The sequence below is a fragment of the Fictibacillus terranigra genome, from assembly GCF_030412265.1.
Classification (GTDB): Bacteria; Bacillota; Bacilli; order Bacillales; family Fictibacillaceae; genus Fictibacillus_C; species Fictibacillus_C terrinigri.
Map to the genome: position 1 here is coordinate 576,715 of NZ_JAUHLN010000002.1, position 57,671 is coordinate 634,385.

Sequence of the window (57,671 nt, forward strand, 5' to 3'; positions counted from 1 at the left end):
TACGCCTAAAGCCATCAGTTCATTAATCGTTTCTTCCCATCTGACAGGCGAGTAGATCTGCTTAACCAGCTTTTCCTTAATTTCCACCGAGCTTGTAACCGGTTTGGCAGTGACGTTCGCGATCACCGGAATTTCAGCATCACGGATAGTAATCGAATCAAGTACATCCTGCATCTTTTCAGCTGCTGGTTCCATGAGAGAAGAATGGAAAGGACCGCTCACTTGAAGAGGGATCACTTTTGCGCCGTTTTCTTTAGCAAGGCTTGAAGCATCGGCTACTCCCTGTGCTGTGCCAGAAATAACGATCTGCCCTGGGCAGTTAAGATTAGCGACCTGAACAGCGTCCCCGTTCTCAGACACCTTTTCTGTAATCGCTTCAAGCTCCTCCTGTTTCATCCCAAGGATGGCGGACATGGCACCGACACCTGTCGGCACTGCTTCTTCCATAAATAGTCCCCGCTGTCTGACCGCGTATACCGCATCCTCAAATGAAAGGCTGCCGGCTGCAACGAGAGCTGAGTATTCACCAAGACTATGGCCGGATGTATAATCCGGTTTAATGCCGTGTTTTTTAAAAACTTCCAGAACAGCAGTACTTGCAGTAAGCAATGCCGGCTGTGTATTTTCTGTACGCTTTAAGTCGTCCTCCGGCCCTTCAAAAATGATAGAAGATAAAGAGACACCGAGTTTTTTATCTGCTGTATCAAAGATAGTTCGGGCTTCTTCAAAGTTTTGTGCCAGTTCCTGAGCCATTCCTACGCTTTGGGAGCCTTGTCCCGGAAAAAGAAACGCAATTTTACCCATTATTCTTCCTCCTTCTGTTCTTCTCTTTCAAATTCTTTCATCTTTTCAGCAATAATTTGAACCACATTTTTCTCTACCATCGTTTTCGTCTGTCTGACCGCGTTGAATACCGCGTTCTCATCGGATGAACCATGGGCTTTTACTACCGGCGCAGCCAGTCCGAATAATCCTGCTCCGCCATACTCCGAATAATCCAGCTTGTTCTTCAAGCCTTTTAGGCGGGGTTTTAAAATTCCTGCGGCAAGCTTGCTGATTGCCGTTGCTGTAAGCTCCTGCTTCAGCATAGAAAACAGCGTCAGAGCCGTTCCTTCTATCGTTTTTAAGACGACGTTTCCGGAAAAACCATCACAGACAACCACATCGGCTGCTCCGTTCAGTAGTTCCCTCGCTTCCACATTGCCAATAAAATTCACCGGCGCTTCTTTCAGCAGCTGAAAGGCTGCCTTGCTTAAAGCGTTCCCTTTTTCATCTTCTGTACCGACATTTAAAAGGCCGACTCTCGGAGAACTCGTACCCCTTACTTGTTCAGCATATGTACTGCCCATGATGGCGTACTGCAGCAGATGCTCAGGTTTTGCATCCATATTGGCGCCTACGTCCAGAAGCAGAAAACCCTTGCCGTCTACGGTTGGAAGCGTTGGAGAAAGGGCCGGACGGTCGATTCCGCTGATCCTGCCGACATTAAATAGACCAGAAGCCATAAGAGCTCCGGTGTTTCCCGCCGAAATACAGGCATCCGCACGTCCTTCTTTTACCTCTTTCGCAGCCAGAACCATAGAAGCATTCTTTTTCTTCCTCACGGCACGGACCGGTTCATCATCACTTTCAATTTTTTCTTCTGTATGAATGACCTCAATATCATTCTCACCGTTCAAATAAGGGGAGATTTTCTTTTCATCTCCAACTAAAACGATGGTAAGATCATCAAAAGCAGCGAGTGCTTTTAAAGCTCCTTTTACCTGAGCTTCAGGTGCATTGTCGCCACCCATTGCATCGATGGCAATTCTCATGTCGTAGTTCCTTCCCTTCCCTCTCCAGTCGAACGGAACATGATGAACTCCCCGGATAACACCGCCTCATTTTCAACGTAGCTCGTGACTTCTACTGTTGTCCGATAGCCCTCAATGCTGCTGACCCGTGCTTTCGCAACGACTCGCTCCCCCTCTTTTACTTGTCGGGTGAAGCGGATCCTTGCCTTTGATGTCAGAGCCAGCTCATCGTTAATAATGGCCACCGCAAGCGAGTTCGCCTGCGCGAAAAGATGATGGCCTCTGGCTATTTTTGTCCGGGAAAATACATGTTCACTCTTTATGTCCAAGATGGATATTGCGGCTTCATCCAGCTGGAGATCAATAATTTCGCCGATGACTTCCTCCAGGGGAAGGGCTTTAACGGTATCCAGCTGCTGCTGTGCCACGTATTTGATCCGTTCTCGCAGTTCTGGGATCGATAGTTCCAGGCGGTCCAGGCGAATCGTCTGGACACTGACTGAAAATTTATCTGCCAGTTCTTCATCCGTAATAAAAGGAGTCTCTTCAATCGTAGCTTTAAGCAAAGCCTGTCGTTCCTTTTTTGTCCTCTTCATGTATACACCATCCAGATATGCTATTTAAGCATCAGCCTCTATGGATGCACGGTTTTTTCACTTTTTAAGAGCTGGTACTAACAGTAGTATATAATAGCAGCTATATCATTTCAAGGAAGGAGAGGTCCAAAAGCGCCGGAACACTCCGTCAGTCAAGGCGCTCTGATGTAAACACTCCCTCTTCTTCAAGGAATCTTCTAAGAGGTGCAAAGGCTTCATCCTTAAAGAAGGAAGCGGTTTTGACCATCCGGGAAGCATCGTTTCTAGCCACCTCAAGCACCCGGTAGTCATGTACGATATCCGCAATCTTAAAATCAGGAAGCCCGCTTTGTTTGTTCCCGAAAAAATCCCCGGGACCTCTAAGTTCGAGATCTTTTTCCGATAGAACAAAACCATCAGACGTTTCTGTCATGATCCGCATTCTTTCTTTTCCTTCTTCTGATTTCGGATCAGCGATTAAAATACAATATGACTGCTCACTTCCTCGTCCGACACGGCCACGGAGCTGATGGAGCTGTGACAGCCCAAACCGTTCGGCATCATAGATCACCATCATCGTTGCGTTCGGCACATTTACTCCGACCTCCACTACTGTTGTAGACACAAGCACATGGCACCGGTTCTCGGCAAACTCTCTCATCACTTCTTCTTTTTCAGAAGAATGAAGTCTTCCGTGCATCAAACCGACCCTGTTCTGATGAAAATATTGCTGGAGCTGAGCATGCACATCAATCGCATTTTGAACATCCAGCTTATCTGATTCTTCAATGAGCGGGCAGATCACATAGGCCTGTCTGCCTTTATCAAGTTCTTTCTGCACAAATCCAAGAACCCGGTCAAGCATGTGGTGCTTTGCCCAATAAGTTTCTATCGCTTTTCTTCCTGCAGGCATCTCGTCGATGACCGAAACGTCCATGTCGCCGAACACAGAGATCGCCAGCGTCCGCGGAATAGGCGTAGCCGTCATGAACAAGACATCGGGGGATTGGCCTTTTTCGCGCAGCACCCGCCGCTGTTTGACACCGAAACGATGCTGTTCGTCTGTAATGACAAGGCCGAGTTGCCTGAATACAACCTCGTCCTGAATCAGGGCGTGAGTACCGATTAACACATCCACTTCTCCTTCAGAAAGCCGTGCTAATATATCAGCCCTTCGTTTTCCTTTCACTGAACTCGTGAGCAATTCCACTTTCATATGATGCGGTTCGAGCAGCTGTACAAGCGATTGGTAATGCTGTTCAGCCAGTATTTCCGTCGGTACCATCAATGCTCCCTGGCTTCCTGAAGAAAAAGCAGCAAAAAGCGCGATAGCCGCTACGACTGTTTTACCGGATCCGACGTCTCCTTGGAGAAGCCGGTTCATTCTGTGGGGAGAAGACATGTCATTTAGGATTTCCTTCATCACCCTCTGCTGGGCATTCGTTAACGGAAATGGCAGGGAATCCACAAACCCATCAACATCATCGATGCAGAAATGGAGTTTTTCTCCTGCAGACTGCTCGCGGTTGATCTTTTTAAACATTTGCATCTTTAACTGGAAGAGCAAGAACTCTTCATACACCATCCTGCGCCGCGCTTGTTTTAAATGTTCAAAGCTATGAGGAAAATGAAGGCTGTACAGCGCCTGCTTTCTCGGCCAAAGCTTATAGGTTTCCAGGCTTTCAGCCGGCAGCACTTCCTCCACCACTTCACCAAACTGGCTGAAAGCGAGTTTAATGAGCCGCCTGAGTTGCTTGACGCTCATCTCTCCTTTGACCGGATAGACAGGATCAATACTTTCATTTTCAGACTGAAGCCCGAATTTGATGTCGTTAACGGTCATGGTCATCTTATGGACATCCCATTTTCCAGTAAGAGTTATCGTCTGCCCGGGGGTCAGCTGCTTTTTTAAATAGGGCTGATTAAAAAAAACAGCGGTTATTAAATAACGGCCGATCAGCACTCTTATGCTTAATTTTGATTTTTTTCTTGGAAAATAACGGAGAGAAGGTTCACTGTGAACCTTCCCTTCGACTGTTGCCCTCTCTTCATGTTTAACATCGGCCAGATCTTTTAGCTGATGATTGTCATAACGGAAAGGCAAATATTCAAGCAGATCCATCACTGAGACAATTCCAAGCTCTTTCAGTTCCTCTGATTTGCTCTCACCGATCCCATTGATTTGTGTTACCTTCAATTCGTTTAGCTTCATTTTTTATCCAGGGCTATACCAAAGATTTTCGCTTCAAGCTCCCGGGCAGTTGGTGTAGCCGCCAGCCCTCCTTGCGCCGTTTCTTTCAATGCGGTCGGCATCGATTGCCCGATCCTGTACATCGCATCGATGACTTCATCACATGGAATTCTGCTCTTAATTCCAGCAAGCGCCATATCGGCAGCGACAATCGCATTGCTTGCTCCCATGGCGTTTCGCTTTACGCACGGCACCTCTACCAGACCGGCAACCGGATCACAGACGAGGCCAAGCATGTTCTTCAGGGCGATGGCCATCGCTTCTGCAGACTGTGAAGGTGTCCCGCCAGCCAGCTCAACAATGGCAGCCGCCGCCATACCGGTCGCTGATCCAACTTCCGCCTGGCAGCCTCCGGCAGCACCAGATATGGAAGCATTGTTGGCGACAACGAATCCGAAAGCACCGGAAGCAAATAAAAAAGCAACCATCTGTTCTCTTGTCGGATTTAATTTATCTTTTAATGCAAAAAGAGTGCCAGGAACCACACCTGCTGAACCTGCTGTCGGGGTAGCACATATGGTTCCCATTGCAGCGTTGACTTCATTGGTTGCGATGGCTTTACTGACCGCATCAAGCATGAACTCTCCAGAGAGGCTTTTTCCGCTTTTTAAATAATTTTGCAGGAGGATCGCATCTCCGCCTGTCAACCCTGAATGAGACTTAACATCTTCGGTTATCCCCCGCTCGACCGCTTCTTCCATCACCTTTAAATTCCTGTCCATCTGACTGAGGATCTCTTCTCTCGTCCGTCCCGTAAACTCCATTTCCTGTTCAATCATGATATCAGAAATCTTGCATTCTTTTGCCTCGGCAAGTTCAACTAATTCGGCAACATTTCGAAACATACGTATTTCTCCCTTTCAAGTTACTCATTGATTTTTACTACTTGCTGTACGATCGGAAGCGACTCGATCTCTTCGATGAGTACTGGGTCTATGTTTTGATCTACCTCAATAATCATAAGAGCTTCCTGCCCTTTTTCTTTCCGCGATACCCGCATATGGCCAATATTAATCTGGTGCTTTGCAAGAATATTCGCTACGCCGGCGATGGCTCCGTATCGGTCATTATGAACGATCAGAAGAGCCGGGTGGTTTCCGCTCAGTTTCAGTTCAAAACCATTAAGCTCAACAATCTCGATTTTTCCTCCGCCGATCGAGATCCCAACCAGTTCAATTTTATCATTCTCGTCTCCAAGGATGATCTTTGCAGTATTCGGGTGTTCCGTCAACGCATCTTCTTCCGTTATCTTTATTTCAACGCCCTGCTCCTTCGCCAATGAAAGCGCATCCACAATCCTAGTATCAAAAGTATCAAAATCAAGGATTCCGCCGACGATCGCCACATCCGTTCCATGCCCACGGTAGGTCTTTGCAAACGATCCATAGAATGAGATATGGGCGTAATCCGGCTTCCTGCCGAACAAGTCTCTAGCGACCCTTCCGATTCGGGCTGCTCCTGCTGTATGAGAACTCGAAGGCCCAATCATAACAGGCCCGATGATATCAAAAACACTTTTAAATTTCATTCATGTCCCTCCGATAAAAATATAGCTGCACATAAAAAAGATTCCCTCCATTACTGTATCATAAGTGAACAATAATGGAGAGAACATTTTACTTACTCAACTGAGATAATAAACGGATAAAGCGGCTGATTGCCCTCATGGACTTCCACTTCTACAGAAGGGAAGGAATCCTCAATAAATTGAACTAAGCTTTCCGTGTCTTCTTCTGATGCATCTTCTCCGGCAATAAGGGTAATGATTTCAGAATCCTCATCGATCATTTCCTTTACAAGCTGCTGGACCGCTTCTTCTTTATCCGGCATGGAAGCTACAATTTTGCCGTTTAGGATGCCCATGAAATCTCCTTTGGAAATCTCGATGCCATCGATGGACGTATCTCTTACAGCAAACGTAAGCTGACCGGATTTAACACTTGAGAAGGCGTCAGTCATTTTCTTTTGATTGTCTTCAAGCCCTGCTGATGGGTTAAAAGCAAGCAGCGCAGCTATACCTTGAGGCACATTCTTCGAACGGACGACAATCACGTCCTGATCTACGATAGATGCCGCCTGTTCGGCTGCCATCACAATGTTTCCGTTGTTCGGAAGCACGATCACTTTTTCAGCATTCACCTGTTCAATGGCTTTGACGATATCTTCTGTACTTGGGTTCATCGTTTGTCCGCCTTCGATGACATACCCGGCACCAAGTGAAGTGAACAGTGCTTTAATTCCGCTCCCCATCGCAACAGTAACGATGCCGTACGCTTTTTTCTCCTGTTTGGATTCAGCCTTTTTAACAGGTTGATGCGGCCCTGTCTCAGACTCTAAAATCGCCGTATGTTGTTCTCGCATGTTTTCAATTTTAATGTTGATCAGGCTGCCGTGCTTTTGAGCAAGAGTCAGCATGTTGCCCGGTTCTTCCGTATGAATGTGAACTTTTACAAGATCTTCATCTGCGACAACCAGCAGGGAATCACCATGTTCGTTCAGCTCATTTCGGAACGCCTCTTCACTGAATGGCGCCTTTTTTAATTTCTCAGGCTCGAATTTCACCATGAACTCTGTACAGTAACCGTAATGAATGTCTTCCGTTCTCATATGAACCTGTGCTTTATGATGTTCTGCATTCACCATTTCCTTCATGGACGGAGCTTGAGGCGAGATTGCGGGAAGATCCTTTCCTTCCAGTGCGGAAAGGAAACCTTCATAAACCGTAAGCAGGCCTTGTCCTCCTGAATCCACGACTCCGACTTCCTTCAATACCGGGAGCAAGTCAGGCGTTCTGTCCAAGGATGCTTTAGCTTCGGTGACGACCTCATACATAACAAAAAGAATATCATCACTTTTTTTGGCAGCCTTGACAGCGCGTTTTGCCGCATCTTTCGCCACTGTAAGAATGGTTCCCTCGACAGGCTTCATCACAGCTTTGTAGGCTGTTTCCACTCCGTTCTCGAATGCTCTTGCAAAGTCAACCGAAGTAATCGTTTCTTTTCCTTCGATTGATTTTGAAAAACCACGAAAAAGCTGGGATAATATAACCCCGGAGTTGCCTCTTGCTCCCATAAGCAAACCACGGGAAAATGAGCTCGCGACTTTACCAATATCGGCAGTTACGTTGTTTCGAACTTCTTTCGCACCGGAAGTAATGGTAAGGTTCATGTTGGTTCCTGTATCCCCATCCGGCACAGGAAAAACATTAAGTGCATCTACCATTGCTGCGTTTTTTGATAAGTTTGCGGCTCCCAATGCAACCATGCCCGCAAACTTTTTTCCGTCTAAAACTGTCAAAGACACGAACTTTCCTCCTAACTAAGGGGTTGTCACCCTGACACCCTGAACAAAAATGTTAACAGAATCTACAGAGAGACCCAGCATTTGATCGAGGGTATATTTCACTTTTGTCTGTACATTATGGGCTACTTCGGAGATTTTCGTTCCATAGCTTACAATGATGTACATGTCAATATGTACTTCGTCTTCCTCTTGCCGAACCACAATCCCCCGGGAGAAGTTGTCACGTCCTAAAAGCTCGGTAATCCCATCCTTTAACTGCTTTCTGGAAGCCATGCCTACAATACCGTAGCAATCAATCGCAGCACCGCCAGCAATCGTAGCAATCACTTCCGTAGAAATGTCAATCTGGCCGTATTTATTCTTCATTTCAATGGACATGATGAATCCCCCTTTAATCAATTATGGCTAATCCTCATTTTACTATATATATGGTTTTTTTGAAAGGACAACTCCATTTGACAATAAGTCACAAAGCCATGTCAAGGAATTTTACTTGAAATGTTAAAAATCATTTGTTGCTTTTCTTTAGTGGTCATGCTACTATAGGTTAGTATTTAACATACGACTGATATGATACAGTTTTACTGTTATAAAGGAGGTACAATTATGTCACGCAAATGTTACGTTACTGGTAAAGGACCTAAAACAGGAAACAAGCGTTCCCACGCATTGAACAAATCTAAAAAGAGCTGGGGAGTAAACGTTCAAAAAGTCCGTATCTTGGTCGACGGGAAGCCTAAACGTGTTTATGTTTCTGCACGTGCCCTAAAGTCCGGAAAAATTGAACGCGTTTAATTGCTCTTAAAACAACGGCATCTCCGTTGTTTTTTATTTGGAAAAGCGTAAGCGAACTTCTTGAAAAGAAAAAGCACCCATTACGAGGGTGCTTTTTCCTTTTGTTTATCCTTTTTTAAATGAACCCAAAACCGCGCGTACGAATCCCCCTAAAAACCTAGGCAGTTTAATGGTGTAAAATTTCATCATACCCCTCCTCCAGGCCCTTAAAAAATAAGACATTCCATAATAAATATATTCGCTTTTATAAAAATAGTACCATGCGGCCCGACGCATAAAATATTAATTAATCATGGCTCTTTATCAACATTAATATGCCGCTTGAGAAAGAATAAGTACCAATTTTATTTACAAGCTCATTGGAAATGCAGAGTGTGGAACCCATTGGCACATACTGATCCTGCAGAGGGTACTTGAACCCCTTCAAAGTCAGCCCGGTCACAGGTCCATTAAAAGGGAGAAAGGAAATATACGGAAAATCTGTCTCTTGTTGAATCGTATGCAAACCTGGCTTGACTAATGTAAACCTGTTCTGCTTGTCCCGTATTTCGATCGAGACTCCGGCTTCCATTCCATGAAGGAGCAGCTGTATATTGGCCAGTTCATGGTCCAAGCGCCCCCCTGTAACACCAAGAAGCAGAATTTGCTCCGGATTTTGCCCGAGTGCCCAATCAAGTGCCAGCTCCAGATCGGTCTTATCCTTTTCACTGTCATACTCAAATGAAGGCAGTTGAAAAGACGCCATCCATTGACGCTCTTCATCATTCACCGAATCAAAGTCTCCGAAAGCACAGTCGGGTGTGATTCCTTTTTTCAACAAGTAGAAAACACCGCGGTCAACACCAGCCCAGATCACCTTTTTGCCGGTAAACAAAGAGAAGTCCGGCTGTCTTTCTTCCGGACCTCCCGCTAAAATAATGATTTTCATGCGGCGTTAACAACTCTGTGATCGTTTCTGTGCAGCAGGCGAGGAGCCGTTTTCGTCATAAAAATAAAAGCAACCGCAGTAATGATGGCTACAGGAACCATATAGGATCCATTATATAGAATGGAATAAACGACCGGGTTCATTCCTTTTGGGGCGAAGGCTGCAAAGAAAATGACACCTGAGACAACATGGGAAGCCAGTCGCAGCACGCTGCCAAAGATGATGCCAGCCACTATGGCCGACATTCTTTTTTTTGAATCGCTTGCCGGGCTGACTTTAAATACGCCTGCGAATCCGGCCAATAAGAACGCAAGCGGATAATCCAGAACGATGCCGGCAGGGTTGTATCCTGCTGTACCATCAACCAGTATTTTCACCATCCCCACGATGAAACCTGTTAACAAACCTCCGGGCAAGCCGCGGCGGAAGGCCATTAAGAAGATCGGAAGCATCTCCAATGATACCGAGCCTCCGTTTGCCCACAGCCCCTTAAATTGAACAAAGCTTAAGATAATCGCTAGCGCGGACATCATCGCCACTTCGGTCAAAAACATGATTTTTTTACTCATTATACATCCCCCTTAACCTGGTTAAGAAAAGAAAAAAGCAACCGGCATGTGAATGACGGCTGCTTGTTTTTAGCAACAGCTGCTCCACATTCCTACGCAGGCATGATCCTGCTTCAGGTTCAAAGGGTCGGGAGAATACTCCCCTCTCAGCCCCTTTATGGGACTCCCCCTGTGGTTACTTTTTTCAATTATTCTCGGTTTTATTATACACCACGAATGGCACGGATTGCACCCTTTATGTCTTTTTGCCCATAAATGGCCGATCCTGCAACTAGAACGGTCGCTCCTGCTTTCTCGCAAAGCCGTGCGGTTTCAGAGTTTACGCCGCCATCTACTTCAATTTCAACGTTCAGGCCTTGCTCCTTAATCATCGCCGATAACGCTTCAATCTTTGGCAGCACCCCGTGGATAAAGGATTGTCCTCCAAAGCCGGGGTTAACGGACATGATAAGCACCAGATCAATGTCAGCCAGAATATGCTTTATCGATTCGACAGGTGTTGCAGGATTTAGTACAACACCCGCTTTTTTGCCTTGCTCTTTAATCAATTGAACGGTGCGGTGAAGATGCGGACATGCTTCTACATGTACAGTAATAATATCAGCACCCGCTGCTGCAAACTCCGGGATATACCTGTCCGGGTTTTCGATCATCAGATGTACATCAAACGTTAGATCCGTGAGGGGGCGAATCGCCTTAACAACGAGCGGCCCCATCGTAATATTCGGCACAAAATGCCCGTCCATCACATCAATATGGATATAATCAGCACCGTTTTCTTCCACTTTCTTAATTTCCTCACCGAGCTTTGAAAAGTCTGCGGAAAGAATGGATGGCGCAACTTTAATCATGCTAGTACCTCCGTTTTTGTTCCTTGATTTCCTGCAAAAATTCAAGATAATGTTCATAGCGGAACGACGGGATCTCTCCCACTTCCACCGCTTTTTTTATCGCACATTTTGGTTCCGAGCTGTGCGTGCAGCCGCGGAACTTGCATTCTGATACACGCTCTTTCATCTCAGGGAAATTGTAGCAGAGCTCTTCCGTTTCAATCTCAACAAAGTCCAAAGAACTGAATCCAGGTGTGTCGGCAATCAATCCCTCCTCAAAGGGCAGGAGTTCGACGTGCCTCGTTGTATGCTTTCCGCGTCCCAGATGGTCTGATATGTCATTCGTCTCAAGCATGAGTTCAGGCATCAGCGCATTTAACAGAGAGGACTTACCTACTCCTGACTGCCCGGCAAACACGCTTGTTTTCCCTTTGAAAATTGGTTTGATGTCTTCCATACCGGCCAAAGACATCGCAGAGGTTGGAATAACCTGATAGCCCAGTTTCCTATATGCTGCGATGAAATCTGCGATCTCCTTCTGATATTCTTCGCTATCTATCAAATCCATTTTTGTAATACAGATCACCGGTTGAATGCCATTGTCCTCAATGTGCACAAGGAAGCGATCCAGCAGCGAACTTGAAAATTCAGGCCGGACAGCAGAAAATACGAGAATCGCCTGGTCAACATTTGAGATCGGAGGACGGTTTAACTCGTTCTTTCTTTCTTTAACATCCAGAATATATCCGTCAGTCCGATTCGTGGATTCGAAAACGACCCAATCTCCAACAACCGGAGTAATCTTCTTTTTACGAAAATTCCCCCTGCCCCTGCATTGAAAGACTTCGTCATTGTACTGCACATAATAAAATCCTGCGACTGATTTTATAATTCTTCCTTCAGTCTTAATATCCATTGTTCGCTCCTTTGAATTTACCTTCCTTTGCATCTTGATAATTAAACGTTTTTGATGCGAGCTCTTTTCCGTTTAAATAAACGGTATAGGAAGCATCATGGTCTGGAGAAACTGTCAGAGGCACCATATATTCTTTCGTCTGAGAAATCTCTTCCTCTACGAATATTGCATTTTCCTCTTTCGCATCACTGTATACAATTCTCACCAGGAACTGCTTGTCCTCGTCACCCTTGGAAACTTCCACCGTGATTTTATTATTAAATGTGATATCTTCCGGTTCTTCAGGCTTTGGTTTAGGTTTAGGCTTCGGTTCCGGTTTCTTGCCCTTTGATATGACAACATCGACAGTAGAGCCCTTTTGGACATTGGTATAGGGTGAAGGATTTTGAGAGATGACCTTTCCTTCCTCTACTGTGTCTGAGTACTCTTTTGTTAAATTCACCTTCAGCCCTTCCTGCGAGATGTATTTCTCTACGTCCTCTATTGAGGAGTTTGACAGGTTCTCCAGCTGGATCGTAGGCGGACCTGTACTTACACGGAGAATCACCTGTATCTCGCTTGGGTTCACCTTTTCCCCTTTATCGGGGCTCTGTGATATGACTTCACCTTCAGGAGTCTCTTCCGATTCAACCGGGATGGTTTCGATGTTCTTGCTGTCATAGCCTTTCTCGCTCAGAAGGTCTCGTGCTCCATCTTCACTCATTCCCGTCAGATCCAGCATGTCCACTTTCTTAAAGCCTTTCGATACAAAAAGTGTAACGGTGCTTCCTTCTTTTACCATGGAATGGGCATCAGGGTCTTGTTTGATGATTTTTCCCTGCTCCACTTCTTCATCATACCGCTCTTTGCGCTCCACGTTAAAACCTAGCTTTGCGAGCCGCTCAAATCCGTACTCGTAATCCTTATGAACCACATTGGGAACAGAAACATCCTTCACTTTAAACCAATCCGGCATGATTATAAAGGCTGCGGCTCCGGCCCCTGCAAGCAGTAGCACGAAAATGAGAAAAGCCAGCCACCAGCGCTTTTTCTTCTTTTTTGGCGGTGTCTCTTTAGTATTTTTAGATTCAGCATCCGGGGTTTCTGCTGCTTTTGTCATGGACACTGGGGGCATAACACGTGTAGCACCCTCTGCATCATCATAATCACTCCACCTTGTCTCATTCAAACGGTGGGGAGAAAGAGCGGTGTCCAGGTCATCCATCATCTCCAGCGCACTGTCATACCTGTATACCGGATTTTTTGTCAGTGCTTTAAGAATGATATTTTCAACACTTTGCGGAATTTCCGGGTTGATTTTTCTAGGCTCCGGAACCTCTTCCTGCAGATGCTTGAGAGCAACGGATACTGGCGACTCTCCTGTAAATGGCACTCTGCCGGTCAGCATCTCAAACAGCACAACTCCCAGAGAATAAATGTCCGATTTAGCATTGGCAACTCCGCCGCGCGCCTGCTCTGGAGAAAAATAATGAACCGAACCGAGCACTGAGTTCGTATGAGTAATCGTTGCTGATGTAATCGCCAGAGCGATACCGAAATCTGTTACTTTTGCCACACCATGTTCATCAATCAAAATATTATGGGGTTTGATATCCCTGTGTATGATCCCGTGATCGTGAGCCGTTACCATTCCTGACGCGATCTGCCTTATAATCTGTATGGATTCCTCAACAGACAGCCGTCCGTGTTCCCGGATATATTGTTTTAATGTCTTCCCTTTTACGTACTCCATTACAATGAAGTACACGTTATTTTCCTCTCCAACATCAAAAATGCTTACGATGTGGGGATGGGCGAGACTTGTTGCCGCTTCAGCCTCTCTTCTGAATCGCTTAATGAACTCCTCGTCGTCCGAAAACTCTGATCGAAGTATTTTTACCGCTACATCCCTGTCAAGGATTAAATCCTTGGCACGGTATACAATCGCCATTCCGCCATCACCGATAACTTCAAGCAACTTATAGCGGCCGCTTATTCGCTTGCCAATCATTTAACTTACTCCCTTTGTCAACGAATGGGGCGTATGACTGACAAGTCCGACGGTAATATTATCTTCTCCTCCGGCCTCATTTGCTAAGTTCACAAGTCGATCAGCTTTATCGTTCAACGAGAGGTTGCCATCGTTCAATATGTTCTCCATCGTTTCGCGGCTTACCTTGTTGGAGAGGCCGTCTGAGCATAATAAGACCATGTCGCCCTCTCCCCAGGAAATCGTCTGAATGTCCACATCAATGTGGTCATCTGTACCGAGTGCCCGCAAAATCACATTCTTTCTTGGGTGATTTTCCGCTTCAATTTCTGATAGCTGTCCTGATCGTACAAGTTCATTGACGAGTGTATGGTCCTCTGTTTTTTGAATCAGTTTTTCTTCAGAAAAATAATAAACACGGCTGTCACCAATATGTAAAATCGTTAAAAAGGAGGGCGTGCAAAGCGCACCGACAAGCGTAGTTCCCATGCCGCTGCAGTCAATATTCTTATTGGCAAACTGATGCAGGTCAAAATTGGTCTGTGTAACAGTTTTCAAAAGCCATTCTTCTGCTTTTACAGGTGTCTGTGCCATTTCTTCAGAAGCGGCATTCCATGCTTCCTCAAAAGATCGGATGGTCTTGGAACTGGCAACATCACCGGCTTTATGCCCGCCCATTCCATCAGCAATAAGGGCAAGAAAGTGCTCACCTTTCGTGAACACTCCCCCGCTGTCTTCATTATGCTGACGAACTTTACCAGTATCTGTTTTAAAGGCATACTGCAATTTACGTCACCTCGTCTCTTCCTGACGCTCCTTCGCTCTTAGCTGGCCGCAGGCCGCGTCAATATCATGTCCCTGCTCCCTGCGCAAGGTCGCATTGACACCTCGTTTTTTCAGTGTTTCTAAAAATTTGAAGATCTGCTTCTTAGGTGTCCGGACATAGTCACGTTCAGGAACGTAATTGACCGGTATCAGATTTACATGGCATTTAATGTTGTTAATCAGATCTGCCAGTTCTTCAGCGTGTTCGACCTGATCATTCACGCCGCCGAACAGACCGTACTCGAAAGATATACGCCGTCCGGTCTTCTTGACGTAATAGCGTATGGATTCCATCAATTCTTCCATCGGATACATGCGGTTGACCGGCATGAGCCTGCTTCGGATCTCTGTATTCGGCGCGTGCAGTGATACAGCAAAATTGATCTGCATCCCTTCATCCGCAAATTTATAGATATAGGGCACGATGCCACTAGTGGAAACCGTAATATGACGCGCACCAATATTCAGTCCTTTATCATGGTTCACCACTTTCAGGAACTTGATTAATCCTTCATAGTTATCGAACGGTTCACCGATCCCCATGATAACAATTGAGCTTACCCGTTCATCTGTCGCATCCAGGGCACGCTGCACTTGAAGAACTTGAGCGACGATCTCTCCGGCATGCAGGTTTCTTTTCAGTCCGCCGAGTGTGGAAGCACAGAAAGTACAGCCCAGACGGCAGCCTACCTGTGTCGTCACACAGACACTGTTGCCGTAATCATGGCGCATTAGCACCGTTTCGATGGAATAGCCGTCCTGAAGCTCGAATAAAAATTTAATCGTCCCATCGGAGGATTCCTGCCGTGCCAGTTCTTTCATCGGCTCAATATGATAGGTTTCTTTCATCTTGTCACGAAGCCCTTTTGGCAGGTTTGACATTTCTTCGTAACTTGTCACTCTCTTTTCGTAAAGCCAATCATAAACCTGGGAAGCACGGAATTTGGGTTCTTTTATATCAGAAAGCCAATTTTCCAGATCTGTCAGCTCAAGCGAAAAAATAGATGGCATAATTGCCGGGTTCTGCTGTTTTTCACTTAACGGTTTTAACATTGGGTTTCACCACCAGTTGTAGTCTTTTTCTTAAAGCATGCAAGGTAAAAACCATCGCTGTTAAAATAATGAGGAAGAATCTGTACCTGTGCTTCAGCAGGTTTAAGGTACGGCTTTAACGGTTCTGGAAGCCGTTCGTTAAAAGTCATGTCCCATTCAAAATCAGGATGATGCTTTAAAAAAGCATCGGCGATCTCATTATTTTCCTCTGTATCGACGGTACACGTACTGTATAGCAACGTACCGCCCGGTTTTAACAGTTCGGCCACTTTATCGAGGATCTGGAGCTGAATCTCAGCGATACGATGAATGTCCTCTTCTTTTTTCGACCATTTAATGTCGGGTTTTTTCCGGATTACTCCAAAACCGGAGCACGGCGCATCGACCAGAATCCTGTCAAACGATGAGGAAGAAAACCTTTCGCCTGCCTTACGGCTGTCAAGCGCCTCCGTTTTAATATTGGTAAGGCCGAGCCGGTCCGCCTGCTCCTGGATCAATTTCACCTTATGGGGGTGAAGATCCAGTGCCGTTACTTCTCCTGTATTGTTTAACAGTTCGGCAATATGGGTTGTTTTTCCTCCAGGAGCTGCACAGGCATCCAGGATTTTTTCGTTCATGGACGGATTCAGCGCCCTCGCAACGAGCATGGAGCTTTCGTCTTGTATTGTAACATATCCTTCCTTAAATAAAGAAGAATGTGAGAGGCTGCCTTTTTTTAATTTAATCGCATCCGGCGACAGGTCGCCATTGCTGCCCTCTATTCCCTCCCCTTCAAGGGATTCAAGCACGTTCTCACGGTTGGATTTCATGCGGTTGACACGGCCGGTCACTGGAGCAGGCTCAAGGTTGGCGGCAGACATCTTTTCAGTGTTTTCCAAACCGTACTGTTTGATCCATCTCTTCACAAGCCACTCTGGCATGCTGTATTGGAGAGCAAGCCGTTTCCCGTCTTCAGAGATGGAAGAAAGATCAGCCGTTCCTTCTCTCTGGATTTTTCTCAGCACTCCGTTAACCATACCAGATATCCCTTTGTGCCCGCGTTTTTTTGCGATTTCCACCGCTTCATTAATGATCGCATGGTCAGGAATTTTATCGAGATAGATCATCTGGTAGAGTGACATGCGAAGCAGGACGAGCACCCATTTATCCAGTTTGTGCAGCCCCTTTGCAACATACGGCTCCAACAGATAATCCAGGGTATTCTTACGCTGAAGGGTTCCGTAAACGAGTTCAGTCAATAAACCAATGTCCTTCTTGTTAAGATCCGCCTTTTGAATGGCCTGATTTAACAAAAGATTGCTGTATGCCTGATTTTGTTCAATCTTTAGTAATACGTCGACCGCTGTACTTCTCACATTTTGTTTCACTGATCTTCACCCAGCTTTATACCTGCTGCAAGTTTGGCTCCCTGTAAAAATTGAGAAGCCGCCATGCGTTTTTTGCCCGAAGGCTGCAGATCGGTAATGAGGATACCTATAGTATCCCCTGTTTTGACCAGAATTCCTTCTTTACTGGTTTGAAGCACGGTGCCAGGCTCTGCTTCCGATTGGGCAGCCACTTTTTTTCCCCACCATACTTTCAGCGTCTGGCCGTTCAATGAAGTAAAAGCAACAGGCCAAGGATGCAGTCCTCTGATCTGGTTATAGATCGACTCACCGCTCTTCGTCCAGTCGATCTTCTCTTTGTCCCGAGAGATATTGTAAGCGTAGGTCACTTTTTCCTCATCCTGTTTCACCGGAGTCAATTTCCCCTCGATCAAATCAGGTATGGTCTTGGATAACAGTTCTGCTCCTGCGACGCTGAGTTTTCGGAACATGCTGTCGACATGGTCTTCTTCGCCAATAGGGACCACGACCTGTGTCAGAATATCTCCAGCATCAAGTTTATCCACCATGTACATGATTGTCACACCAGTTTCCTTCTTCCCGTCAATGATGCTCTGATGGATCGGTGCACCGCCTCTGTATTCGGGCAGGAGAGAAGCGTGGACATTAATGCAGCCGTATTTCGGCGCTTCTATAATTTCGGAAGGCAAAATCTGGCCATACGCGGCCGTGACAATTAAATCTGGCTGAAGATCAATAATTTCCTGAAATTCATTCTTTAGTTTTACTGGCTGCAAGACAGGGATGCCGTGCAGTTCCGCTTCTTTTTTGACCGGCGTTGGCTTAATCTCCCTTTTTCTCCCTTGAGGCTTGTCCGGCTGCGTGACGGCAGCTGCGACTTCATAGCCGTCATTAACGAGTCTGCGCAGAACTGGCACAGAAAAATCGGGTGTTCCCATAAATACGATTTTCATTTGTAATTCCTACCTTTCAAACTCTCCCGGTTCATAATACGAACTGACCTTAGAGGTAAATAGAATTCCGTTAAGATGGTCGATCTCATGCTGAAGGGCCCGGGCAAGAAAGTCTTCTGCTGTAATCGTGAATGTCCTTCCATGCCTGTCCTCCGCAGTTACTGTTACTTTTTGAGCGCGTTTTACATCCCCAAATATCCCAGGGAAGCTCAGACATCCTTCTGGGCCATCCTGTTCACCTTCCATCCTTTCAATGACAGGATTGACCAGCTCGATTTTACCTGTTTCATCTCCAACATCAACAACCGCGATCTGTTTGCCGATTCCAAGCTGCGGTGCAGCGAGGCCGACTCCTTCCGCTTCATACATCGTTTCAAACATATCGTCGATAAGCCGGCTTAAGCTTTGGGTGAATTCTGTTACACGGTCACATTTCGTCTCAAGAATTTTATTGGGATAGCATACAATCTCCCTAACTCCCATCCTCATTCTCTCCCATCTATACAATTACATAATGTTTTGTGCGTTCATATCGACTGAGATCTGCAGGCCGTTCACATCCATTTCATGCTGAAAATGCTGCAATAGCTCTGAGATCAGTTCACTCAGCCGCGGTTCATTTTTGTATTTTATCATTACCTGATAGCGATATCTATCTTTAATACGGGCGATCGGCGAGACGACCGGACCGAGGATAATCGTACCAGGAGACACCTTCTGCCGAAGATACGATGCTGATTTTTCACTGGCGTCTACAGCCTTCAGCAGTTCAGTATGAGAAAAAGACAGGAGAGACAAATAATAATAAGGAGGATATTTGTGCTCCCGCCTGATCCGCATTTCCGTTTCGTAGAAGGAATGATAGTCATGGTCTGCTGCGAGGTCGATGCTGTAGTGGCCGACGGTATAGCTCTGTACGACCACCTCGCCCGAGAGTTCGTGGCGCCCTGCTCTTCCGCTCACCTGGGTGAGCAGCTGAAACGTTTTTTCTGAGGCCCTGAAATCGGGAAGGTGAAGCATCGTATCCGCAGCGAGCACCCCTACCAATGTTACTTTTGGAAAATCAAGCCCCTTCGCGATCATCTGCGTTCCTAGAAGAATGTCAGCCTTTCCTTCGCCAAATTGGTTAAGCAGCTTTTCATGGCTTCCTTTTCGCCCTGTCGTATCCACATCCATCCTGATCACTCTTGCGTGAGGCATCAGCCTTGTGAGCTCCTCTTCCACCTTTTGTGTACCAGTGCCAAAAAAACGAATGTACTGGCTTTCACACATGGGGCATCGGGAAGGCATCGGCTCCTGATGTCCGCAATAATGGCATTTTAAAAGATGCTGCTTTTTATGGTATGTAAGAGAAATATCGCAATGCGGGCATTCTCCGACATATCCGCAATCTCTGCAAAGAATGAACGATGAATAGCCCCTGCGGTTGAGAAATAGAACGGATTGCTCTCCTCGTTCAAGGCGCTCATTGATTTTCTCAAATAATTCACGGGAAAACATCGAGCGGTTGCCTGCCCTTAGTTCCTCCCGCATATCCACTACAGAAACAGAAGGCAGATCCCGTTTGTTCACTCTGTCGCTTAATTCGCAAAGCGTGTAGACGCCTTTTTGGGCTCTCGCATAAGATTCAAGTGACGGTGTGGCGCTTCCGAGAATAACCGGGCAGCGATGATGCTCTCCACGCTGTACAGCCACATCACGGGCATGATAGCGTGGATTCTCCTCTTGTTTGTAGCTTGATTCATGTTCCTCATCGATAATGATAAGACCCAGATTTTCAAACGGGGCAAAGACTGCCGATCGGGCGCCAACGACAACAGATACTTCTTTTCTCTGTATCTTTCGCCATTCATCGTATTTTTCTCCGGCTGAAAGAGCACTATGCAAAACGGCAACCCTGGAACCAAAGCGGCCTTTAAACCGGTTGACCATTTGTGGGGTGAGGGAGATCTCGGGCACTAAAACAATCGCTTCCTGCCCCATGCGAATCGCTCTGTCAATACTCTGCAGATAGATTTCAGTTTTGCCGCTTCCCGTGACGCCGTGAAGCAGAAAGGTCTCATGCCTTTTTTCCTCAAGTGCTGCCAGAACAGGCTGAATACTTTGTTCCTGCTGTAAGGTCAGAGGAAGAGGTTTCGTTCTTTTGAATTCGCGGTCTTCGTACGGGTCTCTGTAGATCTCTTTCTCCAAGATCTCGATTAAACCTTTTCGGGCCAAAGCTTGGACGGTGGACCTTGTGGTGTCAAACATTTCAAGAAGATCTTTTAATACAACCGGGCGATCGTACCCATGAAGAAAGGAAAGTATCTCTTTTTGTTTTACTGCCTGCGTGGACAGCGATTCAATAGCTTTAACCCTTTCTTCTTCTGTTCCCCGCCTCTGTACTACTTTAATTCTTTTCTTCGTAATTTTGTCTGACATCCTGTAAATCACTTCAAGAAAATTCTTCTGAACCAGCTTTTGAAAGAGGGCAAGAGGTGTCGGAGAAACTTTCATAAGGTCTTCCAGAGGGATGTTTTCCCGGTATTTAAACCATTCTCCCGCCTCATCCGGCAAATCCTCGAGTCCTATTCCGTCTACCAGCCTAAACTCTTTTTGGTAAGTGGCTTTTAAAGCGGCCGGAATCATTGCCTGATAGGCGGTAATTAAGAAACAGAGCGTTTTCTCTGATACCCATTGCCCGAGCGTTAGCAGCTCTCCCGTTAAAACGGGAACCGGATCCAAAAGTTCAATGATCTTCTTTAATTTTTGAACAGAGGCCTCTTCGGTGAGCTCGATGACGAAGCCCTGCAGCTTTCTTGGCCCGAAAGGAACGGCAACCCTCATACCTGGTTTTACCGAATCTGTTAAATCGTCCGGAACAAGATAATCAAAAGTGCGGTTTACACTGCTGACCGGTACGTCAACAATTACTTTGGCGATCATAAATGCATCAGTTCCATCGCTTGCAACAGTACTTCCTCTGCCACTTTATCCTTGGAAAGGAGCGGATATTCCTTTGCAGAACCATCCTTTTTAAAGATCACTACCCGGTTTGTATCGGCGCTGAAGCCGGCTCCTTCTTGAATCACATTATTGGCAACGATCATATCCAGATTTTTACGCTTCATCTTGTCAAGCGCATACCTTTCAAGATCGCCGGTTTCAGCCGCAAACCCGACAAGAACTTGCTGCTCTTTTTTCTCTCCGAGTACAGATAGAATATCGGTCGTTTTCTCCATTTCCACTGACCAGCTGCCGTTATTTTTCTTCACTTTTTCTTCATATTTTATACGCGGTGTATAATCTGCCACAGCCGCGGATTTAATGACAAGATCCATAGCCTGATATTCTTTCATCACCGCCTGAAACATTTCCTCTGTAGATTCGACTGGAACAAAACGTACGCCTGCAGGCTTCTCAAGAGCAGTCGGTCCGCTGACAAGGGTAACGTCTGCACCCATTCTCGCCGCCGCTCTTGCGATGGCATAACCCATTTTCCCGGATGAATAATTCGTAAAGTAACGAACAGGATCCACCTGTTCTCGAGTTGGGCCGGCTGTGATCAATACCCTTTTCCCTACTAAAGGCAAATCGGTCTGCCCTGCAGTGAAATCCTTTATACAGGCGATGATCTCTTCAGGCTCAGCCAGTCTGCCTTTTCCGATATAGCCGCATGCGAGAAGCCCTTCTCCAGGCTCAACGAACCGGTAACCATAATCAGCGAGCTTCTGCATATTCGCCTGTACAGCAGGGTGCTGATACATGTTAACATTCATCGCAGGCGCGATCATGATTGGGGCTCTGGTAGCCAGCAGCGTTGTTGTAATCATGTCGTCAGCGATGCCATTTGCCAGCTTCCCGATGCAATTGGCAGTCGCTGGTGCCACTACAACAAGATCTGCCCAATCTGCAAGGTCTATGTGGGCAACAACAGCCGGGTTCCGTTCTTCGAATGTATCCGTATAGACTTCATTCCGGGATAAGGTCTGCAGTGTCAATGGTGTAATAAATTTCTGTGATGATTCTGACATCATCACCTTTACGTCAAATCCAAGCTGATAAAGCTGGCTTGCGATCGTTGCAGCCTTGTATGCTGCGATCCCTCCGGTTACACAAAGCAATATCTTTTTCATAGAATGATCCAATGAGATCTCCCCCCTGCCATTTTGTTTACATAATATAATTATGATTTATCTTAATCTGTCATACTGCTGTTTAAATTGAAAAAAATAACAACCTATAATCATAGGTTGTTATCGATCATCATTCAGTGTCAGACGTTTTTGGCATTAAGTAACCCGCGTAAATCTCTTCCAAAGCTTTCCCGACAAACTTGTGAGAAACCGGCTTTTCTACGATTCCGTTGTTGCTCCGCTGAATCTCTCTTGCTCTTTTTGAAGAAAGAGTAACAAGCGAATATTTGGAATCTATTTTGTCCATAAGGGCATCAATTGAAGGATAAAGCATATTTATTCATCTCCCAGTAATTTTTTATAACGATTCGTTACACGGTCCACCTTGCAGTGTTCAGAAGTGATAATCGACTGGATTCGGCTGCAGGCTTGGCTGATCTCATCATTAACAACGGAATAATCATAATGCTGCATCATTTCTATTTCTTCTCTGGCTACTGTCATTCGGTTATTGATGAGATCTTCCGTTTCTGTCCCCCTGCCGACAATGCGGCTGCGCAGCTCTTCGAGACTAGGCGGTGTCAGGAAAATAAAAACGCCTTCCGGAAAAGAATTTCGAACCTGAAGCGCTCCCTGAACCTCGATCTCTAAAATAACGTCACGCCCTTCATCCAGTGTCTGGTTTACATACTCGATCGGAGTGCCATAATAATTACCGACGTATTCTGCCCATTCGAGCAGTTCGTTATTTTCAATCATGCGTTGAAATTCTTCTTTTGTCTTAAAGAAGTAATCCACTCCGTGAACCTCACCAATCCGTGGGTTCCGGGTCGTCGCTGAAACTGAATACTGAATGTCCAGCTTTTGTGCTCTCAGCGCTTTGCACACGGTTCCTTTTCCGACTCCGGAAGGGCCGGAGAGCACAAACAAAATGCCCCGTTCTCTATCCATACTAACCTCCACTTAACTTTCTTCCGTTCCCTCTTCAATTGAGAGGAGCCGCTGTGCCACCGTTTCAGGCTGAACAGCAGAGAGTACAACGTGATCACTGTCCGTAATGATGACCGCCCTCGTCCGTCTGCCGTATGTGGCATCAATAAGCATATTTCCGTCTCTTGCCATCGTAATGAGGCGTTTGATCGGTGCTGATTCCGGGCTTACCACGGATATGATTCGGTGTGCTGCTACAATGTTTCCATAACCAATATTGATTAGCTTCATGTATAAAACCGCTCCTAACGTTGGTAGTTCTATTCTAGCCAGAACGAGCAAGATCATAATCATTTATGTACAAATTAATTACATGTATGGATATGTCCGTACCCAGCACATTTATATCATTTTAACATATTCCTCCGTTATTCTAAACAATTTTAACAGTCTGTACAACCCTGAACACAAAAAAGGGCAGAAACTGTTCCCGATTTGTTTCTGCCCTTTCGGTTTATAATTTTTTAAATGCTTGGAACCCTGTAAGTGCAAATGTAGGAATGGCAGCCATCCCCAGCACAAGCATCCAATCACGGCCGGACAGTGGAACCGTATGAAAAATGGCCTGGAGCGGTGTAATGTACATGACCACGAGCGTAAGCAGCACGGAAGAAAGAACGGCTAAGACCAATGCCATGTTCCCAAATGGGTTTCTGTGCAGAACAGAGCGCTCGCTTCTGCAGTCAAACACATGGATCAGCTGGGCCATGACCAATGTCGAAAAAGCCACAGTCTGTGCTTTCATCAGCTGATCGGGATGTTCATGCAGAGCGGTCCAGAAGGCGAGTATGGTTACAATTCCAATGAGGAATCCCCTCGATACAATCTTCCATCCCAGCCCTCTTGAGAATACCCCTTCATTTGGCTTTCTCGGAGAGCGCTTCATCACATTGTCCTCCGCAGGATCAATACCGAGCGCCATCGCCGGAAGTCCGTCAGTCACAAGGTTCACCCATAAAATCTGGATGGGCACAAGCGGCATTGGCATGGATAAAATCATGGCGAACAGCATGACGAGGATTTCACCTACATTTGAAGCAAGCAAATAACGGATGAACTTTCTGATGTTTTCATAAATATTTCTTCCTTCTTCAATAGCTGCCCGAATGGTTGAGAAATTATCATCACTTAAAACGAGTGATGAAGCTTCCTTCGCTACATCTGTCCCTGTTATCCCCATGGCTATGCCGATATTGGCAGATTTTATCGCGGGCGCATCATTCACCCCATCCCCTGTCATCGCCACGATATGCCCTCTCTTTTGCAGTGCTTTAACGATTTTCAGTTTATGCTCGGGTGAGACCCTTGCATACACATAGATATTCTCAACCTCTCTTACAAGATCATCTTCAGACATGACCGATAGAGCTGCTCCATCGATGACTTTTCCCCCTTGAGGAAGGATGTTCAGCTGTCTGGCAATGGCACTCGCGGTCACTACATGGTCACCGGTAATCATCACCGTTTTTATACCTGCTTCATGACATCGGTCGATACTGCCTTTCACTTCTTCCCTAGGAGGGTCAATCATTCCCTGTAGACCGATGAATGTGAGATGATTTTCTGCCGACGGACCTGCGGTCGGCCTGTTTTTCCCATGCAGGGGCTTATAGGCAACAGCAATGGTTCTCAGCGCCTGGCTTCCGAGCCCCAGGATCGCCTCTTTGATCTGTTCCGTATGCTGCTGTTTTAGGAGCTGCCGCTTGCCGTCCCATAATACATAATCACTTTTTTCCAGCAGCACATCAGGTGCTCCTTTTGTGATCAAAAACATTTCACCGCTTTGATTACGGACAATAACACTCATCATTTTTCTCGTTGAGTCGAACGGAACCTCGTCCATAATTTCGACCGAACGGAGAATGTTTTCTTTCTTCAAACCTGCTTTTGCTGCACTGATCAATAAAGCAGCTTCTGTAGGGTCTCCCATGATGCTGCCTGTATCTGTCATCTCTGCATGGTTGCAGATCGCCCCGTAAGAGAGGAGCTGAAGAAGTCCTTCATACTGATCGACTCTTGCTTTTTGGCCGTTTCTTATAAAATCTCCCGAGGTATCATAACCGCTGCCCGTTACATACCAGGTCGTCCCTTCACTCCACAGATGAGTCACTGTCATTTTATTCTGAGTCAACGTTCCGGTTTTATCGGAGCAGATGACAGTCGCACAGCCCAGTGTTTCAACAGAAGGAAGCTTTCTTACGATGGCTCTCCGCTTAATCATCTTCTGGACGCCGAGTGCGAGGGCGATCGTTACGATCGCAGGAAGCCCTTCAGGTATGGCAGCAACTGCAAGCGATACGCCTGCAAGCACCATGCTGTACAAGTCATGTCCCCTGTAAACTCCCGTCGCAACGACGAGTACGGTCAACAGGAGAGCAATGCCGATTAAGATTTTGCCCAGCTGCTCTAGTTTAAGCTGAAGGGGTGTTGCAAGTGTATCGGCATTCTGAATCAAATGAGCGATTTTTCCCATCTCTGTTTTCATTCCGGTAGCAATAACGATACCCGTTCCGCTGCCTCTTGTTACCATCGTTCCCATGAAAGCCATGTTGGCCTGGTCTCCAATCGGCAAACCGCTTCCATGTAAAGGATCTCCGCGTTTTTGGACAGGAACGGATTCCCCGGTCAGGGCAGATTCCTCAATATATAGGCCCCTTGCCGAGACCATCCGTATGTCTGCACCGACCCGGTCTCCAGCAGAAAGTTTTATGACGTCGCCAGGAACGAGCTCTTTCGCAGAAATCGATACCCAGCTGCTGTTTCTCATCACAAGTGCAGAAGGAGCAGACAATTCACGCAATGCGGAAAGCGACTTTTCCGCTTTCCTTTCCTGAATAAATCCTAAAATTCCATTCATGATCACGATGAGAATAATCGCAATCGCATCAAGATACTCACCAAGCAGGCCTGATAATAATGTGGCGGCTAAAAGAACGAGCACCATGAAATCTTTGAACTGTGCGAAAAAAACGAGAATCGACGACGGTTTCTTTCCTTCCTGAAGCTGATTATAACCTACTGCCTTCAGCTTTTTCTGGCTTTCCTTTTCACTAAGCCCTTTCTGCAGGCTGCTGTTGGTCAGGCGTTCAACATCTTCCTTCGATAGCTCATACCAATTCATTTCTCCACCTCTGCCTTATAACGTATATAGCCATTTATATGCAGGCATGTCCTCAATAATGCTATACTGATGAAGAGAGAAACAGAGGTGAAACTATGAGTTTTGATGGAATCGTTACTAGAGCAGCAACAGCGGAAATAAAAAATACACTGCAATCCGGAAAAATCACAAAAATTTATCAGCCTGACAAAACTGACCTGCTGTTTACGATAAGAGCAGGCGGAAAAAACCATAAACTATTGCTTTCGGCTAATCCGTCATTCAGCAGGGTACAGCTGACGGCAAAGACGTATGATCATCCTTCGGTCCCTCCCATGTTCTGCATGCTCCTGAGAAAGCATATGGAAGGTGCTGTAATCGAGTCGATCGAACAGATCGATCTGGAAAGGATCATCCACATCAAAGTAAAAAACAGAAATGAAATCGGTGATATCGCCTATAAAACGCTGATCATCGAAATTATGGGACGCCACAGCAATATTATTCTGGTAGAAGATAAGAACTGTGCAATTGTTGACTGCATCAAGCACATCCCTCCTTCACTGAATCGATACAGAACACTGCTGCCCGGGCAAACATACGTATCTCCTCCACCCCAGGAAAAACAATCTCCGCTCACAGAAACGGCAGAAGGTTTCATCCGGAAAATAAAATGGAACGAAGGAAAGGTTGACCGGCAGATCGTACAGCATTACAGTGGAATCTCTCCGCTCATCGGCAGGGAGATCACCTTCCGGGCCGGACTGGCCACGAAAGATTCCCTCTCTGCATCATTTACCGATATGATGGAGAAGTTTCAGAGCGGTCATTATACCCCGCAGATGGTCTTTGCCGATGGGAAAGAATACTTTTCTGTTACTGATCTCACTCACTTAAAAGGGGAAAAGAAGGAATTTCCAACAGTGGGAGAGCTTCTTGACCGCTTTTATTATGGCAAGGCCGAACGGGACAGAGTAAAACAGCAAGCCGCAGATTTGGAAAAATTGCTGCATAACGAACATGAAAAAATAGCAAAAAAAATTAAGAAGCTGAAAGCATCACTCGCCGACACCGAAAAAGCCGAAAAGTTTAAAGTGCTGGGAGAACTGTTGACCGCTCATCTTTATATGGTGAAAAAAGGACAGAAGAAAATTGAGGTAACGAATTTTTACGAGGAGGATCAGCCACAGCTGGAAATTCAGCTGGATCCGTTGAAAGGCCCATCTGAGAACGCACAAGCCTATTTTAAAAAGTACAATAAGCTGAAAAATTCAGTGGCTTTTATTGATGAACAGCTGAAAAAAGCGAGTGAAGACCTTCTGTATTTTGAAAGTTTGATCCAGCAGATGGAATCTGCTTCTGTCAGAGATGTGGCCGGCATCAGAGAAGAACTGGAAGAGCAGGGCTATGTCAAAAGACGAAAACAGCAGAAAGCAAAAAAAAATGAGAAGCCTGTTCTGGAAACGTATCAATCCACAGACGGCTTGACCATCCTTGTCGGCAAAAATAATAAACAGAATGATTATCTTACGTTTAAAGCTTCACGGCAAAATGAAACGTGGCTTCATACGAAAGACATCCCAGGTTCCCATGTGGTTATAAAAAGCGAAGAAATCAGTGAAACGGCTCTTTTGGAAGCTGCCGGGCTAGCCGCTTACTTCAGCAAAGCCAGGCATTCCGGCTCCGTTCCGGTTGATTACACGCTGATCCGGCATGTGAAAAAGCCATCAGGTGCAAAACCGGGCTTCGTTATCTATGATCAGCAGCAGACCCTCTATGTTACCCCGGACGAAGATCAGCTGTTAAAATTAAAAAAATAACCAGGTGTGCCTGGTTATTTTTTTGCTGTTGTAATGATCGCCAACCCATCAAGTACCTCATAGTGAGTAACTTCCTTCATACTGAGGCCCTGCAGAAGGGTTGTCAGTTCATCCGAAGTATAGCGATGCCTTCGGGTAGAGACATTCGCCCATTTCAGCATAGCTGTCTGCTCAAAACCTGAAATGTCATGATCCTTGCAAAAGCGGAAGGCTTCCATTTGACTCATCTTAGAAGATGGGTTCAACATGCCAAGCACCCCGCCGTTTCCTAGAACCCTGATCATCTCTTGAATCCCCTTGTCAGGCTCTGGAAGCAGGAACATTACACATGTAGACAGCGCCACATCAAAACGGTCATCGGTAAACGGCAAGTCACACGCATCACCGACTACGAATTCACCCTTTTCACTTCGGTTATGAAAAAAGAAATTTTGAGCACTGGCTTTAATCATCTCGGATGAGAGGTCAACACCTGTAAGCTGGGTCGCTTCGTCAGCTCCGCGGAGCAGCAGCCTTCCTGTCCCGCAGCCGACATCCAAAACCTTTTTATCTTTCCAGGAACCGGTTTTTTCTTTTAATTGATCATGGACTTCGCCAAGCCAGGACGTACGTGCCATCCCATCGAAAAAAGCTACCAATTCATCAAACTCTTCACCGTTCATCTTCCTCATAAAAGAAGCGCTCCTTCCGCAATCTCGCTATGCGTTTTGAAGCCAGTTTTCCGGATTTTCCTTCCAGCGCAGCAAATGCGAGAGATCCTTTTTAGAAATATAGCCTTCCACCGAGGCTGTTTCTATTAATGTACTAAAATCGGTTAGAGTTTGCACGTTTATTTTATGATCAGCAAGGTTGTCAAAACCTTTCACGAGTTCATAGGAAAAAACAGCCACTACACCAAGAACATTGCAGCCTGCATCTCTTAATGCCTTCACTGCAGAAATAACACTGCCACCCGTTGAGATCAAGTCTTCAACAACAACGACCTTCATGGAAGCTTCCGCTTTTCCCTCAATATGCTTGCCTTTTCCATGGGACTTTGCGCTGCTGCGCACATAGCTCATAGGCAGGCTTAGGCGGTCTGCAAGCAAAGCCGCATGAGGAATGCCGGCAGTCGCTGTTCCCGCAATCATGTCCGCGTCCGGATAATGATTCAGGACGAGTTCTTTTAATCCTTCCGCAATTCTGCTGCGGACTTCCGGATAGGACAGAGTCAGGCGGTTGTCGCAATAGATGGGAGATTTCATTCCGGAAGACCACGTATACGGATGTTCTACCGAAAGAGTTACCGCTTCGATAGAGAGCAGATCTTTAGCTATTTGTTGTTTCATGTTGAAGCCCCCATTCTTTTTCGATGTTTAGATAGGTTTTCAATGGATCAAGAGATTGAGTAATGCTTCTTCCCACTACGATAAAATCGGATCCGAGCTGTTGGGCAGCCGCTGGATCGGCCGTTCTTTTTTGATCGTTCTTATCATCACCCGCAAGCCTGATTCCAGGTGTTACGGCTAGAAAAGCGCTTCCGCATACCTTCTTGATCTGCGGCACTTCAAGAGGGGAACATACTACTCCATCAAGGCCGCTATCCCTGGCAAGGGACGCATAATGGCAGACCGTATTCTGCATCGGTTCATGGATGAGCAGTTCATCCCTCAGCATTTGAGACGATGTGCTTGTCAGCTGGGTCACACCAATGCAGAGCGGCCTTTTTTCATTTCTTGTTCCCTCATTCAGGCCTTCAATGGCCGCTTTCATCATAGCTGTTCCGCCCGCTGCATGAACATTAACCATATCGGCTTCCAAACCGGCGATTCGTTTCATCGCTTTGTGCACGGTTGTCGGGATGTCATGGAGCTTAAGATCAAGAAAGATCTTAAACTGTTTTTCTTTTAAGATGGAGATCAAATCCGGTCCTACCTCATAGAACAGTTCCATCCCGACCTTAACCCAAACTGGCTGTCCCTCAAATGGCTCAATGAATGATTCAACTTCTTTTTTTCCAGGAAAATCTAGCGCGATAATGATGGGACTTCGCATTCCTTCCAGCTCCCTCCGATTAATTCACTGATATGGTTCACGTTCATATGATCAAGCAGCTCCGGCAATTTAGAGATAATATCCGGACAGATCAGCGGATCCACAAAGTTCGCTGTTCCAATCGCAACTGCGGAGGCACCCGCAAGCATAAATTCGATCACATCTTCAGCGCAGGTTACTCCCCCCATGCCGATGATCGGGATAGAGACGGCCTGGCTCACCTCATGAATCATTCGGATAGCAACCGGTTTGATCGCAGGTCCGGATAAGCCCCCCGTTTTGTTGGCGAGTATGGGTTTCCTCGTTTTCAGATCAATCCTCATCCCAAGAAGAGTATTGATCATGGAAAGTCCGTCCGCCCCTGCTTCTTCGACCGCTTTTGCCATCTCCGAAATATTGGACACGTTAGGAGACAGTTTGACGTAGACCGGTTTGGACGAAACGGATTTCACTTTTTTTGTAAGCTCGGCTGCTGTTTTTGGATCGGTTCCAAACTGGATCCCGCCTTCTTTTACGTTCGGACACGATATGTTCAGCTCCAGTACAGAAACTTGGGGATGGGAAGAAAGTTTTCTTGCCACTTCACAATAATCCTCATCCCTGGATCCTGCGATATTGGCAACGATCGGAATGTTGTAGGATTTAAGGAACGGCAGCTCCTTCTCCATGATCTTGTCTACCCCGGGATTCTGCAATCCTATCGCATTGAGCATCCCGCTATGGGTTTCCGCCACCCGCGGAGTGGGGTTGCCAAACCTTGCTTCGGCGGTGGCTGCTTTAATGGCAGCAGCCCCAAGAACCGACAGATCATAAAACCCCGCATATTCACGGCCGAATCCAAAACAGCCGGAAGCGGGCATGATCGGATTCTTCATGTCAAGACCAGGAAGACTTATTGCCAGCCTGTTCATAATACCACCTCACCGATTGGAAATACTGGACCGTTGCTGCAGACTTTTACATAGTCAGAAGGAAGCCCTCCGTTCACATGGCAGACACAGGCAAAACATGCTCCGATGCCGCACCCCATCCGCTCTTCCAAAGAGAAGTATCCGCTGGCCGACGGAACCTGCTGCTCCAGTGCTTTAAGCATGACAGACGGTCCGCAGGAATACAGCAAATCATAGGTAAACGAATGACTTTTAATGACGTCCGTCACGAATCCTTTACACCCTTGAGATCCATCTGCAGTCGATATGAAAACTTCACCCACCGCTTCAAATTTTTCTTTGTAAAAGGCGTCTTCGAAAGATTGGAAGCCGAGGACGGAGATGACCTTGATCCCCCGTTTTTGTAATTGTTTCGCCAGGTAATACAATGGAGGCACTCCGATTCCTCCTCCGACAAGAAGTGCTGTCTTGCCTTCTGCAAGTGCGTCAAGAGGGAACCCGTTGCCCAATGGTCCGAGCAGGTCAATCATGTCCCCGTCTTTTTTTTCACTGAGCAGCGAGGTGCCTGCTCCTTCTTTTCGATAGAGCATTGTCAGTGTTTGGCTTGTCAGATCCACGTCACAGATCGAGATCGGTCTTCTAAGGAGCGGCTGGAAGGAGTCGCTCACTCGCATATGGACGAACTGGCCCGGAGATGTCATATCTGATACGACATCCCCCTTTACTTTCAGTTCGAAAATATTGCGGGCGATTTCTTTTTGGGAAACTACACTTACCATCTCTTTTCTCATACTAAAACACGATCCTTTTCAAAGGCAGGCATCTGTCTCGCTGTAAAGGTTAAAGATTCCAACACTTCAAGCAAAGCTTCAGCGGTATCCAGGCTCGTTAAGCACACGACGCCGTTCTCGGAGGATTCCCTTCTGATCCTGAAGCCATCACGTGCAGGCATTTTTCCTTTCGTTAATGTATTGACGACAAATTGTGCTTCCCCTTGACGGATGATGTCCAGAAGGTTTCTTTCCCGGCTGCCGATTTTATGGACGACAGTAACGGGAATCTTCTGTTCTTCGAGATATTTGGCTGTACCCTCAGTAGCCATGATGGTATAGCCGATTTCATAGAATCGCTTCATCAAACGCAGAGCTTCAGGCTTGTCCTTGTCCGCCACCGTGAAGAGGACAGATCCATAGGTTGGTATTTTCATTCCGGAAGCGACTAATCCCTTATACAACGCTTTTTGAAGAGTATTATCTCTTCCCATAACTTCTCCGGTGGATTTCATTTCCGGGCTAAGGTACGTATCTACTCTGCGGAGCTTCGCAAAGGAGAATACAGGGACTTTGACGAATACTTCTTGTTTTTCAGGAGCGTAGCCCGTAGGATAGCCGAGCTTACTTAATGACGTTCCAAGAATGACCTTCGTTGCCAGGTTTGCCATCGGGATGCCAGTAATCTTGCTCAAGAATGGGACGGTTCGGCTTGATCTTGGATTGACTTCAAGAACATAGACTTCTTCTCCATGCAGCACGAACTGGATGTTAAGAAGACCCACGATCCCCAGACCTCTTGCCATTGAAATCGTTCGTTCAATTATTTTTTCTTTCTGTTCAGGCGTTAATCGCTGAGGCGGGTAGACAGCAATGGAGTCTCCAGAGTGAACGCCTGCACGTTCAATGTGCTCCATGATTCCAGGGATGAAAACATCCTTTCCGTCAGAGATCGCGTCAACCTCTACTTCCTTGCCCTCAAGATAACGGTCGATCAATACAGGATGCTCAGGATTCACCCTTACAGCGTTCTCCATGTATTGAAGAAGTTCTTTTTCCTTATAGACGATCTCCATCGCCCTGCCTCCCAAAACATAGGACGGCCTTACGAGGACCGGGTAGCCGATTCTCTCTGCGATAACTTGTGCTTCTTTGACAGAAAATGCGGTTTCTCCATCAGGCTGAGGGATGTTCAGTTCTTTCATCGCCTGTTCAAAACGGTCTCTGTCTTCTGCTCTGTCCATGTTGTCAAGTGAGGTTCCAAGGATGGCTACTCCCCGCTCATGCAGAGCATCCGCAAGATTGATCGCTGTCTGGCCGCCAAACTGGACAATGACTCCTTTTGGCTTCTCTTGATCGATGACATGCATCACGTCTTCTACGGTTAATGGCTCAAAATACAGTTTGTCAGACGTGCTGAAATCTGTCGACACCGTTTCTGGATTATTGTTGATAATAATCGCTTCATAGCCCGCTTCTTTGATCGCCCAAACCGTATGCACCGTCGCATAGTCAAACTCAATGCCTTGCCCGATCCGAATGGGGCCGGAACCAAGTACGAGCACACTTTCTTTTTCTGTTCGCAACGATTCGTTTTCCTCAGCATACGTCCCATAGTAATACGGTGTTTCAGAATCGAACTCAGCCGCGCAAGTGTCCACCATCTTATAAACGGGCTTGATATTCTTCTCCGATCGAAGGTCATAGAGATCCTTTTCCGCCATGTTCCACGCTTTAGACAGCCATACATCACTAAAGCCTTTTTCTTTTGCAGCACGCAGCAGGCCGAGATCTCCAACGTTGTTAAGAACCTTCTGTTCGAGGTCGATGATCCCTTTGATCTTCTCCAGGAAGAAGACATCAATTTTTGTAATCTCCCAGATTTCCCTTACTGTCATTCCGATCCTTAAGGCTTGTGCGATATGATATAAACGCTCATCGTCGGCGGTTGCGAGCACCGGAAACAGTTCCTCTCTAGTCTGCTTAGGGTTGCTGATTTCAAGATGATAGCACTTCGTTTCGAGGGATCGGACCGCTTTCAGCAACGACTCTTCCAGATTTCTTCCGATGGCCATGACCTCTCCGGTAGCTTTCATTTGAGTACCGAGCTTACGGTTGGCTCCTTCGAACTTATCGAACGGCCAGCGAGGAATCTTTGTCACGATATAATCGAGCGCTGGTTCAAAACTGGCATAGGTAGAGCCGGTTACTGGGTTTTTAATTTCATCAAGTGTATATCCGACAGCGATTTTCGCTGCGATTTTGGCGATTGGATAGCCTGTAGCTTTTGATGCGAGCGCCGAAGACCGGCTGACCCTCGGATTTACTTCAATGATGTAATAGCTGCTGCTGTCTGGATCAAGAGCAAGCTGTACATTGCAGCCGCCCTCGATCTTCAAAGCACGAATGATCTTTAGGGACGCGTTTCTTAAAAGCTGGTAATCTCTGTCACTTAGTGTCTGGCTTGGTGCTACTACAATAGAATCACCCGTATGGATTCCAACAGGGTCGATGTTCTCCATGTTGCAGACCACAATGGACGTATCATTGCTGTCCCGCATCACTTCATATTCGATCTCTTTAAAGCCTGCGATGCTCTTTTCAAGCAACACCTGGTGTACAGGGCTTGCCAGGAGCCCGCTCGTTACGATCTCCTTTAATTCTTCTTCATTTCCGGCAATTCCGCCGCCTGTCCCGCCAAGCGTGAACGCAGGGCGGATGATTACCGGATAGCCAACTTCAGCAGTAAAAGCGACTGCCTCCTCATACGAACGGATGATTTCACTCTTAGGAACCGGTTCGTTTAATTCGTTCATCAGCGTTCTGAAAAGTTCACGATCTTCCGCCTGCTGAATGCTTGTCAATGTCGTTCCAAGCAGTTCAACAGAGCATTCTTCAAGAATTCCGCTCTCAGACAGTTCGACAGCCAGGTTAAGCCCTGTTTGACCTCCAAGCGTCGCAAGAAGTCCGTCAGGGCGTTCCTGCCGGATAATCCTGCTGACGAAAGGAACGGTAAGCGGTTCGATGAAAACTTTGTCTGCGATAGAAGTATCGGTCATAATTGTTGCCGGATTGGAATTGACAAGGATTACCTCATAGCCTTCTTCCTTTAATGCCTGGCAAGCCTGTGTGCCGGCATAGTCGAATTCTGCAGCTTGTCCGATGACAATCGGACCTGATCCGATTACAAGTATTTTTTTAATATCTAAGCGTTTAGGCATTTTTCTTTCCCCTCTTCCTTAGCGGTTTCCATCATGTTCATGAACTTTTCAAATAGCGGATTGGCATCCATCGGCCCCGGTGAGGCTTCAGGATGGTATTGGACAGAAAATGCAGGTTTCACTTTGTGTCCCAACCCTTCGACTGTTCCGTCATTTACAGCAATATGTGTTAACTCAAGCTCTGTTCCTTCGAGCGTTTCCGGGCTGACGGTATACCCATGGTTCTGTGCCGTCAGTGCTATTTTGCCTGTCTGAAGATCTTTTACAGGATGGTTGGATCCGCGGTGTCCAAATTTCAGTTTTTCTGTATTTGCACCCATGGCCAGTGCGAACAGCTGGTGTCCGAGACAGATTCCAAACAGCGGAATTTCCTCTTCAAGAATGGTGTTGATCATTCCGAGGGCTTCCGGTACATCTTTCGGATTCCCGGGGCCATTGCTTAAAAGGATGCCATCCGGATTAAGCAGTATAATCTCTTCTGCTCTTGTATTGTAAGGAACTACGATCACATCGCAGCTGCGCTGTGATAATTCTCTCAAGATTCCGCTTTTTGCGCCATAATCCACAACAACTACTCTTCGTCCTGTATTCGGCAGATGATAAGGAGTTCTCGTTGAAACCGATTGAACATGGTCGGTTCTGAGCGGGGCATTTTTAAACTCCTCTACAATGGCAGAAGTATCAGAATCAGCTGAAACGATCTTACCTCTTAAGGTCCCGTGTTTTCGGATTAACCGGGTGAGTTTTCTAGTGTCAATCTCCATTAATCCCGGTATGTTTTTAGCTTTTAAAAGTTCATCAAGCGTTCCAAGTGACTGGTAGTGGCTCGGCAGTGCACATGCTTCATTCACGATCAGTCCATGAATGGCTGGAGAGATTGATTCAAAATCCTGGCGGTTGACACCATAATTTCCGATCAGCGGGTAGGTCAGTGTTACGATCTGTCCGCAGTAGGAAGGATCGGACAAGATCTCCTGATATCCTGTCATCCCTGTATTGAAGACTACTTCGCCATCTTTTTCCTCTGCACTCCCAAATCCTTCACCATGAAATTCGGTGCCGTCTTCTAAAATAAGAATCCGTTTCATGCGTTCACACTCTCCTTTTCATACTTAATGCTTCCTTCTACAATTGTCAGTACGGGCCAGCCTTTACAGCTCCATCCGGAAAACGGCGTATTCTTACCTTTTGATGCAAAGCGGTCTGGATCAATTTTTTCTTCATGCTCTAAGTCGATGACCGTCAAGTCGGCAACTGCTCCAAGCTCTAATGTTCCATATGGAAGCTCAAACGCTTCAGCAGGCTTACGTGTAAAACCGTCAACCAGCTCTTGCAGCGTCATCACCCCGGTTTGAACAAGGTTGGTATAAAGCAGCGGGAAGGCTGTCTCCAGGCCAACGATGCCGAACGGAGCGAGCTCCATTCCCTGGTCTTTCTCATCCTTGCTGTGAGGCGCGTGGTCAGTCGCGAGAAAATCGATAATTCCGGATTTAAACGCTTCGATCAGCGCTTTTCTGTCGTCACTCCCTCTAAGAGGAGGATTCATTTTATAGTTGGTGTCCAATCCAGGAATATCTTCATCACACAGCAGCAAGTGATGCGGTGTGACTTCAGCCGTTACTTTAATTCCAGCAGCTTTCGCATCTTTAATCACACGGACGGATTCCTTCGTGCTTACATGGCAGACGTGGTAACGCGCTCCTGTTGCCTCAGCGAGGAGAACATCCCTTGCGATCTGTACCGCTTCACATACGGAAGGTATTCCATTTAATCCATGGGTTTGGGCAAAAGCTCCTTTATGTACCGAGCCTTTGTGGATCAGTGTATTTTCTTCACAGTGAGCAACAATGACTGCCTCATTCTGTTTGGCCTTCGTCATCGCCTGCAGCATCATGTCGGCTGACTGAACTCCCACCCCGTCATCAGTGAAGGCAAATGCACCATTCTGTTTTAATGCTTCAAAATCGGTAAGTTCCTTGCCTGCTTGCCTGATTGTAATCGAAGCATAAGGCAGCACTCGGACAGAAGCTGTTTCTTTGATCTTTTCATTCACCCATTGAATCTGTTCCGCATTGTCCGGAACCGGTTTGGTGTTTGGCATGGCGGCAACTGTCGTAAACCCGCCTCTCGCTGCGGCTCTTGTTCCCGTTTCAATCGTTTCTTTATGTTCACCGCCAGGCTCACGCAAATGAATATGGAGATCGATCAGCCCTGGAGTGATCAGTCTACCTGAGACATCAATCACGTTATGGCCTTCTTCTGGAATCAGATTCCCCAAATCAGAGATCCTTTTCCCCTCGATCAAAATATCCTGTACCATTTGTTCGTTATTTCCCGTAAGTACTTTACCACCCTTTAACAAGATGCCCATTTTGAACTTCCTCCTTTGAATTGGTTTCCAGCGCCCATTTGAGGACTGCCATTCTGATAAACACACCATTGTTCATCTGCTTAAAGATGCGCGAACGACTGCATTCCACAAGTTCATCCGCTATTTCCACCCCCCGGTTTACAGGAGCCGGATGCATGATGATCGCGTGGTCTTTCATTCTTTTTTCACGTTCCACAGTGAGACCGTAACGGTTATGATAAAGTTCTGAAGTCATTCCGCTTTTGCTTTCATGGCGTTCATGCTGAATTCTGAGAAGCATGAGGACATCTGCTGTTTCAACGGCTTCATCCATGGTTAGGTAACGATTTTCAGCCGTTTCCTCGTCATACCATTCTTTTGGACCGGAAAATGCTACTTTTGCGCCCAGCCGGTCAAGGATTTCGGCATTCGATTTTGCAACGCGGCTATGCCGGATGTCTCCTACAATCACTACCTTTAATCCTTGGAGGACAATAAATTCCTGCTGGATGGTCAGCAAGTCCAGCAAAGACTGAGTAGGATGGTTCCCACATCCGTCCCCCGCGTTGATGATCGGAATTCTCACTCTGCCGGCCAGTTCATCAAAATACCGGTCCTTGCTGTGCCGGATGACAGCTGCCGCAGCACCGACCTCTTCAAGCGTTCTCACTGTGTCGTACAGGGATTCCCCTTTCAATGTGCTTGAAAAGCCACAGTCAAGATTCAGTACGTCAAGCCCTAATTTTCGTTCAGCAGCTTCAAAACTCATTCTTGTTCTCGTACTGGGTTCAAAAAACAGGTTGGCTGCGAATGTCTGGCCTTCAGGCTTCCATTTCTCTCCCTTGGCAAACGCGTGCGCATCATGCAGGATCTGTTCGATCTCGATCACAGACAGATCTTTCATCGTTAGTAAGTTTTTCATAGGATCAGCTCCTTGTTTTTTCTAAAAAAACACCCTGACGGTTTTGGTCAGGGTGTGGCCAGACTTGAAAAAGCGTTTACGCTCTTTCTGCCGGTTTCACCCTTCTAAGTCTCTCGGACTCAGTTAAAAGGTGTTCATTATGCAGCTGGGTCTTTCTCGGATACTCCAAACATTTTATTCAGCAATTCAGAATCTTCATCACGGCCTGGGAGAATCAGGTTTAAGAACACACCGATTAAAGTGGCAAGCGCCATTCCCGCGACCTGCATTGTTTCGGTAAACTGTAGGACTGCTCCGCCGATCCCTGTGACCAGGATAACGGATGCGATGATCAGGTTTCGTTTGTTGCCAAAATCAATTTGATTGTCGATAAGCATTCTAAGGCCTGAAGAGGCGATAATCCCGAATAGCAGAATGGAAACACCTCCCATGACAGGGGTTGGTACAGAGCTGATCAGCGCCGTAACCTTTCCTGAAAAGCCGAAGCAGATGGCCGTTACGGCTGCTCCCCCGATGACAAACACTGAGAACACTCTTGTGATGGCAAGGACACCGATGTTTTCACCGTAAGTGGTCACTGGCGGCCCTCCGATAAAAGATCCGATCATTACTCCGATTCCGTCACCGAGAATGGATCGGTGCAGTCCCGGTTTTTCTAGAAAATTCCTTCCTACAACCTTGCTCAGGACGAGCTGGTGCCCGATATGCTCCGCAATCGTCACTGTGGCCACCGGCATCATAATCAAAGCGATAGACCAGGAAAAGTGCGGGGTGTAGGATACAAACGGGAACATAAAATCAGGTGCGTCGATCAGGCTGGCTTGTTTTACTTTCGACAGATCGACCATACCCCTTGATAATGCGAAGAGGTAGCCTGCGATGATGCCGATCAGGATCGGGATGATTCCAAAAATTCCTTTTAAATACATAGAGCATACAATTGTGACAGCCAGTGTGAACAGTGCGACTGTGAAGTAGGACAGACTGTATTCGTTCGTATGCGGATTGTTCATCGCCATTTTAACCGCTGTATTGGCGAGTCCCAGTCCAATCACGATGATAACAGGGCCGACGACTACAGGAGGCATGATTCTCATCAGCCATTTCAGACCGCTCGTCTTAATGATCAGCGCCACAGCACCGTAAACAAGACCTGCAAGGAAACTTCCCACCATCGCTGCTTCTGGCCCTCCGAGGGTTTTTACAGCAATGATCGGTGAAATGAACGCAAAGGAAGAACCAAGATAAGCAGGGATTTGGCCTTTCGTTACAAGCAAGTAAGCCAGTGTGGCAAGGCCGCTGGAAACCAGTGCAACGCCGGGATCCAGTTTCACCAGGAAGGGGACAAGTACTGTGGCACCAAACATGGCAAACAGATGCTGCAGGCTCAATGTGATCCATTGATGAAGTTTAGGTACATCCCGGACATCAAGCACTGCCTGGGTTGTGTCCTGTTGATTTGTATTTTCGTTCTTGTTTTTACCCATAAAAAATACCTCCTTTGCAAGTTAAGGAGGTTGTGCTGAATACACAGATCTGCCTGATGCTGCAGCCTGTCATCCAAACCTCCCTTGCTAGCCTCTCTGGACTCGATTTAAAGGGACGTTCTTATTTGCTTTTTTCGTGGATGGAAACTTCATCCGCTCCATCGACTTCCGCTACGGAAGCGGAAATAATTTCTGTATTTGATGTTGGTACATTCTTCCCAACGAAGTCAGCCCGGATCGGCAGCTCACGATGACCTCTGTCGATGAGGACAGCCAGCTGAATGGACGCAGGGCGCCCGATGTCCATAACTGCGTCCATCGCCGCTCTAACTGTTCGTCCTGTGAACAGAACATCGTCCACTAGTATGACTTTCTTATTGGTAATATCTGCAGGAATATCGGTTCCTTTTAACTCGGGTTCAAGATTCTCAGTCTTTACTTTGAGATCATCGCGGTAAAGAGTGATATCGATGTCACCGACATTAACCGGTTTTCCTTCGATGTTCTGGATCCGCTCAGCGAGACGTTTTGCCAAATATTCACCCCTGGTTTTAATGCCAACGAGTACGACATTTTCAATCCCTTTGTTTCGCTCAATAATCTCATGGGCAATTCTTGTCAATGCCCGGCGAATCGCCTGATCGTCCATAATGACTGCCTTTTGCATGACCTGCTCACCTTCTTCTTTATAGGATATGTTACAATCATCCTTTGAAAACGGCCCATAAAAAATTCCTCTCACCCATATGGTGAGAGGACATAGTTAGACCATAAGCCTAAATCCGTTTTCCTTCTCAGCCTCACGGGACTGTCGTTAAAGGACTATTCATTTGATTTCATTATTACAGAAAGAAGATAACCTGTCAACCCATTTTCCGTCGAAGATTGTCGAGCAGCTGTTCCATATCATCTGGAAGTGGAACTTCAAATTCCATATATTCTTTCGTGCGCGGATGTTCAAAGCCTAGCAGACCAGCATGCAGGGCTTGTCCATTGATATCCAGTGTCTTTTTGGGGCCGTACTTCGGATCGCCGGCAAGAGGAAAGCCGATATATTTCAGATGTACACGAATCTGATGTGTTCTGCCGGTTTCCAGCTGGCATTCCACCAGTGTAAAATCATTGAATCTTTCCAGGACATTGAAATGGGTCACAGCATCTCTGCTGTTTTCATCTGTGACCGTCATCTTTTGACGGTCACTCTTGTCTCTTCCGATCGGTGCATCAATCGTCCCCTTATCATGAGGCATCACACCGTGAACAATGGCTTTGTATTTTCTTGTTGTTGTCTTTGCCTTTAACTGGCTCACAAGAGATGCATGGGCCATGTCGTTTTTAGCAACCATCAACAGTCCAGTGGTATCCTTATCAATACGGTGCACGATGCCTGGGCGCAGCACTCCATTTATTCCCGATAAATCGTTGCAGTGAGCCATGAGCCCATTAACGAGCGTGCCTGAATAATTGCCAGGAGCAGGATGAACCACCATTCCTCTTGGCTTGTTCACTACAAGCACATCTGAATCTTCATAAACAATATCCAGATCCAACTCTTCAGCTACAACATCCAAGATGGTCGGATCAGGAATTGTGATCGAAATAACGTCACCGGCATTGCATTTGTAGTTCGTTTTGACTGTCTTTCCGTTGACCGTTACCAAACCGTCTTTCACCCAGTTTTGAACTTGAGACCGTGACCAGTCTGATTCAATAGAAGTTACCACCTTGTCGATCCGCTCGAATTGGTATTCTTCGTCTATCTTAACCTCGATGTGCTCCATTCATGTTCTCCTTCTTATTCTTGCTTTCCATTAATGTTTGAATAAAAATCAAAATAACACCGACTACAAGTGCTGAATCGGCTACATTAAAAATCGGATAATTATAGCTCGATATCTTAACGTCAAGAAAGTCAACGACTTCCTTTCTGATGATGCGGTCCAAAAAGTTTCCAGTGGCACCGCCGAGAACAAGTCCAAGTGCTGTGCGCAGCAACGGCTGGTGTTTCGCATGCTTTTGCATATAATAGATCACTGCTGCAATAACAGCAATCGTAATGATGATAAAAAACCACATCTGATTTTGAAGTATACCGAAGGCAGCTCCCCTATTCCGATGTGAGGTTATGTAAAAAACATTTTCGATCACGGTTATACTTTGTCCATAATTCATGTTTTTAACGATCCACCATTTTGTCACCTGGTCGAGGCCAAGCACCAAAAGCGCCAGAAGATAATAATACACTTTGTTTCCTCCGATTCCTAAGTTTGTACTTTCAAATTTTAGCACAGGCAGAAGGCCGAGCACAATCTAAAGCGTGAATTAAATTGAGCTTGGATTCCTGTTGTGCATAGAAAAAAGCAGGGGTTCTGCCTGCCTCTTTCCGCCCATTACATCAGTTGCCATTGTTAGGTTGCGGGCCGTTCCCCCGCAGATGATGAAATGGACAAACGGATGCGGCTGTTTCGTTATCCCTTAAATAATATTGCTTCCATTCTTTATTATCTTCATCCCCATACTTTTTTAATTCAGGATGAATCGGCGCAGTATCATAAGATAACAGCCGGCTCCTGATCCAATCTGACATTTTGTCTGCCCTTTTTTTATCCTCATTAAAACGGGAAAGCACCCATCGAGGGGTAAGAGCGAGCATGAAGCAAGGAAAGTAACGGCTGTACCTTCTTTCGTGTGCCGGTGTTCCGCAGTATACAAAGTATTGTTCCTGACCGAAGCAGAATTCCCATGTCCTATCCTCTGGATCTGGAGAAATATGCACAGGCCAAGGTTCTTTGTCCATCTTATGGGTTCTGATCATAAGATCCCAGAAAATGTTCTCGTAAGCTGCCACGTTCTTTGCTCCTGCACCCGGGCCAGAGGGAGAATGAAAGAATACAACCAGTGCAGAATAATCGCCGGTTTCACGTGAACACGAACCATAGGACTCCAGCAAACGTGCAAAAACAGCTGGTGCTTTTTCATGTTCGGGTGCAGGCGCGAAACCAAAACGTATATGATTCAGCTGATAGCCTTGTATCGCAGGAATGCAAGGAAACTTACGCTCTTGATTGATCATTTTTTGATGAAAAGCCAGGAAAGCCTCCCTTTTCCAACCGACTGGCAATAATGATGCGTTCTCCCTGTCTAATAGACGTTCCATTCGCGCGCGCCTCCTTGCCTTTACTTTATTGCTGAACAAGAGATAAGGTGAATGTCCGATGAAAAGCAGACAATAAAAAAAGAACTGCTCCCCTCAACCTGTTGATTACAGGCTGAGAAGTACAGCTCTTTTGCTTCAGCAACGATGAAACATTTAATTTTTGTAGTTTTCAGCTACAATCTCAGCACATGATGCACAGAGGGTTGGATGTTTCTCATCAGAACCGACTTCGGGTGTAACAACCCAGCAGCGCTCACACGTTTCACCTTCAGCTGGTTTAACAGCAACAGCCAGATGTTCGTAATGTGCTGCGCCTTCAGGAGCTTCGTTTTTTGTGCCGCCGATCACCGCTTCAGACACGATGAATAGCTTATTGAGGTCTTCTATCCCTTCAAGCCAAGTCTTCACATTTTCTGAAGGATACAAAGTGATGGATGCTGTGAGAGATTTTCCGATGACCTTCGCATTCCTCGCTTCTTCCAGTGCTTTGAGAACTTCATCACGGAGATCCATAAATCGATCCCAATCTTTTAGTAATTGGTTTTCTCCAGAATAAGACACAGTATCAGGCATACTTGTTAATTGTACACTTTTCTCAGTAACTCCAGGGATATAGTCCCAAACTTCATCTGCCGTGTGGGCAAGAATCGGAGCCGTCAGTTTCGTTATAGATACGAGTGCCTCGTAAAGAACCGTCTGGATGCTTCTGCGTTTGATATCATCTTCTGCTTGAATATAAAGCGTATCCTTTGCAATGTCCAGATAGAAAGAGGACAAGTCGATTGTACAGAAGTTATGGATCGCATTATATACAGTGAGGAATTGATACTCGTCATACGCCTTCTTCACCCGGTCGGTCAGTTTATTGAGTTTAACCAGCATATACTGATCAATCTTGCCAAGCTCTTCAAAAGGTACGGCGTTGGCTTTTGGATCAAAACCGTTTAAATTACCCAGCAAGAAACGCAGCGTGTTACGGATCTTACGGTACACTTCAGCCACTTGTTTAAGAATATCATCGGAGACCCGGACGTCTGACTGATAGTCTACAGAAGATACCCATAGGCGGATAATGTCTGCGCCAAGCTGATTCATCACTTTAATCGGGTCCATGACGTTCCCGATCGACTTGCTCATTTTTCTTCCTTCACCATCAAGAACGAAGCCGTGGCTGAGGACTGATTGATAAGGAGCTTTCCCAGTGATCGCTACTGATGTAGAAAGCGATGAATTAAACCAGCCTCGGTATTGGTCAGAGCCTTCCAGATAAAGATCTGCCGGACGGGACAAATCTTCACGTTCTTCAAGTACGCTCCAGTGAGAAGAACCAGAGTCAAACCACACATCCATAATGTCTGTTTCTTTAGTAAAACGTCCGTTAGGACTATGCTCGGAAGTGAATCCTTCAGGAAGAAGTTCTCTTGCATCACGTTCAAACCAGACATTGGATCCGTGTTCGCGGAACAACTTAACAACGTGGGCAATTGTTTCTTCTGTCATGATCGGTTCACCGTTCTCAGCATAGAAGACCGGGATCGGAACACCCCATGCACGCTGTCTTGAAATACACCAGTCTTCACGATCCTTGATCATGTTGAACAACCTGGTTTCACCCCAGTTTGGGATCCAGTTGACTTCTTTAATGGCAGCAAGCATCTCTCCACGCATTCCCTTAATGGAAGCAAACCATTGAGCGGTGGCACGGAAGATTACCGGTTTCTTCGTTCTCCAGTCATGCGGGTAGGAGTGAGTGATGAACGATAGTTTTAACAACGCACCAGCTTCTTGAAGTTTTTCTGTGATTGGTTTGTTTGCTTCATCATAAAAGATACCTTCAAAGCCAGGAGCTTCACTTGTCATCACACCGCGGTCATCAACGGGGCAAAGCACATCAAGGCCATACTTTTTACCAACAAGGAAGTCATCTTCCCCGTGCCCCGGTGCCGTATGGACACACCCTGTTCCAGCGTCAGTCGTGACATGGTCACCCAGCATAACGAGGGATTCTCTGTCATAAAAAGGATGCTGAGCAACAATGTACTCCAGCTCTTTACCTTTTACGGTCTTTAGAACAGAGACATCCTTCCAATCCAATTCTTTTTCAAGCTGTTCGACTAATGCTTGCGCTACCAGAAGCTTTCTTCCTTCTGCTTCAACAACCACATAGTCAAGATCAGGATGAACAGAGATACCGAGGTTTGCCGGAATCGTCCATGGGGTCGTTGTCCAGATGACGATGCTGACGTCCTGGTCGAGCACACCTTTCCCGTCTTTTACTTGGAAAGCTACATAAATGGATGCCGAACGCTTGTCATAGTATTCGATTTCCGCTTCCGCCAATGCCGATTCAGATGAAGGAGACCAATAAACAGGCTTTAAACCTTTATAGATGAATCCTCTTTTCACCATTTCGCCAAATACTTCGATCTGACGAGCTTCATACGCTTTGTTCAATGTAATATAAGGGTTCTCCCAATCACCTCGCACTCCCAGCCGTTTAAACTGATTACGCTGGCGGTCTACTTGAGTGAGGGCATACTCTTCACACTTCTTGCGGAATTCAGCAACCGACATCTCTTTTCTTTTTACTTTTCCGCTCTTCGTTAAGGCGGTTTCAATTGGAAGTCCATGTGTATCCCAGCCAGGAACATATGGTGCATGATAGCCCGACATGGATTTATAACGCACGATCATATCTTTAAGGATTTTGTTCTCCGCATGGCCTACATGGATATCTCCATTAGCATAGGGAGGTCCGTCATGAAGAATAAAGGAAGGGCGTCCATTTGTATGTTCCTGAACTTTATTGTAAATGTCCATCTCTTCCCACTTGGCTTGAACTTTTGGTTCCCGCTGCGGCAGGTTGCCCCGCATCGGAAATTCTGTTTTCGGCATTAATAACGTGTCTTTGTAATTCATATTTTTCCTCCTGCATCTCGAAAATCAAATCAAACTATGTCTACGCATATAAAAAAGGCCTTCTCGTCACTGTAAAGGGACGAGAAGGCCACCCGCGGTACCACCCTAATAGGTTCCTAAATAAGAAACCCGCTTTAAAATCGTATCGTGATCGAACGCCAGGCTTACTTTAATAGGTTCAGCCTGGAAACTCCGGGGTGATCTTCTGTACAGTCCATTTACCGGTCTTCCACCATCACCGGCTCGCTTGCAATAAATGGGTACTCTACATACTTTCCCTTTCATCGTTGCCAAATATAATAATCTTTAAAAAATTATATGCTTTGGTTGAAAAAACGTCAAGCGTTCTATTTCATCTCCAGTTCGTACTCTTCCCCGCGTTCCGCTGGCTGAAGAGCATCCCAGTCTTCATTTTTAAGCATTTCAAGCTGTGCCTCAATGAGCATACGGAATCGTGTGCGGTAAACAGAAGATTGCTTTTTAAGTTCTTCAATCTCCATTGCGATCTTACGGGATTTAGCAAGGGATTCATTAATGATGCGGTCAGCATTTTTTTCGGCTTCCTTGACGATCAGCCTCGCTTCTTTTGTTGCGCTTCGCTTTACCTCTTCACCCGTTTCCTGCGCAACAAGAATGGATTTGTTTAACGTTTCTTCAATATTTTTAAAATAGGAAAGCTTCTCTTCCAAATTTTCAACTGTTTCTTCCAATTCCCTTTTCTCACGGATCACTGATTCATAATCTTTTATGACTTGGTCAAGAAAATCATTGACCTCATCTTCATTATAACCGCGAAATCCACGGGTAAACTCTTTATTATGAATATCCAATGGTGTTAAAGGCATTTCCGCCACCTCCACTAATGATGCTTTCTATTACTAACCTAGTTTCGACAATAGTCATGCCATTCCTTCTAGACCGTATCATCTTTATTGTAAAATTCCGTATCTTATCCGCCATCTGTCTTTTTTTGTTTTTCCTTCCACTGCGATCAGTTTGCTGCGGCCATATCCCCTAAGCGATAAATAATCTCCTGGTTCAACTAGGAACGAGGCCTCTTCTGTGATCCTCCAGTTGACCTTGGCTTTAGACCCGGTAATGAGCGGGCTGATTTTGGACCTGGAAAGGCGATAAATCTCGGAAAGAACGACATCTAGCCGCAATGAGGAAACCGTTCCTTCTTTCTCTTCATATGCCTCTTCAGAGAGAATGAGGTCATGCTCTGAAACTTCTTTCAGTCTGACCGCCGCTTTTCCAATCCGTTCCAGGTTAAGCCGGACAAAGTCACTCACATCCCCAGCCACAATGATCTGCATCCTGTCCTGGCTATGAAGAATATCGCCAAACTTTCCTCTCTTCATTCCAAGGTTCATCAGAGAACCGAGTACGTCCCGATGCTCGATCGTTACAAACTTAGTCGGATAGTTCACTTCCAGTACAGTAATTTCAAAGTCTGTTTTTTCCGGCTGAAAATAGGACGGATAGATCAAGGCTCTCTTTCTCTCAGAAAAAGAAGAGCCTCCCCAGAACGACAGGGAAGCTTCCGAGCCTTTTCCAATCATGCTCCCAGCGATATCCTGTTCCCGGGGATCAAGGAAATCGGTGAGTTTTACAGAATAACGTTCTTCAGCTTCAGACTTCCACTGCAGCACTTGATCGATAAATGGATATTCTTCTTTTCGAAAATGCTGATATATGTTCATTTATGCTCCTATGCCAGGTATTGGGCAATCCAGTAAACGACCATTCTTACACCGTATTGTGCAAACGACAGTGCAAATAGTGCAACGATCGGAGAAATATCAATCATGCCGAGGGGAGGGATGATTCTCCTGAACGGCGCCAAGTAAGGCTCCACGATTCTGGCGATAAATTGGCCTATCGAAGATTCCCTTGCGTTCGGGAACCACGACATTAATATGTAAGCTACGATTATATAGCGGTAGATAGTGAAAAGTTCAGAAATAATGTCCCCAATCTGGTATATCAAAGAAAGCACCGTCCTCGTCTTATTCGCCTTCCAGCATTTCCGATATCGAACCGGAGATATCTACGTTTTCCGGTGTACACAAAAATGTGTTAGGGCCTAATTTTTGTATATCTCCACCGATCGCATAAACGGTCCCGCTTAAAAAATCAACGATCCGTTTTGCCTGATCATGGGGAATGCGCTGCAGGTTCATGACGACCGCACGCCTGTTTTTTAATTGATCAGCGATGTCCTGTGCTTCCGCATAGACTCTCGGTTCCACAAGGACGACTTTAGATTGCTGATGTATACTTTGAAGGCTGACAACGTTCTGCTTGTTTTTCTTCGCATGGGCAGGGGGGTATTCGTTGTTCTCTCCAGTTTCTGCACCATTCTCTTCAACCACTTCTTCATATACATATTCATCTTCCTCAAGATCAAAAAAACGCTTGAATTTGTTCTTAATGCTCATGATTGGCACCTCCTAAAATTCTTTGCCGACCAGGCTGGTCCCAATTCTCACGAACGTCGCTCCTTCCTGGACAGCTATTTCATAATCATTGGACATTCCCATGGAAAGCTCTTTGCATGGCGCAAAATCATAATGCTTAGCCTGTATGTCATTTTGCAGCTGTTTGAGTGTTGAAAATACAGAACGAAGGGTTTCCTCTTCTTCTGTATTAGGAGCCATGGCCATCAGCCCTACAATTCGAATATTTGGGTACTCCCTCATTTTATCGACAAATGATAGGGTTGTTTCAGCAGGCATGCCGTGTTTTGTTTCTTCCCCGGATACATTGACCTGAACGAAGCAATCGATGACACGGTCTGCTCTCTTATCGATCTCCTTTGCAAGAGAAAGCCTGTCCAGTGAATGGATATAATCCACATACGGAAGAATTTCCTTCACCTTCCTTGATTGCAGAGACCCGATAAAATGCCACGTCACATCCCGGCCTAGAACATTGTACTTTTCCTTGAGTCCCTCCGGACGGTTTTCACCGATATGTGAAACGCCTGATTTCACCGCCTTAATCGCCGTTTCTGTACTCACATATTTCGTAACGGCAATGACTTTAACGTCCTCTGGATTTCTGTTTTTTTTCTTGCATGCTTCAGAAATGTTCGTTTGTATGACTGAAAGATTTTGCTGGATATTCACGTTCTGCTCCTTTCAAACGCCCGATATAGCTCATGATCCTGCCCGTTTTCCCGTGTTCCTTGCGATGAGAAAAAAATTGATCATTCATACAGCTTGTACAATAGGAAGTCGCAATGATGTTTTCTTCTTTCATTCCTGCTTCAATCAGGATCATTTTATTTACTTCCCTTAAATCCAGCATATAATGTTCTTTGTTTACCTGATGGTATGGAAATTTTGCCGGATCACCATGAAGCACTTTGTTTATTTTTGTTATGACAAATTCATCAACCTCATAGCAGCAGCTGCCGATCGACGGGCCTATAGCTGCAATGATGTCCTCGGGCTGGACACCTTCGGCATCCACCCATTGACCCACCATGTTTGCTCCAATCTTGCCGACCGTTCCTTTCCAGCCCGCATGGGCAAGGCCAACAAGTTGGTTGGCAGGACTCATAAAGAAAAGGGGCACACAGTCAGCGTAAAGTGATGTGAGTAGTAGATCCTCTTCTGCGGTATATATTCCATCGGTGCCTTTAATCGCACTTGCCAAATCTTTGGCGCCCTTTCCGGCATCCTCTTTCGTTACTTTTTTGATGATGTTATCATGCACCTGCTCAGTGCCCACCCACTGCTCCAAAGAAGCGCCAATGGCTGAACTTGCGCTCTTCCGGTTTTTCAGAACATCCTCCGGGTGGTCTCCGACATGAAATCCTAAATTTAATGATTCATATGGATGCTTGCTAAAACCATTGTGCCGTGATGTGATTCCTGCTGTTAATCCGGGATGCTGGTCCATCCAGTCAGCCAGTTTATACATGCTGCCTTGTTGTACAAATGGTTCAGCTCTCAAAACCGCACACTTCCTTCTGTGAAAAAGTATTATCAAATGGAGACGAATATTGGATTATTATGCTATTTATTTTATCACAGATGAGTCATGGGGTATAATGCTATTTACTTTTTCAGCTGATCGAAAGGCTCTTTAATGTATTCACCGGCTTCCTGGGCATCCATATACCGTACAAGAATGACATCAGTGCCGATTTTCACAATATTTCTCCATGGTATGACGATATCACTTTCTCTTGCAAAAAAACCGAGCATTTTTCCCGGTCCCGGAATGATCAGTGATTCGATTTTTCCGGTGCTTAAGTTAATCTCCAAATCAGCGATATGTCCAAGTTTTTTGCCGTTTGCCACATTTACGACGTCCTTGACCTGAAAGTCAGAAATCTTCATCATCGTATCCCCGCCCTTCTTTTTACTATCTATATGAGCGGGCTTATGAATTCATGTACAGCAAACAACCCGCTTCATCAGCGGGTTGGCTTTTAACTGCTCTGTATATTTTTGTTCATCTGTGATATTGCCGCTTTTTCCAGTCGTGAGACCTGGGCCTGGGAGATCCCGATTTCATCAGCGACCTCCATCTGAGTTTTCCCTTGAAAAAATCTCATCGTCAAGATCATTTTTTCTCTTTCGTTAAGTCGTCTCATCGCTTCTTTTAACGCGATCTCTTCTATCCACTGAAAATCTTTAGCCTTATCATCACTGATCTGATCCATAACATAGATAGGATCGCCTCCGTCATTGTAAATAGGCTCAAAAAGTGAAACGGGATCCTGTATAGCATCCAGTGCAAAAACAACTTCTTCTTTTGGCACCTCAAGCACTTCTGCAATCTGCTGTGCTGTAGGTTCTCTTGAAAGCTTATTCATAAGCTGGTCTCTTACCTGAAGAGCTTTGTAGGCGATATCACGCAGAGAACGCGATACCCGTATGGGATTGTTGTCCCGCAAATATCTTCTTATCTCACCAATAATCATAGGCACTGCATATGTGGAAAATTTAACATTTTGACCAAGGTCAAAATTATCGATGGATTTCATGAGGCCGATGCAGCCGACCTGAAATAAATCATCCACAAACTCCCCGCGGTTATTAAATCGCTGGATAACGCTGAGAACCAAGCGCAGGTTGCCGTTTACTAACGTTTCTCGTGCAGTAGGATCCCCGTTCTGCATCTTTGTGAACAATTCACGCATTTCGGGATTTTTTAATACTGGAAGCTTAGACGTGTCTACTCCGCAGATCTCTACTTTGTTTCGGGTCAATGGATTTCCCTCCTACCGGGAGTTTATTGTCAAAGTCAGTATTTCCCTGGCAGGATTTTTTATGCAGTTGCATCATCCCGATGATTGGAGGCAGAGAACGGAAATCATATGGCAGCACAGCTTAAATAAGCTGGAAATTTTTTTCAAAAGCATCTTCAGTTTATGGTCCTGATTCAGGTGAAGGGTGAAACGTCTTTCAACCATCATTATCGATGCTAACCAAGAAAAAAACGAAAATAAAAAAGAGGCATATGCCTCCGGTCAGACCATTTTATTAAATTCCTTTTGCAGCCGTTTAATAATTCTCTTCTCTAATCTTGAAATGTAGGACTGAGAAATACCCAGCATATCTGCAACATCCTTCTGGGTCTTTTCTTCGCCTCCTGATAGCCCGAATCTAAGTTCCATGATCTGTTTCTCCCTGTCGTTTAAAGTAAATAAAGCCTTGAGAAGCAGTTTTCGATCCACATTCGCCTCTAATCGGCGTGTGATGATATCTTCTTCTGTTCCGAGGACATCCGATAATAAAAGTTCATTTCCATCCCAGTCCACATTGAGCGGTTCATCAAAAGAAACTTCTGAACGTGTTTTATTATTTCTGCGCAAATACATGAGGATTTCATTCTCAATGCACCTGGATGCATATGTAGCTAGTTTGATTTTCTTTTCAGGGTTAAACGTGTTTACCGCTTTGATCAATCCGATGGTTCCGATGCTGATCAAATCCTCTATATTGATTCCTGTATTTTCAAACTTCCTAGCGATATAGACAACGAGCCTTAGGTTTCTCTCGATGAGCAATGACTTTGCTGCCTTGTCACCGGTCGGCAGCTTTTCAAGAAGTATAGCTTCTTCCTCCTTGCTCAGCGGCGGCGGTAATGCTTCATGTCCGCCTATATAGTGGATTTCCTCTGTTTTAATCCCCAGCTTTATTAACAGTTTGTACCAAAGAAGCGTCAGTTTCAGACGAAGCTTTTTCACTTTGCCATTCTCCCCTCTCTTTGTTCTATGAGGCTGCTATGCTTTCAATCCCGTTGGACATGACTTCTGGATGAACAATGCAAGTAAACGTATTTTCACTGGATAATACCGTATACGTTAATCCGATAAGAACTCTAGAGCAAGAAAAGCTGCCCTGTTTACTCGTAATCACCACTTCATCGGGTTTGATGGCTGGCAGAAATTCGCTGTCTTTCCCGACCGCACGAAACGGAATGATCCGCAGACGTGATTCCCATGAATGTTCCATGATGCCTCCATCATTTAACGTCTCAATGTCTTTTGAGAATGCTGCGATTTCGGGAGGCAGATGTTCTGCATGGGTATTCAGATCCAATATCATGACCGGCACCTTGGTAATTGGATCGTGAAGCTTGTTTCCACTGTCGATCAAACCTGTGGCGTGTATGCATGTATCCTCTACTTTAATTTCAACCTTCACAATTTCCGTGTAATGAAGTTTCTGAACTTTGATGTCATCCACTCTTCGTTTGGAAAACAGCCACACTGACGGAAACCCGATGCATACAAACGCCCAGCTTAACAAATCACCCTTTCCTGTACTTTTAGTCGCGAATACTCCATTCATGATGGTTAGATCTGTCTGTAAAAAATAATGTGCTGCAAACAGGCCCCCTCCAGTAACAAAGGTAACAAAATAAAACATGCCGACATTTTTCGCGAAATAAGAAAACTTTTGATATCCAAAAGACACAACCATGATGATCAAGGAAAAAACAAATTTGATGAGCGGATGATACATACTGATATCCGTAGGAATGAATAGCAGCAGAACATAAGAAGACCCGACGAAAGAACCCGCAACCAGTCTCCATTTTTGCATTTTGCGTTTTAACACCATTCCTGTTAAAACGATGAGAAGAAAATCAATGCAAAAATTAAGAAACCAAATGACATCGAGATAAAGTGTCATTTGTTTTCTCCTTTCTTAAGAGATGAAACCAGTATAAAACAGGCCAAATAGAAAGTCTGTCAATTTATGAGACAAGATATCTTTTTATTTTAAGAGATTTTGTCAGAAACTATGGCTTGAAAAATGGATGGGAATTTGTTTTAAAACAATTAAAAAAGCACCTTTCAAATCCATTGAAAGGTGCTTTGCAGCATTGAAGTAATGTCCAGCTCCAGCGCTTGTCGGACCAATGCAGGGAGCTTCTGTATTTCTCAATTATCTTCTGCGGTTACGGTTTCTGTTTCGAAGGAAAGTTGGGATGTCCAGTGTGTCTGCATCCGATTGTGACGGCTGAGCCGGACGGCTTTCGTTCGTTACTTCCTCACGCTGGCTTCCTTGGCTTGCTGGTGTCTTAGGAGCCTGCTGCTGGAACTTCGGACGCTGTGCCTGTGCCTGCATCGCTTGCATATTTTCTCTTTCATCGAATCCTGTCGCAATAACAGTTACTAAAATCTCATCTTTTAAGTCCTCATTAATAACAGATCCGAAGATCATGTTTACTTCTGGGTCAGAAGCTGAGGAAACGATATCTGCCGCCTCATTCACTTCATATAGACTGAGGTTGGCTCCTCCGGTAATATTCATGAGAACACCTTTTGCACCATCGATTGAAGTTTCAAGCAATGGTGATGAAATTGCCTTGCGTGCGGCCTCAGCCGCTCTGTTTTCACCGGTAGCAATTCCGATACCCATCAGAGCAGAACCTTTTTCGGTCATGATGGTTTTAACATCGGCAAAGTCCAAATTGATCAATCCTGGTACAGCGATCAAATCTGAGATCCCTTGTACACCTTGACGCAGTACATTATCCGCTTCACGGAAGGCTTCAAGCATCGGAGTATTTTTATCAACGATTTCTAGCAATCTGTCATTTGGAATAACAATCAATGTATCTACTTTTTCCTTAAATACACTGATACCGCCAACGGCTTGAGTAGAGCGTTTTCTTCCTTCAAAAGTAAACGGACGGGTTACAACACCTACTGTTAGTGCACCCATTTCTTTTGCAATTTCTGCGATTACCGGTGCTGCACCTGTTCCGGTACCGCCTCCCATACCGGCCGTAACAAAGACCATATCCGCTCCTCGAAGGGCTTCCTCAACCTGTTCTCTGCTCTCTTCAGCCGCTTTTTTTCCGATTTCCGGGTTGGCTCCTGCACCCAGTCCTCTCGTTAGTTTAGACCCAATCTGCATTTTGATCTGCGCTTTTGAAAGGTTTAAAGCCTGTGCATCCGTATTCACACAGATGAACTCTACTCCTTGTACTCCGTGCTCGATCATGCGGTTAACAGCATTGCTTCCGCCTCCGCCTACACCGATAACCTTAATTGTAGCTAATGAATCCATGTTCATATCAAACTCTAACATGAGCGTTCCTCCTAGTGACTACCTGTCTCTTATTCAAAAAATAAACCAAACCAATTTTTCATTTTGGATTTCATGCCGCCAGCGGGTTTCTCGCTTTGCTGTTTTGCCGCTTGAGGCTGTTTCTTTCTATGCTGGACCTCTGCTCCTTCTGTAAGAGCAGAAGCAACCTCTTTTCCTTGTACCTTAATGTTGCGGTAAGTAAATTGAATAAGTCCGATACCCGTGGTATACTGCGGCTCTCTAACGCCGATATAATCCGGCAGGGAGACCCTGACATTGTTCTGAAAGATTTCCTGTGCCAGTTCAAGCAGCCCGGGCATAGCGGCAACACCGCCAGTAATAACAAATCCTCCTGGCAGATCTCCATATCCTCTTCGAACGAGCTCTTCATCCGCAAGTTCCAGCATTTCAGCAATACGAGCTTCAATAATGAGAGCTAAATCGTACTGGCTGATCTCCTGTTCTGATGAGGATCCGATCTGAGCAACAGAAAACGTTTCGTCTTTTGATGCATGGTCAACAAAAGCGTGTCCATGTTTAAGCTTTATTTTTTCTGCATCTTCAGCAGTCGTTCGAAGTCCGATTGATATGTCTTTTGATATGAACTCTCCGCCGAATGGAAGAACGGTTGTCATCTGCATTGTTCCCTGATCAAATACAGACACAGTCGTCGATCCGCCGCCGATATCGATCAAGGCTGTTCCTAAATCCATTTCATCCCTTGTGAGGGCTATAGAAGCAGTAGCCAGCGGTTCAAGGCAGATATCGGCCACTTGCAGGCCGGCTTTTTCTACACAACGCAATAAATTATGTAAGATGGTCTTGGATCCTGTTACGATCGTTCCTTCCATTTCCAGCCTGACTCCAAGCATTCCGCGCGGATCTATAATTTCATCGGTTCCATCAACAATAAACTGCCCGGGTATGACGTCAATAATTTCCCGTTCAGGAGGAATTGAAACCACTTGCGCCGCATCAATCACACGAGCAATGTCTTCGTCTCCAATCTCACGGTCTTCACTGGATACAGCGACTACACCGTGGCACGGCTGCAGCTGTACATGATTTCCTTTCACACCAACAATTACTGCATTAATCGGTATACCAAGCATTCGTTCTGCCTGTTCTACCGCTCTTTTTATGGAACGAACAGTTTCATCGATATCAACAATAGATCCCTTTTTAATACCTGCTGATTTTGAGTGACCTACACCAATTACATTAAAGGATTCACTGGTCATTTCTCCAATGATAACTTTAATATTGGATGTACCGATGTCTAAACTTACATAAATCTCATTGCTGTTCATTCTTTGGCACCTCCTTGAGTTTAAAATGTCCGTTATATACTATTCGTCTATCCGTTATGTAATTATATCGGTATACGAGTGGGTTAATTAAGGAATAAATTCCACAAGCAAGGAATATTCCCTCTTTTTTTTCTTAAGTTTTTAAGAAATTAAGTGTTTTTTCTTGATTTGCTCCACTTTGATATTACCAGCCGGCGAATGACAGCTATATTATTAAACAATCTGACTCCAAAAGCAAATATTGCTGCCAGATATAGATCAATTCCAAGATGGACACCTAAATAGGCAAGGCCGGCAGCGAGCAGGATGTTGAAGAAAAAGCCACTGATAAAAACCTTATCCTCAAAATTCCCCTGCATATGGGCCCTGATCCCTCCGAAAAGTGTGTCAAGCGCAGCCAGGACTGCGATGGAAAGATAGTTTGTATACTCCACCGGAATCCGTATTTCCGATAAAAAACCCAGCACCAGACCAATGATTAAAGCCAAGACCGGCAGCCACATTATAATTCCTCCTTTGCCTGCTTCATGTATTTCACACGGATCGGTTTATCATAGGCCGGCAGTGTCAGCTGGTTTTGTGGCTTTGAATCAATATATAGGTTCTCCCTCACAAAATCCTCCGCAGATTGCGAAGCAATGATTTTATTTTGAAGTTTTTGGGCATCGTCTGCAATGACTTTGATTTCTATTGGAAATGAGCCAAGAGGCTGGTTATTTATGTAGGTTTCACCATTAACTTCCCTGATTGGTGTAGTCGAAATAATACGCTGGCCATCCACCGATATATCCTTTGCTTCATATCGGTTCAGTTCATTGATCAGCCGTCTGATCAATTCTGGATAGAGTTTTGGCGCTTCTCCTTCATTAAATGGTTCGACTGTAATCAGGATTCCTTGTCCGCTCACTTCTGTCAAACCTGCCGCTTCTTTTAAATCATGAAGCGCTTTTTCCATGGCTTCTGTTTTTTCCTTCTTTCGCGATTGTTCATAATCATCCAAAAGGGCTTGATACTTTTTAATTTCATTGTTGAGATCCTGCTGTCTTTGCTTTTCTTTTTCCAAGTCCGCACGAAGTTCCCACATATCTCGAGTATCTCTTGTTACGGGATTGTTCGTCGTCTGGAACTGTATGGCCAGCATCACACCAAGAACGCAGGCCACGCCGGCGAACCCTGTTTTTCTTTTGTTGTTCAATTGGCTCATCCCTCTTTGCTTAAATAAGGATCCATTGTAATATCATCCTTTGTCGCGATCCGTACATCAATGCCATCGTTTACAAGATCACTCACTACAGATAAATTTAACGATTTTTCCAATACAGACTTATCACCGATCGCAGTAATGGTAAATGGAGCCGGGTATTGGTTGCCATCGACGCTGACAACAGGGCCCACGCATGCAATATAGCTGCTGTGGGAAATTCTCTGTCCGTTTACAGCAACAGCTTCTGCTCCTGAAACCAGCATTTCGTAGATAACACTTCGAATGTGCTCTTCATGAACAATGTAATTATTGGGATTATCGCCATCCGGAACATAGGAAGAATCGGAAAGTGTCACCTCAATCCCTGGCCCTTTTACTTTTACACTTCCAACCACTTTCCTCATTTTTTTCAGGTCTTCTACTAAGTTATAGGATTTCTTCTCTTGATCAGCGAGTTTATTTTCACGTTTTTGAATCTGCAGCTGAATTTTCTTTAGTTCTCCGTTCAGTTTTCGATTCGTTTTTTGGGTACTCAATATATCGCTCCTCAAACCGTCTTCCTGTTTCCACTGACTGTTCGATTCATGGGTCGCTGCTTCCTTTTTCGTAATCTGATAGGAGTACGATAAGAAAAAGCCTGTAACAAGCATGATAATCGAAAAGAAAACGTACTTACCTGTCGGTTTCACTCTTCGGTGCCTCCTCGTTG

Annotated in this window: 58 protein-coding genes, 1 riboswitch and 1 other annotated feature (2 of these 60 only partly in view); of the genes, 2 read left to right on the forward strand and 56 right to left on the reverse strand. The window is 45.6% G+C overall.

Going from position 1 to position 57,671, the window contains the following annotated elements; translation table 11 throughout:
- The 8 genes from fabD to QYF49_RS10790 form a co-directional block, all read right to left on the reverse strand.
- On the reverse strand, window positions 1-804 hold the 5' portion of the coding sequence (gene fabD, locus QYF49_RS10755; protein WP_290399595.1) for an ACP S-malonyltransferase. 135 nt of this gene lie to the left of the window's left edge; 804 of the gene's 939 nt are visible here — the first part of the coding sequence; the start codon lies at window positions 802-804; the stop codon falls past the left edge of the window.
- Window positions 804-1,814 carry a phosphate acyltransferase PlsX gene (gene plsX, locus QYF49_RS10760; protein WP_290399596.1) on the reverse strand — a complete coding sequence of 337 codons (1,011 nt, stop codon included), beginning with the start codon at window positions 1,812-1,814 and terminating at the stop codon, window positions 804-806. Before plsX ends, fabD begins: the two co-directional genes overlap by 1 nt.
- The gene (gene fapR / locus QYF49_RS10765) at window positions 1,811-2,389 is read right to left on the reverse strand and encodes a transcription factor FapR (RefSeq protein WP_290399597.1); all 579 of its coding nucleotides are present in this window, start codon (window positions 2,387-2,389) and stop codon (window positions 1,811-1,813) included. The genes plsX and fapR overlap by 4 nt, the downstream gene beginning before the upstream one ends.
- A gap of 148 nt (window positions 2,390-2,537) precedes the next feature.
- Window positions 2,538-4,580 carry an ATP-dependent DNA helicase RecG gene (gene recG / locus QYF49_RS10770; protein ID WP_290399598.1) on the reverse strand — a complete coding sequence of 681 codons (2,043 nt, stop codon included), beginning with the start codon at window positions 4,578-4,580 and terminating at the stop codon, window positions 2,538-2,540.
- On the reverse strand, window positions 4,577-5,464 hold the full coding sequence (sdaAA, locus tag QYF49_RS10775) for an L-serine ammonia-lyase, iron-sulfur-dependent, subunit alpha (RefSeq protein ID WP_290399599.1): 888 nt from the start codon (window positions 5,462-5,464) through the stop codon (window positions 4,577-4,579). Before sdaAA ends, recG begins: the two co-directional genes overlap by 4 nt.
- 20 nt (window positions 5,465-5,484) lie before the next feature.
- Window positions 5,485-6,147 carry an L-serine ammonia-lyase, iron-sulfur-dependent subunit beta gene (gene sdaAB, locus QYF49_RS10780; protein ID WP_290399600.1) on the reverse strand — a complete coding sequence of 221 codons (663 nt, stop codon included), beginning with the start codon at window positions 6,145-6,147 and terminating at the stop codon, window positions 5,485-5,487.
- Between the two features lie 92 nt (window positions 6,148-6,239).
- Complete coding sequence (locus QYF49_RS10785) at window positions 6,240-7,922, reverse strand: DAK2 domain-containing protein (RefSeq protein ID WP_290399601.1); 1,683 nt, start codon at window positions 7,920-7,922, stop codon at window positions 6,240-6,242.
- A 15-nt stretch (window positions 7,923-7,937) separates the two neighbouring features.
- Entirely contained in the window at window positions 7,938-8,300 is a 363-nt protein-coding gene (locus QYF49_RS10790; RefSeq protein WP_053354531.1) for an Asp23/Gls24 family envelope stress response protein, read from the reverse strand.
- Window positions 8,301-8,528: 228 nt separating this feature from the next.
- On the opposite strand from QYF49_RS10790, the gene rpmB reads away from it, so the two are divergent.
- Window positions 8,529-8,717 (forward strand): 50S ribosomal protein L28, encoded by a 189-nt coding sequence (rpmB, locus tag QYF49_RS10795; protein ID WP_053354532.1) that lies wholly within the window; start codon window positions 8,529-8,531, stop codon window positions 8,715-8,717.
- Window positions 8,718-8,822: 105 nt separating this feature from the next.
- On the opposite strand, the gene spoVM is transcribed toward rpmB, so the two are convergent.
- From spoVM to QYF49_RS10880, 17 genes are all read right to left on the reverse strand, one after another.
- Entirely contained in the window at window positions 8,823-8,903 is an 81-nt protein-coding gene (gene spoVM / locus QYF49_RS10800; protein WP_053354533.1) for a stage V sporulation protein SpoVM, read from the reverse strand.
- Between the two features lie 100 nt (window positions 8,904-9,003).
- The gene (locus QYF49_RS10805; RefSeq protein ID WP_290399602.1) at window positions 9,004-9,645 is read right to left on the reverse strand and encodes a thiamine diphosphokinase; all 642 of its coding nucleotides are present in this window, start codon (window positions 9,643-9,645) and stop codon (window positions 9,004-9,006) included.
- On the reverse strand, window positions 9,642-10,214 hold the full coding sequence (gene thiT / locus QYF49_RS10810; RefSeq protein ID WP_290399603.1) for an energy-coupled thiamine transporter ThiT: 573 nt from the start codon (window positions 10,212-10,214) through the stop codon (window positions 9,642-9,644). The genes QYF49_RS10805 and thiT overlap by 4 nt, the downstream gene beginning before the upstream one ends.
- Before the next feature lie 72 nt (window positions 10,215-10,286).
- A riboswitch (TPP riboswitch) is annotated at window positions 10,287-10,394 on the reverse strand.
- Between the two features lie 23 nt (window positions 10,395-10,417).
- A complete protein-coding gene (gene rpe, locus QYF49_RS10815) occupies window positions 10,418-11,065 on the reverse strand; it encodes a ribulose-phosphate 3-epimerase (protein WP_290399604.1) in 648 nt (215 codons plus the stop codon).
- Window position 11,066: 1 nt separating this feature from the next.
- Window positions 11,067-11,960, reverse strand: coding sequence for a ribosome small subunit-dependent GTPase A (gene rsgA, locus QYF49_RS10820; RefSeq protein ID WP_290399605.1), 894 nt, complete (start codon window positions 11,958-11,960; stop codon window positions 11,067-11,069).
- Entirely contained in the window at window positions 11,950-13,950 is a 2,001-nt protein-coding gene (pknB, locus tag QYF49_RS10825) for a Stk1 family PASTA domain-containing Ser/Thr kinase (RefSeq protein ID WP_290399606.1), read from the reverse strand. The genes rsgA and pknB overlap by 11 nt, the downstream gene beginning before the upstream one ends.
- Window positions 13,951-14,715 carry a Stp1/IreP family PP2C-type Ser/Thr phosphatase gene (locus QYF49_RS10830; RefSeq protein WP_290399607.1) on the reverse strand — a complete coding sequence of 255 codons (765 nt, stop codon included), beginning with the start codon at window positions 14,713-14,715 and terminating at the stop codon, window positions 13,951-13,953. It abuts the gene before it with no gap.
- Window positions 14,716-14,721: 6 nt separating this feature from the next.
- Entirely contained in the window at window positions 14,722-15,807 is a 1,086-nt protein-coding gene (gene rlmN / locus QYF49_RS10835; protein ID WP_290399608.1) for a dual-specificity RNA methyltransferase RlmN, read from the reverse strand.
- The gene (gene rsmB / locus QYF49_RS10840; RefSeq protein ID WP_290399609.1) at window positions 15,801-17,174 is read right to left on the reverse strand and encodes a 16S rRNA (cytosine(967)-C(5))-methyltransferase RsmB; all 1,374 of its coding nucleotides are present in this window, start codon (window positions 17,172-17,174) and stop codon (window positions 15,801-15,803) included. Before rsmB ends, rlmN begins: the two co-directional genes overlap by 7 nt.
- A complete protein-coding gene (fmt, locus tag QYF49_RS10845) occupies window positions 17,171-18,106 on the reverse strand; it encodes a methionyl-tRNA formyltransferase (protein ID WP_290399610.1) in 936 nt (311 codons plus the stop codon). The genes rsmB and fmt overlap by 4 nt, the downstream gene beginning before the upstream one ends.
- A 9-nt stretch (window positions 18,107-18,115) precedes the next feature.
- On the reverse strand, window positions 18,116-18,589 hold the full coding sequence (gene def / locus QYF49_RS10850; RefSeq protein WP_290399611.1) for a peptide deformylase: 474 nt from the start codon (window positions 18,587-18,589) through the stop codon (window positions 18,116-18,118).
- A 24-nt stretch (window positions 18,590-18,613) separates the two neighbouring features.
- A complete protein-coding gene (gene priA, locus QYF49_RS10855; protein ID WP_290399612.1) occupies window positions 18,614-21,031 on the reverse strand; it encodes a primosomal protein N' in 2,418 nt (805 codons plus the stop codon).
- Window positions 21,028-22,221 carry a bifunctional phosphopantothenoylcysteine decarboxylase/phosphopantothenate--cysteine ligase CoaBC gene (coaBC, locus tag QYF49_RS10860; protein WP_290400421.1) on the reverse strand — a complete coding sequence of 398 codons (1,194 nt, stop codon included), beginning with the start codon at window positions 22,219-22,221 and terminating at the stop codon, window positions 21,028-21,030. The genes priA and coaBC overlap by 4 nt, the downstream gene beginning before the upstream one ends.
- A gap of 130 nt (window positions 22,222-22,351) precedes the next feature.
- On the reverse strand, window positions 22,352-22,555 hold the full coding sequence (rpoZ, locus tag QYF49_RS10865; protein WP_290399613.1) for a DNA-directed RNA polymerase subunit omega: 204 nt from the start codon (window positions 22,553-22,555) through the stop codon (window positions 22,352-22,354).
- A gap of 2 nt (window positions 22,556-22,557) precedes the next feature.
- A complete protein-coding gene (gene gmk / locus QYF49_RS10870) occupies window positions 22,558-23,172 on the reverse strand; it encodes a guanylate kinase (protein WP_290399614.1) in 615 nt (204 codons plus the stop codon).
- 12 nt (window positions 23,173-23,184) lie between these two features.
- Window positions 23,185-23,442: an extracellular matrix/biofilm regulator RemA gene (gene remA, locus QYF49_RS10875; RefSeq protein ID WP_290399615.1), complete on the reverse strand. Its 258-nt coding sequence runs from the start codon at window positions 23,440-23,442 to the stop codon at window positions 23,185-23,187.
- Window positions 23,443-23,665: 223 nt separating this feature from the next.
- Window positions 23,666-26,332 (reverse strand): calcium-translocating P-type ATPase, SERCA-type, encoded by a 2,667-nt coding sequence (locus QYF49_RS10880; protein ID WP_290399616.1) that lies wholly within the window; start codon window positions 26,330-26,332, stop codon window positions 23,666-23,668.
- 95 nt (window positions 26,333-26,427) lie between these two features.
- Between QYF49_RS10880 and QYF49_RS10885 the strand changes: the two genes are divergently transcribed.
- Complete coding sequence (locus tag QYF49_RS10885) at window positions 26,428-28,131, forward strand: Rqc2 family fibronectin-binding protein (protein ID WP_290399617.1); 1,704 nt, start codon at window positions 26,428-26,430, stop codon at window positions 28,129-28,131.
- 14 nt (window positions 28,132-28,145) lie between these two features.
- On the opposite strand, the gene QYF49_RS10890 is transcribed toward QYF49_RS10885, so the two are convergent.
- From QYF49_RS10890 to QYF49_RS11040, 31 genes are all read right to left on the reverse strand, one after another.
- Window positions 28,146-28,802, reverse strand: coding sequence for a class I SAM-dependent methyltransferase (locus QYF49_RS10890; protein ID WP_290399618.1), 657 nt, complete (start codon window positions 28,800-28,802; stop codon window positions 28,146-28,148).
- 27 nt (window positions 28,803-28,829) lie between these two features.
- Window positions 28,830-29,459: an orotate phosphoribosyltransferase gene (pyrE, locus tag QYF49_RS10895; protein ID WP_290399619.1), complete on the reverse strand. Its 630-nt coding sequence runs from the start codon at window positions 29,457-29,459 to the stop codon at window positions 28,830-28,832.
- Complete coding sequence (pyrF, locus tag QYF49_RS10900) at window positions 29,440-30,165, reverse strand: orotidine-5'-phosphate decarboxylase (protein ID WP_290399620.1); 726 nt, start codon at window positions 30,163-30,165, stop codon at window positions 29,440-29,442. Before pyrF ends, pyrE begins: the two co-directional genes overlap by 20 nt.
- Window positions 30,138-31,076: a dihydroorotate dehydrogenase gene (locus tag QYF49_RS10905; RefSeq protein WP_290399621.1), complete on the reverse strand. Its 939-nt coding sequence runs from the start codon at window positions 31,074-31,076 to the stop codon at window positions 30,138-30,140. The genes pyrF and QYF49_RS10905 overlap by 28 nt, the downstream gene beginning before the upstream one ends.
- Complete coding sequence (locus QYF49_RS10910) at window positions 31,073-31,846, reverse strand: dihydroorotate dehydrogenase electron transfer subunit (protein ID WP_290399622.1); 774 nt, start codon at window positions 31,844-31,846, stop codon at window positions 31,073-31,075. Before QYF49_RS10910 ends, QYF49_RS10905 begins: the two co-directional genes overlap by 4 nt.
- Window positions 31,843-35,046 carry a carbamoyl-phosphate synthase large subunit gene (carB, locus tag QYF49_RS10915; RefSeq protein WP_290399623.1) on the reverse strand — a complete coding sequence of 1,068 codons (3,204 nt, stop codon included), beginning with the start codon at window positions 35,044-35,046 and terminating at the stop codon, window positions 31,843-31,845. Before carB ends, QYF49_RS10910 begins: the two co-directional genes overlap by 4 nt.
- Window positions 35,031-36,134: a carbamoyl phosphate synthase small subunit gene (locus QYF49_RS10920; protein ID WP_290399624.1), complete on the reverse strand. Its 1,104-nt coding sequence runs from the start codon at window positions 36,132-36,134 to the stop codon at window positions 35,031-35,033. The genes carB and QYF49_RS10920 overlap by 16 nt, the downstream gene beginning before the upstream one ends.
- A complete protein-coding gene (locus tag QYF49_RS10925) occupies window positions 36,131-37,417 on the reverse strand; it encodes a dihydroorotase (RefSeq protein ID WP_290399625.1) in 1,287 nt (428 codons plus the stop codon). Before QYF49_RS10925 ends, QYF49_RS10920 begins: the two co-directional genes overlap by 4 nt.
- On the reverse strand, window positions 37,392-38,318 hold the full coding sequence (locus tag QYF49_RS10930; protein ID WP_290399626.1) for an aspartate carbamoyltransferase catalytic subunit: 927 nt from the start codon (window positions 38,316-38,318) through the stop codon (window positions 37,392-37,394). The genes QYF49_RS10925 and QYF49_RS10930 overlap by 26 nt, the downstream gene beginning before the upstream one ends.
- A gap of 137 nt (window positions 38,319-38,455) precedes the next feature.
- Window positions 38,456-39,805, reverse strand: coding sequence for a solute carrier family 23 protein (locus QYF49_RS10935; RefSeq protein ID WP_290399627.1), 1,350 nt, complete (start codon window positions 39,803-39,805; stop codon window positions 38,456-38,458).
- Window positions 39,806-39,926: 121 nt separating this feature from the next.
- Window positions 39,927-40,502 (reverse strand): bifunctional pyr operon transcriptional regulator/uracil phosphoribosyltransferase PyrR, encoded by a 576-nt coding sequence (pyrR, locus tag QYF49_RS10940; RefSeq protein ID WP_290400422.1) that lies wholly within the window; start codon window positions 40,500-40,502, stop codon window positions 39,927-39,929.
- Window positions 40,503-40,668: 166 nt separating this feature from the next.
- Complete coding sequence (locus tag QYF49_RS10945; protein WP_290399628.1) at window positions 40,669-41,586, reverse strand: RluA family pseudouridine synthase; 918 nt, start codon at window positions 41,584-41,586, stop codon at window positions 40,669-40,671.
- Window positions 41,567-42,049: a signal peptidase II gene (gene lspA / locus QYF49_RS10950; protein ID WP_290399629.1), complete on the reverse strand. Its 483-nt coding sequence runs from the start codon at window positions 42,047-42,049 to the stop codon at window positions 41,567-41,569. The genes QYF49_RS10945 and lspA overlap by 20 nt, the downstream gene beginning before the upstream one ends.
- Window positions 42,050-42,200: 151 nt before the next feature.
- Window positions 42,201-42,962 (reverse strand): YqcI/YcgG family protein, encoded by a 762-nt coding sequence (locus tag QYF49_RS10955; RefSeq protein ID WP_290399630.1) that lies wholly within the window; start codon window positions 42,960-42,962, stop codon window positions 42,201-42,203.
- Window positions 42,963-43,115: 153 nt separating this feature from the next.
- The gene (ileS, locus tag QYF49_RS10960; protein WP_290399631.1) at window positions 43,116-45,881 is read right to left on the reverse strand and encodes an isoleucine--tRNA ligase; all 2,766 of its coding nucleotides are present in this window, start codon (window positions 45,879-45,881) and stop codon (window positions 43,116-43,118) included.
- 72 nt (window positions 45,882-45,953) lie between these two features.
- Window positions 45,954-46,175: a binding site (T-box leader), on the reverse strand.
- A 53-nt stretch (window positions 46,176-46,228) separates the two neighbouring features.
- On the reverse strand, window positions 46,229-46,726 hold the full coding sequence (locus tag QYF49_RS10965) for a DivIVA domain-containing protein (protein WP_290399632.1): 498 nt from the start codon (window positions 46,724-46,726) through the stop codon (window positions 46,229-46,231).
- Between the two features lie 84 nt (window positions 46,727-46,810).
- Window positions 46,811-47,584: a YlmH family RNA-binding protein gene (locus QYF49_RS10970; RefSeq protein WP_290399633.1), complete on the reverse strand. Its 774-nt coding sequence runs from the start codon at window positions 47,582-47,584 to the stop codon at window positions 46,811-46,813.
- A gap of 8 nt (window positions 47,585-47,592) precedes the next feature.
- On the reverse strand, window positions 47,593-47,868 hold the full coding sequence (locus tag QYF49_RS10975) for a YggT family protein (protein ID WP_290400423.1): 276 nt from the start codon (window positions 47,866-47,868) through the stop codon (window positions 47,593-47,595).
- A 22-nt stretch (window positions 47,869-47,890) separates the two neighbouring features.
- Entirely contained in the window at window positions 47,891-48,322 is a 432-nt protein-coding gene (locus tag QYF49_RS10980; RefSeq protein WP_290399634.1) for a cell division protein SepF, read from the reverse strand.
- Window positions 48,323-48,334: 12 nt separating this feature from the next.
- Window positions 48,335-49,012 (reverse strand): YggS family pyridoxal phosphate-dependent enzyme, encoded by a 678-nt coding sequence (locus QYF49_RS10985; RefSeq protein ID WP_290399635.1) that lies wholly within the window; start codon window positions 49,010-49,012, stop codon window positions 48,335-48,337.
- Window positions 48,966-49,844, reverse strand: a complete 879-nt coding sequence (pgeF, locus tag QYF49_RS10990) for a peptidoglycan editing factor PgeF (RefSeq protein ID WP_290399636.1) — start codon at window positions 49,842-49,844, stop codon at window positions 48,966-48,968. Before pgeF ends, QYF49_RS10985 begins: the two co-directional genes overlap by 47 nt.
- A gap of 104 nt (window positions 49,845-49,948) precedes the next feature.
- Window positions 49,949-50,236, reverse strand: a complete 288-nt coding sequence (locus QYF49_RS10995; RefSeq protein WP_290399637.1) for a YlmC/YmxH family sporulation protein — start codon at window positions 50,234-50,236, stop codon at window positions 49,949-49,951.
- A gap of 89 nt (window positions 50,237-50,325) precedes the next feature.
- Complete coding sequence (gene sigG, locus QYF49_RS11000) at window positions 50,326-51,108, reverse strand: RNA polymerase sporulation sigma factor SigG (protein ID WP_062231643.1); 783 nt, start codon at window positions 51,106-51,108, stop codon at window positions 50,326-50,328.
- Window positions 51,109-51,369: 261 nt separating this feature from the next.
- Window positions 51,370-52,089 (reverse strand): RNA polymerase sporulation sigma factor SigE, encoded by a 720-nt coding sequence (sigE, locus tag QYF49_RS11005; RefSeq protein WP_290399638.1) that lies wholly within the window; start codon window positions 52,087-52,089, stop codon window positions 51,370-51,372.
- Between the two features lie 25 nt (window positions 52,090-52,114).
- Window positions 52,115-53,041 (reverse strand): sigma-E processing peptidase SpoIIGA, encoded by a 927-nt coding sequence (gene spoIIGA / locus QYF49_RS11010; protein WP_290399639.1) that lies wholly within the window; start codon window positions 53,039-53,041, stop codon window positions 52,115-52,117.
- Between the two features lie 255 nt (window positions 53,042-53,296).
- Window positions 53,297-54,448 (reverse strand): cell division protein FtsZ, encoded by a 1,152-nt coding sequence (gene ftsZ / locus QYF49_RS11015; RefSeq protein ID WP_290399640.1) that lies wholly within the window; start codon window positions 54,446-54,448, stop codon window positions 53,297-53,299.
- 29 nt (window positions 54,449-54,477) lie between these two features.
- Window positions 54,478-55,758, reverse strand: a complete 1,281-nt coding sequence (gene ftsA / locus QYF49_RS11020; RefSeq protein WP_290399641.1) for a cell division protein FtsA — start codon at window positions 55,756-55,758, stop codon at window positions 54,478-54,480.
- Window positions 55,759-55,907: 149 nt separating this feature from the next.
- Window positions 55,908-56,261, reverse strand: a complete 354-nt coding sequence (locus QYF49_RS11025) for a small basic family protein (protein ID WP_290399642.1) — start codon at window positions 56,259-56,261, stop codon at window positions 55,908-55,910.
- Entirely contained in the window at window positions 56,261-56,953 is a 693-nt protein-coding gene (locus QYF49_RS11030) for a DUF881 domain-containing protein (protein WP_290399643.1), read from the reverse strand. The genes QYF49_RS11025 and QYF49_RS11030 overlap by 1 nt, the downstream gene beginning before the upstream one ends.
- Window positions 56,954-56,958: 5 nt before the next feature.
- Window positions 56,959-57,651: a DUF881 domain-containing protein gene (locus tag QYF49_RS11035; protein ID WP_290399644.1), complete on the reverse strand. Its 693-nt coding sequence runs from the start codon at window positions 57,649-57,651 to the stop codon at window positions 56,959-56,961.
- On the reverse strand, window positions 57,635-57,671 hold the 3' end of the coding sequence (locus QYF49_RS11040) for a cell division protein FtsQ/DivIB (protein WP_290399645.1). Its footprint extends 743 nt past the window's final position; the window shows 37 of its 780 coding nt (coding positions 744-780); its start codon lies beyond the right edge, outside the window; its stop codon occupies window positions 57,635-57,637. The genes QYF49_RS11035 and QYF49_RS11040 overlap by 17 nt, the downstream gene beginning before the upstream one ends.

What these genes read in the sequence shown, in the direction of transcription:
- pyrE (WP_290399619.1), bottom strand. Translation starts at nt 29,459, where the DNA reads ATGAAACAACAAATAGCTAAAGATCTGCTCTCTATCGAAGCGGTAACT.
- rpe (WP_290399604.1), bottom strand. Translation starts at nt 11,065, where the DNA reads ATGATTAAAGTTGCGCCATCCATTCTTTCCGCAGACTTTTCAAAGCTC.
- QYF49_RS10925 (WP_290399625.1), bottom strand. Translation starts at nt 37,417, where the DNA reads ATGGGCATCTTGTTAAAGGGTGGTAAAGTACTTACGGGAAATAACGAA.
- pknB (WP_290399606.1), bottom strand. Translation starts at nt 13,950, where the DNA reads ATGATTGGCAAGCGAATAAGCGGCCGCTATAAGTTGCTTGAAGTTATC.
- carB (WP_290399623.1), bottom strand. Translation starts at nt 35,046, where the DNA reads ATGCCTAAACGCTTAGATATTAAAAAAATACTTGTAATCGGATCAGGT.
- def (WP_290399611.1), bottom strand. Translation starts at nt 18,589, where the DNA reads ATGGGAGTTAGGGAGATTGTATGCTATCCCAATAAAATTCTTGAGACG.
- QYF49_RS10880 (WP_290399616.1), bottom strand. Translation starts at nt 26,332, where the DNA reads ATGAATTGGTATGAGCTATCGAAGGAAGATGTTGAACGCCTGACCAAC.
- rsgA (WP_290399605.1), bottom strand. Translation starts at nt 11,960, where the DNA reads ATGGATATTAAGACTGAAGGAAGAATTATAAAATCAGTCGCAGGATTT.
- recG (WP_290399598.1), bottom strand. Translation starts at nt 4,580, where the DNA reads ATGAAGCTAAACGAATTGAAGGTAACACAAATCAATGGGATCGGTGAG.
- rpoZ (WP_290399613.1), bottom strand. Translation starts at nt 22,555, where the DNA reads ATGCTTTATCCTTCAATTGATGCCCTTATGGACAAAATAGATTCCAAA.
- QYF49_RS10935 (WP_290399627.1), bottom strand. Translation starts at nt 39,805, where the DNA reads ATGGGTAAAAACAAGAACGAAAATACAAATCAACAGGACACAACCCAG.
- QYF49_RS10970 (WP_290399633.1), bottom strand. Translation starts at nt 47,584, where the DNA reads ATGAACATATATCAGCATTTTCGAAAAGAAGAATATCCATTTATCGAT.
- rpmB (WP_053354532.1), top strand. Translation starts at nt 8,529, where the DNA reads ATGTCACGCAAATGTTACGTTACTGGTAAAGGACCTAAAACAGGAAAC.
- fapR (WP_290399597.1), bottom strand. Translation starts at nt 2,389, where the DNA reads ATGAAGAGGACAAAAAAGGAACGACAGGCTTTGCTTAAAGCTACGATT.
- pyrF (WP_290399620.1), bottom strand. Translation starts at nt 30,165, where the DNA reads ATGCGAAGTCCCATCATTATCGCGCTAGATTTTCCTGGAAAAAAAGAA.
- QYF49_RS10790 (WP_053354531.1), bottom strand. Translation starts at nt 8,300, where the DNA reads ATGTCCATTGAAATGAAGAATAAATACGGCCAGATTGACATTTCTACG.
- QYF49_RS10885 (WP_290399617.1), top strand. Translation starts at nt 26,428, where the DNA reads ATGAGTTTTGATGGAATCGTTACTAGAGCAGCAACAGCGGAAATAAAA.
- QYF49_RS10955 (WP_290399630.1), bottom strand. Translation starts at nt 42,962, where the DNA reads ATGGAACGTCTATTAGACAGGGAGAACGCATCATTATTGCCAGTCGGT.
- QYF49_RS10890 (WP_290399618.1), bottom strand. Translation starts at nt 28,802, where the DNA reads ATGAGGAAGATGAACGGTGAAGAGTTTGATGAATTGGTAGCTTTTTTC.
- remA (WP_290399615.1), bottom strand. Translation starts at nt 23,442, where the DNA reads ATGAAGCTAATCAATATTGGTTATGGAAACATTGTAGCAGCACACCGA.
- spoIIGA (WP_290399639.1), bottom strand. Translation starts at nt 53,041, where the DNA reads ATGACACTTTATCTCGATGTCATTTGGTTTCTTAATTTTTGCATTGAT.
- rlmN (WP_290399608.1), bottom strand. Translation starts at nt 15,807, where the DNA reads ATGTTAAAACCGTTAAGTGAAAAACAGCAGAACCCGGCAATTATGCCA.
- priA (WP_290399612.1), bottom strand. Translation starts at nt 21,031, where the DNA reads ATGATCGCCAAAGTAATTGTTGACGTACCGGTCAGCAGTGTAAACCGC.
- plsX (WP_290399596.1), bottom strand. Translation starts at nt 1,814, where the DNA reads ATGAGAATTGCCATCGATGCAATGGGTGGCGACAATGCACCTGAAGCT.
- spoVM (WP_053354533.1), bottom strand. Translation starts at nt 8,903, where the DNA reads ATGAAATTTTACACCATTAAACTGCCTAGGTTTTTAGGGGGATTCGTA.
- coaBC (WP_290400421.1), bottom strand. Translation starts at nt 22,221, where the DNA reads ATGAAAAAGATATTGCTTTGTGTAACCGGAGGGATCGCAGCATACAAG.
- sdaAA (WP_290399599.1), bottom strand. Translation starts at nt 5,464, where the DNA reads ATGTTTCGAAATGTTGCCGAATTAGTTGAACTTGCCGAGGCAAAAGAA.
- QYF49_RS10910 (WP_290399622.1), bottom strand. Translation starts at nt 31,846, where the DNA reads ATGAGAAAAGAGATGGTAAGTGTAGTTTCCCAAAAAGAAATCGCCCGC.
- QYF49_RS11025 (WP_290399642.1), bottom strand. Translation starts at nt 56,261, where the DNA reads ATGTGGCTGCCGGTCTTGGCTTTAATCATTGGTCTGGTGCTGGGTTTT.
- ileS (WP_290399631.1), bottom strand. Translation starts at nt 45,881, where the DNA reads ATGAATTACAAAGACACGTTATTAATGCCGAAAACAGAATTTCCGATG.
- QYF49_RS10980 (WP_290399634.1), bottom strand. Translation starts at nt 48,322, where the DNA reads ATGAGCATTAAGAACAAATTCAAGCGTTTTTTTGATCTTGAGGAAGAT.
- QYF49_RS10965 (WP_290399632.1), bottom strand. Translation starts at nt 46,726, where the DNA reads ATGCCTTTAACACCATTGGATATTCATAATAAAGAGTTTACCCGTGGA.
- QYF49_RS10995 (WP_290399637.1), bottom strand. Translation starts at nt 50,236, where the DNA reads ATGATGAAGATTTCTGACTTTCAGGTCAAGGACGTCGTAAATGTGGCA.
- fmt (WP_290399610.1), bottom strand. Translation starts at nt 18,106, where the DNA reads ATGAAAATCGTATTTATGGGAACACCCGATTTTTCTGTGCCAGTTCTG.
- ftsA (WP_290399641.1), bottom strand. Translation starts at nt 55,758, where the DNA reads ATGAACAGCAATGAGATTTATGTAAGTTTAGACATCGGTACATCCAAT.
- gmk (WP_290399614.1), bottom strand. Translation starts at nt 23,172, where the DNA reads ATGGATAGAGAACGGGGCATTTTGTTTGTGCTCTCCGGCCCTTCCGGA.
- thiT (WP_290399603.1), bottom strand. Translation starts at nt 10,214, where the DNA reads ATGAGTAAAAAAATCATGTTTTTGACCGAAGTGGCGATGATGTCCGCG.
- ftsZ (WP_290399640.1), bottom strand. Translation starts at nt 54,448, where the DNA reads ATGTTAGAGTTTGATATGAACATGGATTCATTAGCTACAATTAAGGTT.
- QYF49_RS10905 (WP_290399621.1), bottom strand. Translation starts at nt 31,076, where the DNA reads ATGAACAGGCTGGCAATAAGTCTTCCTGGTCTTGACATGAAGAATCCG.
- sdaAB (WP_290399600.1), bottom strand. Translation starts at nt 6,147, where the DNA reads ATGAAATTTAAAAGTGTTTTTGATATCATCGGGCCTGTTATGATTGGG.
- QYF49_RS10920 (WP_290399624.1), bottom strand. Translation starts at nt 36,134, where the DNA reads ATGAAACGGATTCTTATTTTAGAAGACGGCACCGAATTTCATGGTGAA.
- QYF49_RS10945 (WP_290399628.1), bottom strand. Translation starts at nt 41,586, where the DNA reads ATGGAGCACATCGAGGTTAAGATAGACGAAGAATACCAATTCGAGCGG.
- QYF49_RS10805 (WP_290399602.1), bottom strand. Translation starts at nt 9,645, where the DNA reads ATGAAAATCATTATTTTAGCGGGAGGTCCGGAAGAAAGACAGCCGGAC.
- QYF49_RS10930 (WP_290399626.1), bottom strand. Translation starts at nt 38,318, where the DNA reads ATGAAAAACTTACTAACGATGAAAGATCTGTCTGTGATCGAGATCGAA.